Below are 55385 nucleotides of genomic sequence, written 5' to 3' on the forward strand. Positions count from 1 at the left end.
CTTGGCGGAACTCCGCAACCGTGAGCCAGATCGCCGAGACGAGGAAGTAGAAGGCACCGAAGGCGGCGTAGGGAGCGACGCTCGCAATGCCGGCAGGGTCGGGACCGTAGGCTCGCCCGACCATGAAGACGCCGGCCAGGGCGGACTGGGCGCCGCTCAGGATCATCACCCACTGAGCCCCGACCGATCGCCAGCGGCGAACCGCGGTCGCGAGCTGGAAGATGCCGGAAAAGCCGGCCCAGATGCCGAAGACGAGGAGCACATCGTTCATGCTGGTGCCGAGCGCAGCGGCGACCGCGAGCGTGGTGAGAAGGCTGACACCAAGGTTCAGCATCTGCGACTTGTTGCGACCAAGGCCGCCGCTGCGTCGCGCGTCGATGAAGTTGGCCAAGGCGTCCCAGGCCGGGTAGCCGACCAGCATGACCGCAGCCCATGTCGGCTTGTCCCTCGCCACCAGGAGCGCCGCGGCAACCCAGAGCGCCGAGACGGCGAAGCGGATGAAGTAGTAGTTCCTGAGCCAGCCCGAGGCCGAGCGGGCCGGGATGTGTGCGTTTGGGTAAGGGGTCATGGGGGTCTCTCCAACTGTCCGTTCGGCAGGTAGAGAGGTGGGCTGCGCAGCGGAAATCGTTTGTCCGGATACCAGCTATCGGGCTCGCAGATCGTGCGCACGGCGACGAACTGTCGCCCGTCATCACGAGAGGGACGAATGCATCTTCGCGGACTGGATCTCAACCTCCTGGTGGCGCTCGATGCCTTGCTGACCGAGGGGAACGTCACCCGCGCGGCCGAGCGGATCCCGATCTCGCAGCCCGCCATGAGCGAGGCGCTGCGCAAGTTGCGCCATCACTTCGACGACCGGCTGCTGGAACGGGTCGGGCGCGATCTCGAGCTGACCGCCAAGGGCCGAGCGCTGGCCGATCCGGTGAAGACGATCCTGGCGCGGATCGCCGATCTCGGCGATCGGCCGAGCGACTTCGACCCCGCCGTCCAGCGGCGGCGCTTTCGGGTGTCCGCCACGACCTACGGCTGCGAGATCATGGCGGTACCGCTCCTGTCCCGGCTGCGCGAGGTCGCACCGTTGGTCAGCGTCGAGTTCGAGGAACTCGCGGCGGATACGGCAGATCGCATCGTCGGCGGGCGGGTGGACTTCGCGATCACGATCTCGGCCCGTCTGCTCGAAGGGATGCAGGTCCACGAGGAGGTCCTACGGTCGGAAACGCTGTTCACCGACGCGTTCGTCGTGGCGATCTCCAGAGATGGTCCGTTCGCCGGCGACGTCGTCTCGACCGACGAGCTGTGCGACATGGCCTATGTCGAGACGCGGTTCGGCGGGATGATCGCGGGCGTGGCGGAGCAGCTCTGGCGCCAGCAACCGCGGCAGCCGCGCATCCGCGCCTGGTTGCCGAACTTCCATCTGACGCTCGACACGGTCGGAAGAACCGGAATGGCGACGATCCTTCCATCGTTGATGGTGGCGACGCACGGCGATCGGTACGGTGTACGAGCGTTGGCGGTTCCGTTCGCGATGCCCGCGCTCGAGGAGCGCCTCTACTGGCACCGTCGCAACGACAGCGATCCGGGGCACGCCTGGATGCGGCGCATGATCAGGGAGATCGCCCGCAGCGTCGAAGTCGACGACCAACGAAGGCATGGTATGGCTGACGATTGACGAACGGAACTCAGGAGGCGTTCGTTACGGGCAATCCCTCGCGTCAGAAGGCGATGGGGACGTCATCGCTCCATAAGGGGGCCGGTCCCGGGATTGGGTTACACCGCCTTCCTGTGTGCCGGTCGGGTGACGAACGCGTCGCTTGTGGCAACCTTGGTCGGAGAAATCTGGTCGACGGCTCGCTCCACGATCGACATGTGATCGAGCATGCTTCGAGCGGCGCGGTCTGCGTCGCCGTCGAGGATCGCCTCGACGATGCTCCCATGCTCACGCTGAGAGTTGGCGATGCGATGCAGCGCCTCGAACTGCATGCGGCGAAACGGAGCGAGGCTACGGCGAACCGAACGTGTCGTTTCTTCCAGGAAGCCGTTGTGCGAGCCTGCGTAGAGCGCGTCGTGGAAGCGCTCGTTGTGAGCGCGATAGGCGTCGACGTCGCCGCGCAGAACGAATTCGGCACCACCCGCCTGGAGGTGCGACAGGGCCTCGCACTCGGCCGGCGTCATCGCCTCCGCGCAGAGGCGCGCGCACAACGCTTCCAACTCCCCCATCACGCGAAAGATGTCGTGGAGCTCGCTGTCCGAAACGTTGGTGACCACCGTGCCCCGATGCGGGCGCGACATGGCAAGACCGATCGTCTCCAGCTGGCGCAGAGCCTCCCGGATCGGCGTGCGCGAGACGCCGAATTCGGCCGCAAGGCCGGTCTCGTCCAAGGCCTCGCCGGGACGCAGGATACCATGGACGATGCGATCGGACAGGACCTCGCGGATCATGTCCGCCTGCGTACGCTTCGGGCGATGTGTCATGCCGCCATTATCATGCGGCTCGCGCGAGCGAGGCAACGTAGTTCCGCCAGCCTCCGAACTCCGTGATCTCGACCGCGCCGGGGAGCGCCGCTGCCTCGCACAGGAAGCCGGACACCTGAGACCCGTCGTCGAGCGCGATCTTGCCGATGCCGAGCGGCTGCGGGATGGCGGCGACGAAGCGACCAAAGGAGTCCGGCGACAGCCGCCAGATCTCGACCTCGATACCCGGTCCCTGGAAGCCGGCCTCGCGCACGAGGCCGGGCTTGGGTGGCACGGTGCCGGCGAGCGCGTAGAAACGGTAACCCGGCGCCGTGCGGGCCGTGCGCGCGAGCGTCCCGCCGAGCCGCGTCAGCTCGCCGTTCAGCGGCATTCCGGTGAGATGGGCACCGACCACCGCGATGGCGATGTCGTCCGACGAGCGGTCCTCGACCGGCGGAAGCGTCAGCGCGCGGTCGAGCCCGGCTCCGGTGGAGGCGGCAGCCTGAAGGCGCGCTGCGAAGGGGGCGAGAGCTTCGTCGGTGTCCTGGGGCCCGACGAGCTGGACGCCGAAGGGCAGGCCCGCGGACGTGAAGCCGGCGGGCACCGCGATCGCGGCGCAGCCGAAGAAGTTGGCGAAGTTCGTGTAACGGCCGAAGCGGGCGTTGAGGGCGATCGGATCCGCCTCCATCGCCTCGACGGTCTGGATATCCGGCGAGGTCGGCAGGAGGAGAGCGTCGACCTTCGCCCACTCCCGCTCGGCCTCGCGGCGCAGTGCCTCCAGCCGGTATCGGCCCGCGAAGGCGTCCACCGCGCTCATGTCCCGCGCGCCCTCGATGATGGTGCGGACCGTCGCGTCCATCGCCTCGGGCTTGCGGTCGATAAAGGGCAGGACGGCATGCAGCCGTTCGGCGACCCAAGGTCCCTCGTACAGAAGGGCTGCCGCCTCGCGGAAGGGGCGGTAGTCGAAGGGCACGATCTCGGCGCCGAGCGAACGGGCGCGTTCGATGCCGGCGTCGAAGAGCGTGCGATAGGCGTCGTTGCCGAAGAATTCCAGCTCCTCCTCCGCCGGCACGCCGAGGCGCAGACGCGCGGGCAGGTCGGTTTCACGGAAGCGGCGCGAGAAGGGGTCGTCCGGCTCGAAGCCCTCGGCCACGCGGCACGCCTCCAGGCCATCGGCGACGGAGGTCGCGAAGACCGTGACGACGTCGATCGAACGGCAGGCCGGCACCACGCCGGACGTCGGCACACGGCCGGGCGAGGGTTTGAGGCCGACGATGTTGTTGAAAGCGGCCGGCACGCGACCCGAACCCGCCGTATCCGTGCCGAGCGAAAAGGCGGCGAGGCCCGCCGCGACCGCGACGCCCGAGCCGGACGACGAGCCGCCGGAGACATAGGCCTTGTCGAAGACGCAACGCGGCGCGCCATGGGGCGAGCGCGTGCCGTTGAGGCCCGTAGCGAACTGGTCGAGGTTGGTCTTTCCGATCACCAGGGCACCGGCCGCCCGCAGCCGCGCCATGACCGGCGCATCCGTCGTGGGTTCGTAGGCGAAGTCCGGGCATCCCGCGGTCGTGGGCAGGCCGGCCACGTCGATATTGTCCTTCACCGCGAAGGGCAGACCCCAAAGCGGCAGCGCGTTCGGCTCCGGCGCACGGGCCAGAAGATCGGCAGCGGCGGCACGAAGCGCGTCGGGCGCGGTGCGCGTGATGAAGATCGCCGGGTCAGCCCCCTCCAGCCGCTCCAGAAGCGCCTCCACCATGTCGGGCAGGGAAAGGCCGGCGGCGTAGGCGGCGCGCAGCCGGGCGAAGTCGAGGACGGCGGGCAGGGTCATGACGCGGGCTTTCGGATGGGGATCAGGCTTCGCCGAGGATGCGCACGGGCGCCGCCCAGGAGATGAGGACGGTACAGCCCTCGTCGGACCAGACGCTGTGGATGCTGCCGGGCGGGTTGAGGACGACGTCGCCTACACGGTAGGTGCCGCGCTCGTCGCTCTGGCTGCCGTCGAGGACAAGGATGGTCTCGAGGCCGGTATGCTCATGGCGCGGCACGCCGGCGCCCGGCCGGTAGCGCAGGAGCGCGAGCGCCGGACCGCCGCTGCCGTCCGGTCGCTGGAGATGGGCGATCTCGACGCCCTCGCGGAACGGCTCGAAGGCGGCGTTGCGGAAGGCGCCGGTGGCAAGGCCAGGAAAATGCGCGGGGGTGCTCATGCGAGGGCCTCCAAGATGGCGTCGGTCCCGGCGGTCCATCCGACGATCGCGCCTTGCGCGCGGATCATGGCGAGCGTCGCGACCTTGAATTCGGGGAAGTAGCTTTCGGTCGCGTCCTCGGCGAGAAGGCAATCGTAGCCGCGATCGTTGGCCTCGCGCATCGTGGTCTGGACGCAGACCTCCGTGGTGACGCCGGCGAAGGCGAGCTGCGTGATCCCGAGGCGCTGGAGATGTTCCTCCAGCGGCGTCGCGTGGAAGGCACCCTTGCCCGGCTTGTCGAGGACGATCTCGCCCGGCAGGGGGCTAAGCTCGGGCACGATCTGAGCGCCCGGTTCGCCGCGGACAAGGATGCGGCCCATCGGCCCGGGATCGCCGATGCGCTGGCCCTCCGCCCCGCGGGCGAGCTTGGCCGGCGGGCAGTCCGAAAGGTCCGGCGCATGGCATTCGCGCGTGTGGATCACCGGCCGCCCGGCGGCACGGAAGCCTGCGATCAGCCGCGCCACGGTGGGCACGATCGCCTGGAGCGGGCGCACGTCGTTGCCCAGACTCTCGCCGAAGCCACCGGGTTCCAGGAAGTCGCGCTGCATGTCGATGACGATGAGTCCGACGCGTTCCCGATCCAGCGCAAAGGGAAAGGGGCGGGCGGGGATGGTTTTCATCAGACGTGGCCCGCCATGGCGCGGCCGATCGCGAACGGGTCCGCCGAGGCGCCGCCTCGGGTCTCCATCACAATCCGTCCCTCGAAGAGAACGAAGATACGGTCGGAGAGCGCGATCACCTCGTCGAGATCCTCGGACACGAGAAGAACGGCGGTACCCCGGTTGCGCGCGGCCATCAGCTGGGCGCGGATGTCGGCCACCGCCCCGAAGTCGAGCCCGAAGCACGGGTTGGCGACGACGAGGAGATCCGTCTCACCCTGAAGCTCGCGCGCCAGCACCGCACGCTGGACGTTGCCGCCCGAGAGCGTCGCGATGGGCGAGGCGGGCGATTGCGTCTTGACCGAATAGGCCGTGATCAGCCGCTCGGCCTCGCCGCGCATGCGCTTGCGGTCGAGGAGGCGGATCGGCGCGCCCGCCGCGTTGTGGTCGAAGGTCCGAAAGGCCAGGTTCTCGGAGACGCTCATGCGCCCGACGCAGGCGTTGCGAAGCGGCTCCTCGGGCAGGCAGCGCACCTTTCGCGCCTGCGCCTCGGCGCGGCTCGCCCGGTAGGGCTCGCCACCGACCTCCAGCACGCCGCCCTCCGCCGGCGTCTGTCCCGAGAGGACTTCGACCAGCGTCGTCTGGCCGTTGCCCGAGATGCCGGCGATGCCGACGATCTCGCCGGGCGCCACCTCCAGATGGTCGATCGCGATCGCCCCCCGGGTACCCGCATGGCCGGCGGCAAGCTTCCGGAGCCGCAGCACGGGCGGTGCGGCGACCGAGGCGGCGCGGGCCGGCGCCTCGGCGAGTTCCCGCTCGCCGATCATCATCCGCGCCATGTCCTCGACCGTGAGGTCCGCGACCTTGCCGGCCCCGGCGGGGCGGCCCTTGCGCAGCACGCTGACCCGGTCGCAGAAGCGCGTGACCTCCGAGAACTTGTGGGTGATGAGGAGCACCGCCATGCCGGTCTCGGATGCGCGGGCCCGCAGGAAGGACAGGACCTCCTCCGCCTCGTTCGGCGTCAGCACCGAGGTCGGCTCGTCGAGGACGAGGACACGGGAGCCGAGGTAGAGCTGCTTCAGGATCTCGGTCTTCTGCCGCTCGCCGGCCGACAGGCGATCCACCGCGACGTCGAGGGGAACGCGCAGCGGCATGGTTTCCATGAAGGCGGCAAGGCGTCGGCGCTCCGTGCGCCAGTCCACCACCCGCGGCACGGTGGCGCCGGCCATCACGAGGTTCTCCAGCACGCTCATGGCGGGCACCAGCGTGAAGTGCTGGTAGACCATGCCGAGCCCGAGACGGCGCGCGTCGCGCGGCGAGGCGATGGCGACCTCGCGCCCGTCGAGCACGACGGCGCCCGCGTCCGGCTGGTAGTAGCCGAGGATGCACTTCACCAGCGTCGACTTGCCGGCACCGTTCTCGCCGAGAAGCGCGTGGAACTCGCCGGGTTGGAGCGCGATCGTCACGTCGTCCAGCGCCGTGAAGGCGCCGAACCGCTTGGTGAGGCCGACCGCTTCGAGGATCGGCCGGCTCGAACGCATCTCCATGGCGTCCGGTGGCTCGTCCGGCAAGGCGGGCAGCGCGCTCATGCCCCGATCGCCTCGATCAGCGCCGCGCTGGAGGCGACCGCACCGAAGACGCCGCCCTGCATGGTCACCATCTTGATCGCGGCATCGTGGTTGCCACGGTCGGTCGCGCCGCAGCAGTCCTCGAGGATCAAGCATTCGAAGCCGCGGTCGTTGGCCTCGCGCATGGTGGTGTGGACGCAGACGTCGGTCGTGATGCCTGTCAGCACGATGTTGCGGATGCCGCGCGCATGGAGGATCAGCTCGAGGTCGGTCGCGCAGAACGACCCCTTGCCGGGCTTGTCGATCACCACCTCGCCGGGCAGGGGGCTGAGTTCGGGGATGATCTCCCAGCCCGGCTCGCCGCGCACCAGAATGCGCCCGCAGGGGCCCGGGTCGCCGATGCCGGCGCCGATCTGTTGGCTGCGCCAGCGCTTGTTGGCGGGAAGGTCGGCCAGGTCCGGTCGATGCCCCTCGCGCGTGTGGATGATGGGATAGCCCTTGTCGCGCATGGCGGCGAGGACCCGGCGGATCGGCTCGATCGGCGCGCGCGTCAGCGACAAGTCGTAGCCCATCTTGTCGACATAGCCGCCGGGGCCGCAGAAGTCGGTCTGCATGTCGATGATGACGAGAGCGGTCGTCTTCGGCGACAGGCTGCCGTCATAGGGCCAGCGATAGGGTGTGGAGGCGATCGTGAGACCGGCGGCGTTCAGCGTGTCCATCGCTCTCGCTTCCTATTCGGCGGCCTGGGGCATGTCTTCGCGGTAGCGGCGCGTCGGGGCGGGAAAGCCGCAGGACGTGCCGTCCACGACCTTCACCTCGTCCTCCCAGGGGAGGCGGTAGCGGCCGGCGACCATGTCCTGCATGAACGTGTAGGGACAGTCCTGCGCGCCGCCTTGGACCGCGACGTAGCCGCGATGGCCGAGCTGGTAGATGTTGTTCTCGACGCCCCATCCGGCCCTCGCCTCGCGCACGAGGTCGGGCCGGACCTCCGCCGTGATGATCTCGTCCACCCGGCCGGTCGTGCCGTGGGCGAGCACCGTGCCGTCGAAGTTGACGATCATGCCCTCGCCCATGGAATCGAACGAGCCGTCCGATCCGCATAGGCAGACATTCGCGGTCACCATGAGATTGCAGAAGGCGTTGGCCTGATTGGTGAAGCGCCAGGAGTCGCGGATCGGCGCGGTGTAGCCGGCCGTGCGCAGCATGATCTCTGCGCCCTTGTAGGCGCACTCGCGGGCCATTTCGGGGAACATGCCGTCGTGGCAGATGATGAGCGCGAGCTTGGCACCCTTCGGCCCGTCGATGACGGGAATGCCGAGATCGCCAGGCTCCCAGGGCTCGACCGGCACCCAGGGGTGGAGCTTGCGATAGTTCAGCCGAATCTCGCCCGTGTCGTCGATCACGAGGCCGGTGTTGTAGGGCATGCCGCCGGGGTTCAGCTCCATGATGGAGAAGCAGCCCCAGATGCGGTGGTCGCGGCACGCCTTGCGGAACGCCTCCACCTCCGGCCCGTCTACTCGGCACATGATGGCCGGGTTCGTGTCCATCGACAGGCCGTGGAGCGAGTATTCCGGGAAGACCACGAGATCCATGGTCGAGAGGTTGCGGCGCGCCTTGCCGACCATCTCGACGATCCGCGCGGTCTGGCGCTTCAGGTCGTCCGGGGTCGCCACCGTGGGAAGCTGCAGCTGCACGCAGCCGATGACGACGCCGTTGTCCGATTTGTTCAGTCCGCCAAGGCCGTTCATGCCGGGCTCCTATTTCGTGATGGAGAGTTCGCGCGGCGCACCCTCTAGGGCGCGGCGCGGCGAGGAGGTCAGGATCAGAATGAGAAGCGTCAGCACGTACGGCGCGGCATAGAAGAGGTAGGTGCCCCCCGTGACGCCGACCGACTGGAGCGCGGGGCCGAGCGCGCCCGCGCCGCCGAAGAGGAGCGCCGCCCCGAAGCACGCAACCGGGTTCCAGCGCGCGAAGATGACGAGCGCGACCGCGATCAACCCTTGGCCGGACGAGATGCCCTCGTTCCACGAGCCGGGATAGTAGAGCGAGAGATAGGCCCCGCCGACACCCGCCATGAAGCCGCCGAACATGGTGGCCGCGATGCGCACGGGTACGATCGGGTAGCCCATGGCGCGCGCGGCGTCGGCGCTGTCGCCGACCATGCGCAGGATCAGGCCGGTGCGCGTGCGGCGGAAGGCGAAGCCCATGGCGAACGCGATCGCGATGCCGACGATAAAGAGCGGATTGATCTGCAGCGCGGCCCGAAGCGCCGGATCGCTCGTCCAGAAGCCGAGGTCGATCGGCTGGAGCATGGGCGCGGCGGGCTGGATCAGCGGCTTGCCGAAGAAGAAGGCGAGACCCGTGCCGAAGATCATCAGCGCGATGCCGACCGCAACGTCGTTGACGCCTTTCAAAGAGCAGATCGCGCCGTGCAGAAGCCCGAACAGCGTACCGGCGATCCCGGCCGCCAGGACCCCAAACCAGGGGTTGCCGGTCAGAAGCGAGCCGCCGTAGCCCGCCATCGCGCCGAAGACGAGCGTGCCCTCGAGGCCAAGGTTGATGCGCCCCGACTTCTCCGTCACGCATTCGCCGAGACTGACGAAGAGGAAGGGCGTCGAAACGCGAATCGCGCCGCCGAGAACCGCGACGAGAACGCTCCAAAGGTCGAGGTTCATCGGCCGACCCCTTCCGCGCGCAGGGCCTTGGGGACGAGGCGACCCGCCAGCGTCTCCGACAGGAGGATCGACAGGAACAGGCAGCCCTGAAGCACGAGCATGGTCGCGTCCGGCAGTCCCATGCGCCGTTGCACGAGGCCGCCCGCTGCCGCGATGCCGCCGACCAGGATCGCCATGGGCACGATGGCGAGCGGGTTCTGCCGTGCGAGAAAGGCGACGAGGATGCCGGTATAGCCGGTGCCGGCGATCAGCGAGGCGTTGGCCGAGCCTTGGACGGCCGCCATGTCGACCATCCCCGCGACGCCCGCTGCCGCGCCGCCCGCCACCGCGAAGGCGACGACCAGTCGCCCGACCGGCAGGCCCTGCACGGCGGCCGCGCGCGGGTTGCCGCCCGCGATGCGCGCCGCGAAGCCGAACGTGGTGCGCCGGATCACGAAGGCGCTCAAGACGCAGGCGAGGACGCCGACCGCAAAACCCCAGTGAACGTCGATTCCCGGCAAGGTGCCGATGCGGAATTCGGCCGGGATCGGTGCGGTGGAGGGTTTGTTGAGGCTCGCCGGATCGCGTAGCGGCCCTTCCACCACGTGGTTGAAGAGCGCGATCGCGATGTAGCTGAGGAGCAGCGAGCTGATGGTCTCGTTGACGCCGCGCGCATGGCGCAGCCAGCCGGCGAGGCCGATCCAGAGACCGCCCGCGAGCGCGCCCGCGAGGGCCATCGCGGCGATCCCCGCCACCGGCGCGATTCCGGCGAGCGTCGCGCCCGCGGCCGCGGCCGCAAGGCCGCCGAGCACGAAGGCGCCTTCGCCGCCGATCACCACGAGGCCGAGCTGGGCCGGAAGCGCGACGCAGAGCGCGGTGAGAAAGAGCGGCGCGGCACGCTGGAGCGTGTTGGCGAGCGAGAAGGCCGTGCCGAAGCCGCCGCGCCAGACGAGGCTGGCGAACTCGGCCGGAGAATGACCCTGCACGGCCAGAAACAGGGCGAAGGCCGCAAAGCCTGCAAGGATTGCCAGGATCGGCAGGAGCGCGGCCTCGATCCACCGGCACGCGGCGTCCGAGAGGCCGCGCGCCGGCGCGGCCAGGGAAGGGGAGAGACCGAGGGTCATCAGAGCCGATCCGGGCCGGTTCAGGCCGTCGAGCCGACGACACCTTCGACGAGGTAGTCCATCTTCTCGAGCTCGATCGCCGTCTCGGGATAGCTCTGTCCCGCGGCCACGATCTCGTTGCCCTTGTTGTCCTTGAGCGGGCCCTTGATGACGGAATAGCCGCCCTTCATCATCTCGGCCCGCACCGAGTCGGCCTGTTTGCGCGCGGCCTCGCCCACCATCGCGCCGTAGGGGCTCGACTTGACGAAGCCCTCGGCCAAGCCGCCGCGCACGAAGTTCGGCAGCGGCTCGCCGCTCTGCGCCTTTTCCACGAAGGAGCGGTAGACATTGGCCCAGTCCCATTCGGCGCCGGTGAGGTAGTGCTCGGGCGCGAGCGCGGCCTGGCTCGTGTGGTAGCCGGTGACGAAGCAACCGCGACCCGCCGCCGTCTGGACCAGCACCTTGGGCCCGTCGACATGGCACGTGATGACGTCGACGCCCTGGTCGATCAGCGCGTTGGCGGCCTCGGCCTCCTTGACCGGCATCGACCAGTCGCCGGTGAAGATGACCTGCGTCGTGATCGAGGGGTCGACCGAGCGCGCGCCGAGGGTGAAGGAGTTGATGTTGAGGAGGACCTGCGGGATCGGCTTGGCGGCGATGAAGCCGAGCTTCTTGGACTTCGACTGGTGGCCGGCGACGATGCCCGACAAGTACTGCGCCATGCCGATATAGCCGAAATAGGAGCCGGCGTTCTTGGGATCGCTGTCGCTCCAGAGGCCGCCGCAATGGCGGAACTCCACCTCCGGGTTCTCCTTGGCGGCATCGAGCACGAAGGGCTTGTAGTAGCCGAACGAGGTCGGGAACAGGAGCTTGGCGCCATCCAGCTCGATCATCGACTGCATGGAGCGCGAGACGGCCTCGCTCTCGGCGACGTTCTCCTCCTCCAGCACCGTGACGCCTGGCATCGCCTTGATGATCGCGGCGGCCTGCGCATGCGCCTGGTTGTAGCCGAAGTCGTCCTTCGGCCCGACATAGAGGAAGCCGACCGTCAGGTCTTCGGCGGCGTGGGCCGCGCCTGCGCGAAGTGCCAGCGGGGTGAGGGCGAGCGCTCCCACGCCCTGAAGGAAGTGACGGCGATGGATCGGCAGAAGGGGCATGGCGAAGGGTCCCGTCGAGGAGTGACCGCAGATTGCATGCAATGCCCGTGCCAACGTTGATGGCGCAGCTATTTCAGAGGTTTGGTCTGTTTCCGTAAATTTTGTCCGCGCTGGCGATGATGAAAAAATAATCAGATGCCCTCGCGTGTGGCGTGCTCATGCGCCTTGTGGAAGGTTGCGCGTACGGTCCAGCCTGCGGGCGACTTGCTCCAGGAACTTCGCCGCGGCCACGGGCAGGGTGCGGCCGCGCAACTGTCCCAGAACAAGCGGACCATGGGTCGGGTCGGCGTCCGCGACCGGACGGGACACGAGGCCCGGCTCGAGCCACGATACCTCCGACCCGACCTCGATCTGGAAGGTGATCACGCCGCCCGAACGGGCCAGGTTGCGCAGCATCTCGAAGGAATCGGACTCGAAGTCGATCGACAGCGCGAAGGAGCTGGTGGACAGAATGCCGTCGATGATGCGTCGCGACCCGAAGGAGCGGTCCGCCAGCGCGATCGGGTAGGGCGCGCAGTCCCGCAAACGGATGCTCTCGTGACGCGTCAGCGGGTGATCGCTCGCCATCACCGCATGGAGCCGCTGGCCGATGCTGACGATCGGCTGCAGCTCGGCGCTGCGGCGCGGCCGGAAGATCAGCACCATGTCCGCTTCGTAGTCCACCAGCCGTTGCAACGCGACGTCGTGGTCCACCACCGAAACGGCAAAGCTGACCCGCGGGTAGCTCTGCCGGAAGGTCGCGATCTCCTGCGGCAGGAGATAGTTCACGAGCGCCTGGCTGCACGCGATGCGGATGTGGCCACGTCTGAGGCCTTCCAGGCTCTCGATCTGTGACCGCGTGCGTTCGAGTTCGACCGTCTGCTGCCGGATCCAGCGGATGAAGGTCTCGCCGGCGGCCGTCAGTCGAACCCCCTGTGCCGACCGCTCGAAGATGGCGGTACCGAGATCGTCCTCGACGTCCTGAATGCGCCGCTGAAGCGCGGAGGGCGTGATGTTGAGCTCCTCCGCCGCACGTCGGATCGAGCCGTGGCGGGCAGCGAGATCCACGTAGGACCAGATCCGCATGTGACGCATCGCGAGACTTCCTGACGAGGGTGTAGACTTTTTCGTATCACATCCCATCAAAATCGGCATTTCCGGTATTCGCATTCGAGCCTGTAGCGTTCGCCCGACACCACAGGAGCAAGAGCGTTTGGCCGAGACGTCGTTCCCATCCGAGACCGCAGGCGCCTTCCGCCTCGGCTCCTCGCGCGGGCAGGGTTGGCACGTGTCGCCGGATCGCATCTCGACGCTGCGCCCTCGGCCTGTCCCCCGACCGGTCTCGTTTCCGGCAAAGCCGCGCGCGGTCGAGATCGACCTTGCCCGCACGGCGCTGGTCGCGGTGGATCTCCAGAACGACTTCCTTCATGCCGAAGGCTGGTTCGGCCGGGCAGGAAGGCAGGGGCGGGCCCCGATCGCGGCGATCGAGGCCTTCGCCAAGGCTTGCCGGGGCGCCGGCCTTCCCGTGGTCTGGCTCAACTGGGGCCTGCCCGGCACCGCCGGACACCTGCCCGCCTCCGCGATGTTTCGCGGCAAGCGCGAGGCGGCGGCGACCGGCTACGGCGAGCGCTCCGCCGACCGGGACGAGGGCACGCTCCATGCAGGGTCCTGGGGTGCCGCGCTCGCCGACGGGCTGACCCGCGAGCCGGGCGACCACGAGGTCCGCAAGCAGCGCTTCTCCGGTTTCCCGGACACTCATCTCGACAGCCTCCTGCGCCGCATGGGGGTCTCGACGCTCCTGTTCTGCGGCATCAACACCGATCGTTGCGTGTTCGAGACGCTCACCGACGCCGCCGCCATCGGCTACGACTGCGTGCTTCTGTCCGACCTCTGCGCCACCGTTTCGCCGCCCGAGATCGAGGCTGCCGTCCTGTGGCTGGTCGAGACGCTGCACGGCTTCGTGGCGCAGGGTCCTGACCTCCTTGCAGCCTTCGACTCCTCCGCCCCCACACAGGAAGCCTGATCGATGCGTCCTCGTCTCGTCCTAGCCCTTCTTGCCTCCGCCGCGCTGCTCGGGCCGGTGCAGGCGCAGACCCCGATCCGTATGGTGCTGAACTGGAAGTACCAGGGGCCGCAGGCGCTGTTCTTCCTGGCGGAGGACAAGGGCTATTTCAAAGACGCGGACCTTGCGGTCACGATCGACCAGGGCGAGGGCTCGGCCGCCGCGATCACCAAGGTCGCGACGGGGGCCTACGATGTCGGCTTCGGCGACATCAACGCCCTGATCTCGCTCAGCGCCACCCAGCCGGACCAGGCGCCGATCGGCATCTATCAGATGTTCAACACGCCGCCCTTCACGATCGCCGTGACGGCGGACAGTCCGATCCGGAAGCCCGCCGACCTTGTGGGCAAGACGATCGGCGGCCCGGCCAGCGACGGTGCGCTGAAGCTGTTCCCGGCCTTCGCCAAGGCGGCCGGCATCGACGCCTCCGCCGTGACGATCACCAACATGCAGCCGAACCTGCGCGAGCAGATGCTGATGAGCGGGCAGGTCGACGGCGTGTTCGGCTACGTCAACACGATCGCCTTCAGCGCCAAGGCGGCGGGCATCGATCCCGACACGCAGCTGCGCTTCGTCTCCTACGGAGACTACGGTCTCGACCTCTATTCCAACGCGCTCGTCGCGTCCAAGAGCTTCGCGGCCGAGCATCCGGAGGCCTTGAAGGGGCTCGTCGCGGCTCTCAACCGGGCGACGGTGGACATGATCGCCGACCCGGCCGGCTCGGTCGAGGCGGTGATGAAGCGCGAGCCGCTTCTCAACGAGGCTGTCGAGGTCGAGCGCACGAGGGCGACACTCGCCGCCGAGATGAACCACCCGGAGATCGGAAGGATCGGCCTCGGCGCGATCGACCCGGACCGCATGAAGCGGGCGATCGACGTGGTTGTAGAGGCCAACGGTCTGCCCCGGACGCCGGCGCTGGAGGAGGTCTTCACGGACGCCTTCCTGCCGCCGCTGGCCGAGCGGCCGACCAAGGTCGTGGACTGAGCAGGACAGGCATCGACATGGAACTCGGATTGAAGGGGCGGACCGTGGTGATCACGGGCCCCGCCAAGGGAATGGGCGCGGCGGTCAGCCTCGCCTTCGCGGACGAAGGATGCCGGCTGGTGCTTGCGGGGCGCGACACGGCCGCCATCGAGCCGGTGGCCGAGGCGGCGCGGTCGCGCGGCGCCGAGGCGATCGTCGTGCCCTGCGACGTGACCGACGAGGCCGACTGCACCGCGCTGGCCGAGCACACCCGCGAAGCGTTCGGCCGCATCGACGTCCTCGTCAACGTCGCCGGCGGCTCCGGCCCGATCGGCAAGACGGGCTGGGAGACGACGGCGGCCGAGTTCGACGAGATCGTCACGCTGAACATGGCCGGCTGCTTCAACACGATGCGCGCCGTGATGCCGTCGATGATCGAAGGCGGGGGCGGGCGGATCGTCAATGTCGGCGGCACGTTCGGCATGCGCGGCCGGGCCGGGCGCATGGCCTATTCCGCCTCGAAATGGGGGCTGCGCGGCATCACCAAGTCCTTCGCGCTGGAAGCGGGCCCGCACAACGTCAACGTCAACTGCGTGGCGCCCGGCATGGTGGACGGCCCGCGCTTCCGCACCAAGGTCGTGCCCGAGATGGCCGCGCGTCTCGGCATCTCCGAGGAGGAAGCCGCCCGGCGCCACGCCGAGGACTACGCGCTCCGCCGCGTTTCGACGGACGAGGACGTGGCCCATGCCTGCCTCTTCCTCGCCAGCGACGCCGCCCGCCAGATCACCGGCGTCGACCTGCCGGTCGACGGCGGCTGGGCCATGCTCTGAAAGGACCCGCCATGACGCCCGATTCCCAGTTCCATGCCGACCTCGTGGTCGTCGGCGGCACGATCGCCAGCGAAACGGGCACGCACAGTGCGGCGCTCGCCATTCGCGACGGCGCGATCATCGCGGTCGGCACGCCGGATGCCATGCCGCCGGCACGCGAGACCTTGGATGCGAGCGGCCTCCATCTCCTGCCGGGCGCGATCGACGCCCATGTCCATTTCCGCGAGCCCGGCTACACCCACAAGGAGGACTGGGGCACGGGCACGGCGGCCGCCGCCATGGGGGGCGTCACCACCGTCTTCGAGATGCCGAACACCAACCCGCCGACCGGCACGCCGGACGCCTTGGCGCTGAAGCTGAAGGCTGCCGAGAAGGCGCATGTCGACTTCGGCATCTACGGCCTTCTCGCCGAGGACAACATCGACCAGCTCGAAGCCCTGATCGACGGCGGCGTCGCGGCCTTCAAGTGCTTCATGGGCAACACGTTCGGCAACCTGCCGTCGCCTTCCACCGGCGCGATGCTGGAGGGGTTCGAGATCCTCGCGAAGCACGGCATGCGCTGTTCGCTTCATGCCGAGACGGCCTCGATCATGGCTTGGCGCCAGCGCAAGCTGGCTGCTGCTGGGCGCCACGATCCGCTCGCCCATCTCGCCTCGCGCCCCGCGGTCGTGGCGACCGAGGCGGTGGCGCGGGCGGCGATCCTCGCCGAGTGGACGGGCGCACGTATCCACGTCCTCCACATCTCGTCGGCCGACGAGCTGCGCCCCTTGCGCGAGGCCAAGGCGCGGGGCGTCGACATCACCGGAGAGACCTGCCCGCACTACCTCCTGTTCGACGAACACGCCTACGAGACGCTGGGTTCGATCATCCGCGTCAATCCGCCGGTGCGCGAGAAGCATCATCAAACGGCGCTCTGGGAGGCCTTGAGCGACGGCACGATCGACATGATCGCGACCGACCACGCGCCTCACGACCCGGCCGAGAAGCGGCGCGACGACATCTGGACCGCCGACTGCGGCTTCCCCGGCGTCGAGACGCAGATGCAGCTCATGCTCACCGCCGTCAACGAGGGGCGCTTCACGCTCGCGGAGTACGTTCGCATGTCGGCCGGCGCCCCGGCGCGCGCCTTCGGGCTCTTCCCGCGCAAGGGTGCGCTCACCGTCGGCTCGGATGCCGACATCGCCTTCGTGGACATGAGACGCCGGCACGTGATCCGCGCTGCCGAGCTGCATTCGCGCGGCAAGATCACGCCGTTCGAGGGCATGGAGACCGTGGGCTTGCCGATCCACACGATGGTGCGCGGCCGCTTCGCCATGCGCGACCGGAGGCTTTGCGCCGAGACCGCCGGCTGGGGTCGATCCGTGCGACGGGCGCAGGCGATGCCGACGCCCCAGCCGCGAAACCTCGACCAGACGATGGAAGCCGTGCTCCGCCCGCCGGCGCCAGCCTCCGCGCGTCCGCGCGCTGTCGCTTGAGGGGAAGGGCATGCGGATGCTGAACGTCCAGGATACCGCGGGAGCGCGGCCCTTCGACCCGGATGCGCCGCCCTCGCCGACGCCCCTTATCCAGTTCGACGGGGCGGCGCTGGCCTACGGCCGGGGCGAGGGGGCGGTGCAGGCGCTGGCCACGACCGACCTCAAGGTCTTCGCCGGCGACTTCGTGGCGTTGGTCGGTCCGTCCGGCTGCGGCAAGTCCACGATCCTCAAGCTCGTCGCCGGACTGATCCGGGCGACGTCGGGATACGTCTTCGTCGGCGGCCGCGAGGTGGGCGCCGAGGATGTTCGCATCGGCATGGCCTTCCAGAACCCGACGCTCCTGCCCTGGCTGACGATCCGCGACAACGTCATGCTGCCGCTGAAGATCGTTCCGGGCTTTCGCGAGACCTGGCGGGCGAAGCGGAAGGGCGAGTATCGCGAGCGGGCCGAGACGCTGCTCGCCAAGGTCGGGCTGGCGGGCTTCGGCGACCGCTATCCCTGGCAGCTCTCCGGCGGCATGCAGCAGCGCGCCTCGCTCTGCCGTGCGCTGATCCACGAGCCGACGCTGCTTCTTCTCGACGAGCCCTTCGGCGCGCTCGACCAGTTCACCCGCGAGGAGCTCTGGGAGATCCTCCAGGCCCTCTGGATGGAGACGCGACCGACCGTGCTCCTCGTCACGCACGACCTGCGCGAGAGCGCGTTTCTCGCCAACCGCATCGTCGTGATGAGTGCCCGGCCCGGCCGCATTCTCGTGGACGAGCATGTGCCCTTCGCGCGTCCGCGGACCATCGACACGACGGCCGAGCCCGGCTTCGTCGCCCTCGGCCATCGCCTGCGCAACCTCATCGTCGCAGCTCGCACCGCTGCCAAGGAAGCCTGATCGATGACCCTGTCCTGCGAACGCCTCGGCTCGCTTCTCGTGATCTTGGGCTTCTTTGTCCTGTGGGAGGCGGCGTGCCTCGCCTTCGCGATCAGCCCGCTGGTGCTGCCGCGCCCGAGCGCGATCGTCGCCGTCCTCGTCACCCGCTGGCCGGCGCTCATGCCGCATGCCGTGCAGACGCTCTACACGACGCTGGTCGGCTTCGCGCTGGGCGTCTCGCTCGGCGTCGCGATCGGTATGGTGATCGGCTCCTCGCGCTTCGCTTACAAGGTCGCCTTCCCGCTGCTCGTCGGCTTCTCCTCGATCCCCAAGGTCGCGGTCGTGCCGATCCTCGTCCTCTGGTTCGGCGCGGGTACCGTGCCGGCCATCATCACGGCCATGATCATCTCGATCTTCCCGGTGGTGGTGAACGTCGCGACGGGCCTCGCGACCACCGAGCCCGAACTCGAGGACGTTCTCAGGACCTGGAAGGCGAGCCGCACCGACATCCTGTTCAACGTCGGCCTGCCGCGCACGATGCCCTACCTCTTCGCCTCGCTCAAAGTCGCGGTCACGCTCGCCTTCGTGGGCACGGTGATCGCCGAGACGGTGGCCTCCAACAAGGGCATTGGCAACATGATGCTGATCGCCTCGTCGAACTTCAACGTGCCGCTGGTCTTCGCCGGCCTGTTCATCCTCGCTGGCCTCGGCGTCGCGCTCTACGCCGTCTTCTCGCTCGTCGAGAAGCGCATCACCGGCTGGGCCAACCGCAAGACCGAATTCGCCATGGGCTGACGCCCGGCGCCCCCCGAAGGAACGAGATCATGACCTATCGACCGCTTGCCGGCGCTCTCGCCCTGGCCACCCTGATGCTCGCCGCCGCTCTGCCGGCCCGCGCGGAGGACAAGGTGCCGATCCGCTTCACGCTGGACTGGGTCTACCAGGGCATCCACGGCCCGTTCCTGCTCGCCAAGGAGAAGGGCTACTTCGACGCCGAAGGGCTCGACGTCACGATCGACCAGGGCGAGGGGTCGGCCGCAACCGTCACGCGTATCGCCTCGGGCACCTACGACGCGGGCTTCGGCGACATCAACGCCATCATCCAGCAGGCGGCGAGCGCACCGGATACGGCGCCGGTCATGGTCTATCAGGTCTACAACGCCGCGCCCTTCTCGGTCCTGACCAAGGCCGACAGCGGCATCGCCTCGATCGCGGACCTGTCCGGCAAGAAGGTCGGCGGACCGGCCTCGGCCGCCGCGACCAAGCTCCTGCCGCTGCTCCTCAAGGTCAATTCGGTCGATCCGGCCGGCGTCGAGGTGCTCAACATGCAGGCCAACCTTCAGGAGCAGATGCTCCTGCGCGGCGAGGTCGCCGCGTCGCTGGTTTTCAACGTGACGAGCTACGTCAATCTCCTGTCGCAGGGGCAGGACCCTGAGCGCGACTTCCGCTGGATCGACTTTGCCGCTAACGGGCTCGATCTGTATTCCAACGGCGTCATGGTCTCGCGACGCCTCGCCGCGGAGAAGCCCGAGGCGGTTCGCGGTCTCGTGCGTGCCATCAACCGGGCGATGGTGGAGGTCGCAGCCGACCCGGCGCTCGGCGTCGCGGCGCTGACGTCGATCGAGCCGCTGGTGAACGCCGACGCCGAAACGGCCCGCATGCGCTTCGCCCTCGCTCGCGTGATCGAGACGGATGAAACGAAGCGGCTGGGGCTCGGCGATCTCGACGACGCCCGCCTCACTCGTGCGATCGGCTCCATCGCGCAAGCCTATGGCCTGGAGCGGCATCCGGCCGCAACCGACATCTTCGACCGCTCCTTCCTGCCCGCACAGGCCGACCGCATGCTCGGTGGGACGTCGCAGTGACCACGACGAGCATTCCTTGCCTCGGCGCGCTCTGTGCCGAGGGCTTCGGCTCGCGCGATCCGCTCACGCTGACCTTGAACGAGGGTCGGATCGTCTCGGTCGAGCCGGGCACGGCCGCCTCGACGACCCTCGCCATGCCGGTGCTCGTCAACGCGCACGACCATGCGCGTCCGCTCAGGGCGAGTTCCTTCGGCGCGGCCGGCAAGCCGCTGGAACTCTGGCTGTCCACTCTCGCGCTGCTGCCGCCGATCGATCCCTATCTCGCCGCCGCGGCCTCGCTGGGGCGCAGCGCACTCGGCGGGGTAGGCGTCGTCATGGTGCACCACACGCGCTTCCGGTCCTTCGCCGCCGTGCCAAAGGAGGCGGCCGCGACTGCCCGCGCGGCCCGCGATGTCGGCGTGCGCATCGGTTTTGCCGTCGCGCTTCGCGATCGCAACCCGTTGGTCTACGGCCCGTCCGACGCCGTTCTGGATGCGCTGCCGGGGCAAGCGCGCGCCGAGATCGCCGCGCGCGTCTCGGCTCCCGTGCCGGACGTGCCGACGCAGATTCGCCTCGTCGACGAGGTCGAGGCGGCGCTGGGCGAGGGCGTGCGCGCCCAGTACGGGCCGACCGGGCCGCAGTGGTGCAGCGACAAACTTCTCGTCGCCGTCGCCGAAGCCTCCGCCCTGACCGGCCGGCGCGTCCACATGCATCTTCTGGAAACGCGCTACCAGCGAGACTGGGCCGACCGGCAGGAGAAGCCCGGCGGGCTCGTGCGCTGGCTCGCCGACATCGGCCTCCTGTCGCCGCGCCTGACGCTCGCCCATTGCACCTACGCGCGGCCCGACGAACTCGAGCTGATTGCCGAAAGCGGCGCGACGATCGCCGTCAACACGAGTTCCAACCTCCAGATCCGCTCCGGCATCGCGCCGGTCGCCGCGATGCGTCGGGCGGGTTGCCGCGTCGCGCTCGGGCTCGATGGGCTGGGTCTCGACGAGGACGACGATGCCCTGCGCGAGATGCGGCTCGCCCATCTCCTTCATCGCGGCTGGGGTTTTGCCGAAGAGTTCGGCGACGCCGACATCCTGGCGATGGCGGTTCGCAACGGGCGCGCCGCCGTGCTGGGCGAAGAAGGCGGCGGGCGCATCGCGGACGGTGAGCCGGCCGATCTCCTGCTGCTCGACATGGACCGGTTGAACGAGGATCGGCTCCCGATCGCCCCGGAGCCCGTTGGCCTCCTCTTGGCGCGGGGCACCCGGCATCACATGGCGGAGGTGATCGTCGAAGGACGCAGCGTCGCCAAAGGCGGCCGCCTCACCAACATCGACCACGAGGCGCTGACCCGCGAGCTTCTGGCCATCGTCCGCCACGACATGGTCTCGTCCGGCAGTCTCGCAGCCGCGCTGCCGCATCTGGAGGCTGCGATGCGCGCGCATTTCCACGCGCCGGGCTGCTGCTGAGCCGACCGACCGTTTCCAAGAAGGACCAGCCCCTCGTGTCGTCCGTCCATCCCTCGACGCGCATTCATCGCGTGCCCGCCGCAGCGCCCGACGATCTGTCCGGCCTGGAGCGTCTGGTCGCCACCGGGGCGCTGGATCCGTCGGGCATTCTCGCCATCCTCGGCAAGACCGAGGGCAACGGCTGCGTCAACGACTTCACGCGCGGCTTCGCCACGCGAGCGCTCGCGGACTTCCTGCGTGCCCGGATCGGAAACGAACGGGCGGCTGACGTGGTGCTGGTCATGTCGGGTGGCACGGAAGGGGCGTTGAGTCCGCATTGGCTCGTGTTCGAGCGGGTGGAGCACGGGGAAGGGGATGCTTTCCCGGACGGCTCGCTCGCCATCGGGACCTCGGTCACCCGCGACGTGCTGCCCGAGGAGATCGGCCGGGCCGCGCAGATGGACGTGGTTCGCTCGGGTGTCGTGGACGCCATGGCGGCGGCCGGTATCACCAGCGTGGACGACGTGCATTTCGTACAGGTCAAATGCCCGCTCCTGACCTCGGCCCGCATCGTGGCGGCCGCGGCGCGCGGGCGATCCTGCGCGGTGTCCGACACCTTGAAGTCGATGGGTCTCTCGCGCGGGGCGAGCGCGCTCGGCATCGCGCTGGCGCTCGGGGAACTCGACGCGGCCGCGATCTTCGAAAGCGCCGTCGGCCGCGACATGAACCTCTTCTCCCGCCGCGCCAGCACCTCGGCCGGCATCGAGCTGATGGGCCACGAGATCCTGGTGCTCGGCATGAGCCGGGGCTGGCGCGGACCGCTCGCGGTAGGCCATGCCGTGATGCGCGATGCGATCGACGCGGCCGCCGTGCAGGCCTGTCTCCAAGGGCTCGGCGTGCCGGACGGCGCGGGCTTCGAGGCGCTTCTCGCCAAGGCCGAGGCGTCGCGCACCGGCCTCGTGCGCGGCGCGCGCCACACGATGAACGACGACAGCGACATCTCCGCGACACGCCATGCGCGCGCCTTTGTCGGGGGCATGCTGGCCGGTCTCACCGGCACGACGGAGCTGTTCGTCTCCGGCGGTGCCGAGCACCAGGGGCCGGACGGCGGCGGGCCGGTCGCGGTGATCGTTCGCCGCAACGCCTCGTGAGGGCGGAAGCCGCTACGCGCCGCCGGTCAGAGCCACTTCGGCACGTCGACCCGCTCGAACCGCTGGAGCCCGTCGATCAGCGTCTGCGGATCGGCGTCGACCACGATGGAATGGCGGTGCGCGGGCGGCAGGAAGCGCTCCGCCACCATATGGTCGATGAAGCCGAGAAAGGCTTCAAAGAAGCCGCGCGTATCGAGGAGGCCCGCCGGCTTGTCGATCTCGGACAGCTGGTTCATGGTCCAGACCTCGAGAAACTCCTCCAGCGTGCCGATGCCGCCGGGCAGGGCGATGAAGGCGTCGGCGAGCGCGGCCATCCGTTCCTTGCGGGCCCGCAGCGTCGGCATGATCTCGAGCTCGCTCAAAGCGGCATGGGCGTGACCGCGCCCATGCAGCCGTTCGGTGATGACGCCGTGGACGCGTCCGCCCGCGGCCAGCGCCGCATCGGCCACGTGGCCCATCAGTCCCTTGTGCGTGCCGCCGTAGACGATGCCGATGCCGCAGGTCGCAAGGGCATGACCGAGTGCCGTGGCACCTTGCGCATAGGCTTCGTGACCGCCCGCGTTCGATCCGCAGAAGATGGCGATCGTTCCGATCTCGCGCGCCATGGGTTTTCAGTCCCCCCGTCGTCCAACCGCCGGCACCCGTCCGGCCATCTTGAGAAAGCGCCTTCATGACCGAAATCATCGTCGAGATCGACAACGAGATCTTTCCCGCCCGTTTCGAGCGGCAGGCCGCGCCGAGGACCGTGGCGGCGGTGGAGGCGATCCTGCCCTATGCCGAGCGGATCATCCACGTCCGATGGTCGGGTGAGGCCTGCTGGATCCCGCTTGGCGACAAGGATTTCGGCTTGGGCTACGAGAACGCAACGAGCCATCCCCATCCCGGCCAGATGATCCTCTACCCCGGTGGGGTGTCGGAGACGGAGATCCTCCTCGCCTACGGTCCGGTCGCCTTCGCCTCCAAGGCCGGCCCTCTGGCGGGAAACCACTTCCTGACTGTCACGGATGGCCTTGATCGCCTGGCCGACCTCGGACGCGGCACCCTCTGGACCGGTGCCAAGTCGATCCGTCTGCGCCACGCCGCGCGTTAGACCGCCGGACAACGCATCGGCAGCCCGGATGGCATCCGGTGGACGTCGGGGCGGTCCCGCGACGCGATCGAGCGCTTCGGCGACACCTTCCTGGAGACCGTCGTGCCGAACGTCGCTACGCTGACGGAGGCAGAGCGGATGCCCGCGATCCAGGCCGCCGTGAAGGCGAACCCCACCATCGGCCGGACTGCGTTCGACGCGGCCATGAAGGCCGAGGTCACCGACAGGAACGTGTCCCTCGAGGCGTGTGATCAACAGATGCTGCGCGACTTCACGCTGATCGTCGAGTCCTTCGGGGCGAACGGGTTCCGGGATCTAGCCGCAAAGCTGGCGGCCTAGATTGAGGCGACGGGCGGCCTGCTTCCAGCGTATCGACGATGCGGGTCCGATCCGTCGCCTTTCGGATACCCCGCAATCCGTTCGCCACCCATTGAAGGGGGGATGACCGCTGCCCGGTTCAAACGAGGGGAGTCGATTGGGACGAACCGAGAAGGGGAGAGTGCAACAGAACAGCCTACCCAACCACCCGCCCGCAACGAAGCCCGCTACAACCAGCCCTTCCGCTTGAACCAGCAGTATGGGACCACGGCCGACACGACCATCATGGCGAGCGCCATGGGATAGCCGATCCGCCAGGATAGCTCGGGCATGTGCTCGAAGTTCATGCCGTAGATGGTGCCCACCAGCGTCGGCGGCAGGAACAGGACGGCGGCAATCGAGAACACCTTGATGATCGTGTTCTGCTCGATGTTGATGAGCCCGAGCGTCGCGTCCTGGAGGTAGGCGATCTCGGCTTCCGTTCGCGCCTCGTATTCCGACAGCGAGCGGATGTCGCGCTCGACCGACTCCAGGCGCTGAAGCGCTTCGTCCTTGATCCACGGCGCGCCCGGTCGCGCAAAGAGGACCAGCCGGTTCAGGCTGAGGAGACTTTCCCGGATGATCGCCAGCATCCGGTTCTTGCGGCCGAGCCGGATCAGGAGATGGCGCAGGGCCGTCGAGCGCTCCTCCGCCTTGCGCACGTTTTCGTCGCCGTAGAAGATCGCGGTGGACACCTCACCGATCTCGGTTTCCGTCGCCTCGAGAAGATCGGCGACGCGCTCGAGGACGCTCTCCAGGAGAGCGCCGAACACGGCCTCGGATGACAGATGCGCATCCGTCGCCTTGGCCTGCTTCGCCTCGAAGGCGCGGAACGGTATCGGGTCAGCGTAGCGCACCGTGACGAGGCAGCGTCGCGTCAGGACGAACGTCACCTGCGTGCGGCTCGGCTGGGCGCGTCCCGTTGCCTCGACCAGAACGGCCGTCATGACCAGCGCCCCGTCCTCCTCGTAGAGTCGGGACGATTCCTCGATCTCGGCCATCTCGTCCCGGGTCGGGACCTCGATGCCCAGCATCTGCTCGACGGCCTGCTCCTCCTCGCGGGTCGGGTTGTGCAAGTCGATCCAGACCAGGCCGTCCGGCATGTTCGAGCAGTCGCTGCTCGATGGCTTCAACCTGCCGCCATCGACCGTATGAAGCGCCAACAAAGGGGGATCCCATCAACAGAAGGGCGACGGGGAAGGTCGCCGGCGCCTGGCTTCGCACTGTTCTACGCTCCGCCCAGCACACATAGCCAAATCAGCAAAGTCGGCAACCCGAGAGTCGGAAGGCTTTGAAATGTAAGTTGCAGCGCCGTCGAACGGCCGATTGAGCAAATTCTATAAGTAGATATCGCCTTACTAATTGAACTATACAGCATCTACGTGTTTTTTGCTGTGATTCCACTGGCTCGGCTGATTACCTTTGCATGCATGTCGTATACATTGCCCGCGACGGATCGCGAGACGCACTTGGTCGTGTCCGTCCCTGCAACCAAGTGCTGTGACGGCTGGGCGTCGCGTATAGGACGCCCAGCCGCCATTGGCATGTCCGGCGTCCGGCTGGCATCCAGCGCTCCGCGGCGTTGCAAGCCGCCGAAACGATAAATCACAACAGTTGCATCAGCGTGTCTGACGCACGGGGCTCTTGGGGCCGAGCCCCGGATGCGCACATCTGATCGGACCGTCTTTCCACCAACGCGGCCAGCCCGCATCGGAACCATCACCGTGATCACCAGGATGCGGAAGCTTGCCGCCGAGGCGTTCGGAACCTTCTGGCTCGTGTTCGGGGGCTGCGGCAGCGCCGTCCTTGCCGCGACCTTCCCCGATCTCGGTATCGCGTTCGCCGGCGTCGCGCTCGCCTTCGGCCTCACGGTCCTCACCATGGCCTACACGGTCGGCGGTATCTCAGGTGGTCATTTCAACCCGGCCGTCTCGCTCGGCCTTGCCGTGTCGGGCCGCTTTCCCGCCCGCGATCTTCTGCCCTACTGGGGGGCGCAGGTCCTCGGCGGTCTCCTCGGCGCCGCGATCCTCTACGCCATCGCGTCCGGCAGGGCCGACTTCACGGCCGGCGGCTTCGCCTCCAACGGTTACGGCGCCAACTCGCCCGGCGGCTACGGGCTGGGCTCAGCGTTCCTGATCGAGTTCGTGCTGACCGCCGCCTTTCTCGTGATTATTCTCGGCTCCACCTCGACCGCGGCCTCGGCCAGCTTCGCGCCGATCGCCATCGGCCTTGGCCTGACCTTGATCCATCTGGTCTCCATTCCCGTGACGAACACCTCGGTCAATCCCGCCCGTTCGCTGGCCGTGGCGGTACTTGCGCAGAATGGCGCGCTCGGGCAGCTCTGGCTGTTCTGGGTCGCGCCGCTTTTGGGCGGCGTCGTCGGTGCCCTGATCTGGCGCTACGTCCTGTCGCCCGGCGAAACCATTCGCAACGTCGGGTCCGACGATACCAGAGCGCCGTAGGAGGCGACGTGCGATGGCCAACCTTTCTGCCACCGCACACTGTCTGCCAACACGGCCGTGCAGGCCCGAGTTACCCGATGGCGATCTGGCGCCCCCAGTTCGGGAGCGCGCTACGTCTTCTGGCAGGCCGACCCTACGGGTGCGAGTTCCAGGTCTGGGCACGGGCGGTCGATGAGATCGAGGCGCCAGCACTCGGAAGCGGAGCGACGCGGCGCCGAGCGGAGCGTCGCGCGCTCGCTGAGCTTGCCAGCGGAGCGATCCAGCCAGGACACCAGCGGCGCCCGATCACCACCCTTGCGCTGCGTACGAGGTGACCACCATGCGATGCTCCTTCCATCTGTGTGACGAGGCGGTCCTGGTCGAAGATCGGGTCGGGCAACTTGTCGAGACGGATACCGAGGCGATATACGCAGCCCTTCTGGCTGGCCCGTGACTTGGCCGCCAGTTCCGCTGTCGGCGAGGGTGCGATCGGGACCCGCAGCTTGATCGTGGAGGACCGGACGAGGCGGGTCGTCGGGCGCGTGTCGTTGTCGAGCGGCTTGGTCGCGGGCGTGAAGCTGAGCTGAAGCAAACCGCACGTCACCGACGCTGGGGCGAACGTGCCTGCCGCGAACTCCCGTCGGCAGGACGCCTATGGAACGGCGGTTGATCATCGAAGACGTCGAGGCGGGACGTTTGATCACCGACGAGGCATTGGAGTTCTCGGGCTGCGGTTCGCTCGGCGCCCTGTATCAGTTCTTCGATCGGGAAGACGCCCAACAAACCCGCGACAAGCAATCGTTCGCTTGGCCGTCCAGCGCGCTGACCGCCAGCGCGAGCGTCCGCTTTGGAAGCGGCAGAACCCGCGTTGAACGGCCAAGAGAGGTCGATAGCCGGCATCCCGTCTCACGGCGTGCCGGATCAGGTTCTTGCAAGAACCAGGCTCTACCGTGACGACCGGCGGGATTGGTTGTCTCTAACCCTATCGACTGCTGTGCTTCCTCGGCATGATGAGGATGGCGTTCAGACTTGCGCCTGCCCGCCATCGGCAAAGAGTTCGCTGCCGTTGACAAAGCTCGACTCGTCGGAGGCCAGGAACAGCGCCGCTGCCGCGATCTCGTCGGGCGATCCCATCCGACCCAGCGGCACCTGTGCCTCAATGGCCGCAACAAATGCCCGCTTGGCGTCCTCGGTCGAGGAAAGGCCGTGCAGGCCCGGCGTCGAGGTGGGCCCGGGCACCAGGACATTGACGCGGATGCCTCGGGCGCTGAGGTCCAGGCTCCAGTTGCGGGCGAACGAGCGAATGGCGGCCTTGCTGGCGCCGTAGACACTGAAGGCCGGCGTACCTGTGCTGGCAGCCGTGGATCCGGTCAGGATCACGGATGCGCCGTCCACCAGCAGCGGCAACGCCTTCTGGACCGTGAAGAGCGTGCCTTTGACGTTGGTGGCGAAGGTGCGCTCGAAGTGTTCCTCGGTGATGTCGGAAAGGGCTGCAAACTCACCGCCGCCGGCATTGGCGAACAGGATGTCGATGCGTCCCGCCTCGCTGCGCACCACGTCATAGAGCCGATCCAGATCCGCAAGGTTCGCGATGTCGCCCTGAACACCGACGGCTCCACGGCCGACCTTGGCAACCGCCGCGTCGAGTTCGCCTTGCCGTCGACCCGTCATGAACACCCGGGCACCTTCCTGCGCGAAGCGTTCGGCGCTCGCCAGCCCGATGCCGCTATTGGCACCGGTGATCACGGCCACCTTGTTGTCGAGCCTGCCCATCACCGTCTCCTGTGTTGACGGGCTCGATATGGACGCGCGCTGTCAGGGAGACTAGTACTGACCAAAAGGTAAGTATAGGATGGTGGTACGAGCGTGGACGATACCGACTGTGGCCTCGATGTTTCGCTCGCGGTGATGGGCGGCAAGTGGAAGCCGCTGATCCTCTATCACCTACGCTTGGGCCCGCGACGGTTCGGGGAGCTGCGCCGCTTGGTGGCTGGCGTCAGCGAGAAGGTTCTGATTCAGCAGCTGCGCGAACTGGTCGAGGCGAGCGTCCTGATGCGACGCGACTACCAAGAGGTTCCGCCCAAGGTCGACTACGCCGTGACGCCTTTTGGACAAACGCTGATCGAGGCGCTGATGCCGCTCTGCGCCTGGGGCAACGCCCACCGGACGCAGGTCGAGATGAACGGTCGAGCACCGATTGGGGAGGGGCCTGAACTCGTCAGGTGAGGGCTCCAGTGACGCGTCCCTTTGAGCGGTCGTTGTTGGGAGCAACGGCGACGGTCACGTCCGCTCTCGAGTTGAAGCAGCGACCACCCGTGCGTCTGCCCTGGGTCGATTGCGGACGAACCGCTTCTGGGGCGTCCGCTTCCGTCAGCGTTGGTCGGCTCGAACGGGTGGTTTGCCGACTCTCCGCTTCTGGAGAAATGGTCGGGTTAGCGGATTTGCGAGCGTTTGATGATGAAAGCGGCATCGCTCGCCAACCATATATTCCAGACGGAACGGGTTAGCGGGCGCGTTGAAGTCGCTTGCCTTTCAATTGGTCCGCCGGATGCGGACTACTCCTGGAATACCTCGTCGCGGCTCCGGCGGAGCGAGGGGAGAAGCGAGATCACGAGGAGGGCCACAGAGATTAGGAGCAGCCCTGCTGAGATCGGGTTCTCCACGAAGGTCGTGAGGTCGCCCCGCGACATGAGGAGTGCGCGTCGGAAGTTCTCCTCCATCAGTCGGCCGAGCACGAAGCCCAGAAGCAGGGGGGCCGGCTCGAAGCCGAGCTTGGAGATCAGGTATCCGACGACGCCGAAGACGGCGATCATCAGCACCTGCACCGGCTCGGAGTTGATCGAGAAGATACCGATGCAGCAGAACATCAGGATCGCCGGAAACATCAGCTGGTAGGGCACCTTCAGGAGGCGGACCCACATGCCGATCATCGGCAGGTTGATGACGAGGAGCAGGAGGTTGCCGATCCACATCGAGGCGATCATGCCCCAGAAGAGGTCGGGCGAGTTGGTCATGACGAGCGGGCCCGGAACGATTCCGTGGATGGTCATGGCGCCGACCATGAGCGCCATCACCGCGTTGGGCGGGATGCCGAGCGTCAAAAGCGGGATGAACGAGGTCTGGGCACCCGCATTGTTGGCGCTTTCCGGCCCGGCGACGCCTTCGATCGCGCCCTTACCGAAGCGACCCGGCTCCTTGGCGAGCTTCTTTTCCAGCGAATAGGCGGCGAAGGGCGCGAGCACCGCGCCATTGCCGGGCAGGATGCCGAGGATGGAGCCGAGCAGCGTGCCGCGCGCGATCGGCGCGGCGGACTGCCGGAACTCCTCGCGGCCGGGCAGGAGGCGACCGATCGTCTGGCGCACCACGTCGCGCGTCTCGACATTGTCGAGGTTGCGCAGGATTTCGGCGATGCCGAAGACGCCCATGGCGAGCACGGCGAAGTCGATGCCGTCGTAGAGGAAATCGAGGCCGAGCGTCATGCGCGACTCGCCGGTCTCGATGTCGACGCCGACGCACGAGAGCAGGATGCCGACGAGGATCATCGCGATCGCCTTGAGGATCGAGCCGTGCGCGAGCACGACCGCGAAGACGAGGCCCATGACCATCAGCGAGAAGTACTCGGCCGGACCGAAGACGAGGGCGAGGCCCGTCAACGGCTTGGCGAGCGCGGCGATCGTGAGCGTCGCCACCGTGCCCGCGATGAACGAGCCGATGGCCGCGATGCCGAGCGCGATGCCGGCGCGTCCCTGGCGGGCCATCTGGTGCCCGTCGAGCGTCGTGACGACGGCCGTCGCCTCGCCGGGGATATTGACGAGGATCGCCGTGGTCGAGCCGCCGTACTGGGCGCCGTAGTAGATGCCGGCCAGCATGATGAGGGCGCCGACCGGATCGAGGCCGAAGGTGATCGGCAGGAGCATCGAGATCGTGGCGATTGGGCCGACACCCGGCAGGATGCCGACCAGCGTGCCGACGATGCAGCCGACGAGGCAGAGCCCGATGTTCTTGAGCGTCAGCGCGACCGCGAAACCGACGCCGAGATTGGAAATGAGATCCAGCATGGCTCAGATCGTCCCATCGTGGCGGGCGACGTCCAGGGCCGGAGGCGGCCCGCCGCGGGTTGCGAAGAAGATGAAGGCCGCAATGGCAAAGAGCACCGCCGCCGTCGCGCGCAGCGCGGTCTTGTAGGACCAGCCCGAGAAGAGGAGGTCGGCCAGCGAGCGTGGCATGATCGGGATCGGCAGGTTCAGCATGTCGCCGAAGAGCAGCATGCAGAAGGGCGTGAGGCTGAGTGCGAGGATGACGAGGTCACGCAGGCGCGCCCGCGGCGAGGCGTAGCCGCCGACCACGATGGCGAGCGGCCCCGAGATCACGAGCCCGAGCTCCCACGTGTCGAAGCCAGGCAGATGCATCGGCTTGATGGTGAGGGCGAAGAGCGCGATGCCGGCCGTCACCAGGAGGGGACCGCGCAGCGACCAGACCGCCGGCTCGGCGTCGGAGCGACGCGTCGCGCCCGTGACGACGAGCGCGACGCCGCAGATCGCGATCAGGACGGCGACCGCCTGGGGCAGCATGGCCGGGCCGACCGAGCGCAACGTGCCGCGCGAGATGTCCGCCGTCAGCCAGAAGGCGAGCGCCGACAGGGCGATCAGCACCAAGCCGGCGGCGATGTTTCGCGGATCGGCACCTGCACGCGGATGCGCGTACGGCGCCGCTGAACCCTTTGCGGCGTTCATGGGGCTGTCTCTCCCTGAAGTCTTCTCGAAGCGCCGCCCCATTCAGGCCTCCCAGGCGGACGGCGTCGCAGTCGGTATCGGCGGAGGCGAGCGGCGGCGTCGTGCGCCACGGGTGTACGAAGAACGCCCGCCCCGCCGGGCGGCGGAGCGGGCGCTTATCGATCAGTCGATGCTGATGCCGCTTTGCGAAAGGAATTGGGCCCAGCGCCCGGACTCGCTCTTCATCATGGCGGCGAACTCCTGCGGCGTGTCGCCGACGATCACCGCGCCCTCGGCCTCCAGCCGCTCCTTGACGGTGGGCGAGGCGAGCGCCTCCACGGTCGCGGTGCGCAGCTTCTCGACGATCGGGGCGGGCGTGCCCTTCGGCACGGCGAAGCCGTACCAGGCGGCCGAGACGTAGTCGGGATAGCCACTTTCGGCGATCGTCGGAACGTCCTTCAGCGAGGCGACGCGCTCGGTCGTCGTCACGGCCAGCGGCACCATGTCGCCGCTGTTCATCAGGCCGAGCACGGAGGGAAGCGTGGTGACCATGAAGTCGCCGCGCCCGCCCAGCATGTCGTTGAGCGCCGGGCCGGCACCCTTGTAGGGTACATGGACAGCCTCGAGACCGGCCTGCGACAGGAATAGCTCGGTGGCGAGATGGCTCGCCGAGCCGTTGCCAGCGGAGCCATAGGTCAATTCGCCCGGATGCGCCTTGCCGTAGGCGACGAGGTCCGCGAAAGTCTTGTAGGGCGAGTTCTTGGAGACGACGAGAACCAGCGGTGACTTGGCGATCAGCGTCACGGGATCGAAGGCGGTGAGCGGGTCGAGCTTCATGTTCTTGAAGAGGTGCGGGTTCACCACCATTGGGCCCTGGTTGGCCATCAGGACGGTGTAGCCATCGGCATCGGCATTGGCGGCCTGCTGCGAGGCGACGTTGCCGCCGGCCGAGCCGTTGTTCTCCACCACCATCGACTGGCCGAGCTTTTCGCCGACGCCGTTGGCCACCAGGCGGGCGATCGCGTCCGTGCCGCCGCCGGCGGCATAGGGCACGATCAGCTTGACCGGGCGGCTCGGGTAGTCGTCCGACTGCGCAAAGGCGGCGGGCGTAGACAAGAACGAGGCAGTTGCCAACGCCAGGGCGCAGAAAAGGCGACGGTTCAGCATGTGGTATCCTCCCATGGATGCTTGTTCTGTTGGAATTCAGCCGGCGTCGGCGGCTTCCGCCGCGGGCCCGGACAGGATGACGTTGCCCTCGAAGATCCGGCGGGCGGTGCGGATGAGGCTGGCGCGGCGTACGGTGCCGTCCTCCGCGGTCTCGAGATCGATGCTGATCTTGCCGCTCGGATGCTCGACGAGGACGGCGCCCGAGCTGTCGCCGGGGGCGGCGAGGTCGTAGGCGACCGTTCCCGGCGTGCGGGCCGCAACAGCCACGCACAGCGCCCCTGTGACGGCATGCGCCTTATGAGTGCGATGGGGCACGAGATAGCGCGAGGTGATCGTGCCGTCCGCCCGGCGCGGCTCCGACAGGATCCCGATTTTGGGCACCACGGCGTTGGACACGTCGCCGAGGCCCATGCGGCGCCCGGCCTCGCGGCGCATGATCTCGAGCCGGCCGAACAGGTCGCGCCGCGCGTCGAGCTCGTCCGGCGTCTCGTTGCCCACAAGCCTGAAATCGGCGGCGCGCACCATCATCATCGGCATGGCGTAGTCGACGAGGCTGACCTCGATGCCGTCGATCGTTTCTCGGCGCTCGCCCGTGGGAAACAGGCCGCTGGTCTTGGATCCCGTGGCGTCGAGAAAGGTGAGCTTGATCGGGGCAGCCGAACCCGTGACGCCGTCGATCTCGGCCGACCCGTCGTAGGTCACCGCGCCGCCTGGCGTCTGCACCACGGCATGGATGCTCTTGCCGGTGTTGCGGTTGAAGATGCGCACCGTCGTCTCGGCGTCGCTCGGCTGGACGAGGCCGGCCTCGATGGCGAAGGGGCCGACGGCCGAGAGCATGTTGCCGCAGTTGGGGTTGGTATCGACGACCGCCTGCGTCACGCCAACCTGCGCGAAAAGGTACTCAACGTCGATGCCGGGGCGCGTCGAGGGCGAGATGATCGCGACCTTGCTGGTCAGCGGGTCGCCGCCGCCGATGCCGTTCACCTGAAGCGGGTCGGGCGAGCCCATCATCTGGATCAGCACGCGATCCCGGCTCGCCGGATCGGCCGGCAGGTCCCGCTCCAGAACGAAGGGGCCGCGCGATGTCCCGCCTCGCATGAGAACGGTGGGGATGAGCTTGCGCGAGGGAATGGCGTGATAGGTCATAGGCTCTTGCGTCCGATGCACCAATGTCTTGTATTGATGCAGATAGGCCGGATCGGAAGCCGCGTTAAATGCAAATATTTCAGGATTTATTGCGCTATGAGCATTAATTGCGAGATGCTGGATCTCCGTGCTTTTCTCTCCGTCGTGGAACTCGAAGGGTTTCATAAAGCCGCGGAAGCACTCCATCTCTCGCAGCCCGCGCTGACGCGTCGGATCCAGAAACTGGAAGCGGCGGTGGGCGCATCCCTTCTCGAGCGAACGACCCGCCGCGTGGCGCCGACTGCGGTCGGGCGGGAACTGGTGCCACTCGTCAAGCGCATGCTCGACGAGTTCGACACCTCGCTCTTCTCGGTGCGGGAGCTTGGGCAGCGCCAGTCGGTGGTGGTGACGATCGCCTGCCTACCGACGGCAGCCTTCTATTTCCTGCCGCGCGTCATCAAACGGTTCAACGAGCAGTACCCGCAGATCCGCTTTCGCATTCTCGACCTCAGCGCCTCGGACGGGCTGGCGAGCGTGGCGCGCGGCGAGGTCGAATTCGGCATCAACCTGTCGGCCTCGTCCGATCCCGACCTCCAGTTCACGCCGCTGATGGACGACCCCTTCGTGCTCGCCTGCCGGAAGGACCATCCGTTGGCAGCGGGCCGCGACCCGATCCGCTGGTCGGAACTGGAGGGGCATCGGCTGATCACGGTCGGGCGATCAAGTGGCAACCGGACGCTTCTCGACGCGGCTCTCGCCCGCTCAAGCCTGAGGCTTCAATGGTTCTACGAAGTGACTCATCTGTCGACATCGCTCGGCCTTGTAGAGGCGGGGCTTGGCGTCTCGGTGTTGCCCATGTTGGCAACGCCCCAGGATGACCACCCCTACCTCACGACCCGTCCGCTGGTAGAACCGGAGGTCTCCCGCTCGATCGGGGTGGTGCGCCGTCGCCAAAGCCGCCTTTCGCCCGCGGCCGGACATTTTCTGGAAATGCTCCTGGGCGAGTGGCGCGAAGTTGCGGACGAGGCAACCGCACCGCTCACCGGACATTCGGCCTAAGCCTCTCGACTGAAAAAAACGAAGCCCACTGATGTGAATATCGCATCAAAATGAAGGAAAGTTGCATTTATCGCAAACGAGAAAGCATGTCAGCATTACGATGTTGGAGGGCATCGGGAGGATGGACTACATGCCGAGCGTGGGCTTTTCGAGACGTTCGTTGTTGAAGGGAGCGGGCTCTGGGGCTGCAACCGTCGGACTTTTGCTTGCGTCCGGCGCCCGAGGCTCAGCCCAGACCGGCGCTCCGCGATCAGCATCGGCGACGTCCCGCACGGCTGTGGCCGACAGCGGGCCGTTCAGCCCCGAAGGCCTCCTGGAGATGGAGCGGGCGGTCTACGAACTGCCCACGACCTCGCTGCTGGTCTACGACGGTGACCGGCTGGCCTACCAGTACGGCAACGGCAGCGACGTCAGCTATCTCGCCTCGGCTCGCAAGAGCATCCTGTCGATGCTCTACGGCAAGTACGTGGCCGACGGGACGATCGACCTCGACGCCACGCTCGCCGATCTCGATATCCAGGACAACGAGACCCTGAGCGAGGCGGAGCGGCAGGCGACCGTGCGCCACCTCCTGTCCTCCGGTTCGGGCGTCTACCATCCGGCCGGAAGTCCCGGCGGCGACGACAACAATCCGCCCCGCGGCTCGAAGGCGCCGGGCAGCCACTTCCAGTATAACAACTGGGACTTCAACGTGCTCGGCGCGATCTTCGAGAAGCGTACCGGCCGGACGCTCTTCGAGGCGCTGCGGACCGATCTCGCCGAGCCGCTCGGCTTCGAGGACTACGACATCGCCCGACAGAAGATGCTCGGCTACGGCAACCGCTCCCGCTACCTCGCCTACCACATGTTCCTGTCGGGCCGGGACATGGGAAAGCTCGGACAACTCATGCTCCGCCGGGGCGAGTGGAAGGGGCGGCAGGTCGTGCCCGCAGACTGGGTGGCCGAGAGCACGAAGGAACGCTTCACGTCGGCCCAGACCGCCGGGCCCAGCGGCTACGCCTATCTGTGGTGGACGCCGGAGAGGGCGGGCGAGGCCTGGAAGGGCTCCTATCTCGCCAACGGCAATCTCGGCCAGTTCATCCTCGTCCTGCCCGCCATCGACACGGTGATCGTGCACCGGCGCGCGGTGACGGACCAGTATGCGATGGCCCGCAACTTCGGCGAGACGGCCTACCTTCCGCCTGCCGTGAAGGTCGGGACGTTCCTCGAGATCGCCGACCGCATCGTCGCCGCCCGCGCCTGACTCGCAATACTCCCGCGCTGGACCGACGCGCCGCCGAGCGGCGGCGGTGCCCGCGTGTCCGCAGCGCATGCTGTTTCCCAAGGACCGTTCCATGAATTCAGCCAAGATCGTTTTCGCGACTGCGATGCTGCTCGCCTCGTCCGGCTCCGGCGCCATGGCCGCCGCACTCGATGCGGGCGCGTGCGCGGCACTCGACGGCCGAACCATCGCTCCTGGGGACATCAGCCTGGAAACGGGCGGCGCCGAGGTCCGCGGAGCCGAATGGACGACGCCCGCCGGCACGAACCCCTTCTGCAAGGTCTCCGGCACGACGATGCCCGTCGATCCGAAGGCGCCGCCCATCGGCTGGCAGGTCAATCTGCCCGCGACCTGGAACGGTCGCCTCCTCCAATACGGCGGGGGCGGCTACAACGGCATCCTGCCGGAGACGACCGAGCCGGCGATCCACGGCCCGTTGGATGGGCCGGTGCCGCTGGCGCAGGGCTATGTGACCTTCGGATCCGACAGCGGCCACACGGCGCAAAACACCAACGATGCCTCCTTCGCCGTCAACGACGAAGCCTTGGCGAACTATGCGTCCCTGCACATCAAAAAGACGCTCGACGTGGCGGCGGCGCTGGCGAAGGCTGCTTATGGTGAAGCGCCGCGCGCGGTCTATTTCGCCGGCGGTTCGACCGGCGGCCGGGAGGCCTTGACCGCAGCGCTGCGCTGGCCGGAGGCCTACGACGGCGTCATCTCCTATTATCCGACGGCCAACTTCGTCGGCCTGCGCCTTTGGGGCGCGGCGTTGAACCGGGCAATCTACGACGACGCATCCGCTGGTTGGATTGCGCCGGACCTCGTGAAGGCCATCGCGGCCTATGCCACGGAGCATTGCGACGGCCTCGACGGCGCAAAGGACGGGCTGGTCAGCAATGTGAAGACATGCCGCACCCGGTCTCAGGCCGTGGTGGACCACTTCGCCTGCAAGGACGGCCAGGCAGCAGGCGCTTGCCTCACGCCGGTGCAGATCGAGCGCACGATCAAGGTCTACCACGACGGCTACACGCTGCCGTATCAACTCGCCAACGGCTTCGACCGCTATCCCGGCTACAACAGCCTGGAAGGCGTGGTGATGAACCTGGGGACGCAAGCGGCCTATGCCGAACCCGTCGTGTCGGGTCCCAATGCCCATCACGCGGCGCGCGCCTACGAGTTCTTCCAGCACTTCATCGCACGAGACGAAAAATTGGACTACCGCAGCTTCAACATCGCCGACCCCGGGCCCTACCGCGAACGGCTGCTGGAGATCTCCGAGCTCGCCGACGCCAACGATCCCGACCTGTCGGCCTTCGAGGCGGCGGGCGGGAAGATCATCCTCGTACAGGGCACGGAAGACCCGAGCGTGACGCCGCTTGGGACCGCCGCCTACTTCGGGAAGGTGAAAGAGGCGATGGGGGCGGACAGGGTCGCGTCTTTCATGCGCTTCTACATGCTCCCCGGCCTTGCGCACGGGAAGGGAAGCTTCTCCCCCGCATGGGACAGCCTCGCCGCGCTCGACAACTGGGTCACGAATGGCGTCGCGCCGGCCGGCTACGTTGCGACCGATACGACGGGGTCGGCGACGCGGGGACGAACTCTGCCGGTCTGCGAATATCCAAGTTGGCCCCGATATGCCGGGTCCGGTGACGTACGGGACGCGTCCAGCTTCACCTGCGCCCTCGGCGATTGAAGGTTTGGATAAAAGGAGAGGTCGCGGCATCTCTTTGCACTCGGCAAGAGGCGCGTGGGGCTTCGAGGCGCAGGGTCGCGGATTGCAGGGATTGCCGATCGACGTCCGCTGGCTCTGCGCAGATGCCGACGAGGGACCGCCGCGTTTTGTCACTAATGGTTCCCTGTGCCGTCGAAGGTTCGACAGCACGTCCCTTGCTGACCCTTGGCGATAGTCGTGGACACAGCCTAACGGCGATGTTGCCGGTGGAGTTACGGCTGCCTTTGAGCGACGCCACGAACATAGAGAATGGCGTTGATGGGTCGCTAGCGGTTCTTCGAGGTGCCATTGCCTGCGGTGGTCATGGATTGGCGCCGCTTGCCATCTTGCGGGTCATGATGCGGGCGTTGGCCGCGTGGGTCGGGTCGAGGCCCAGAGCGGCGAGGACCGTCGCGAGTTCGGCATGGGGGTCGGCGGCCAGTCGCTCGTACGTCAGTCGCAGCGGCGCGATCGCGTGGGCGGCGAAGAAGCGCTCCCACGCTCGGTCGTCCGCCGCGAGCCCCTTCTGCGCGACAGCCAACGCCTCCGCGTCGATCGGTGCGGCTCGCATGGGTGCGGTGCGCTCGCGCTCCGAACCGTCCGGTGATACATGCCAGAGCCCGCTTTGTTGCGCCCGCAGGAGCGAGGCGGCTTGCGCGGCCCGATCGTCCCGCGACAGATGGATATAGCGCGTCGGTCCGAACGCTCGACCAAGCAGGGTGGGAAGGTCGCCCTCCTGCCCCAGCGCGGTCCCCAGCCTGCGCGTCGCGTCCTTCAGGCTGGCAGGCATCAATCGCAGGCCGAACACATCGGTGCCGGCGCGCCCGGCCTTTGCCATGGCGCAGACGTAGGCGCGGTCGAAGGCCGGATCCTGCAAATCCGCCTGTCCCTCGACGCCCCACCCGTCCGCCCATTCGTCGATGTCTTCGGCGCGAAAGTAGGAGTGGGGCCGTCCCGCTACCCCGCTGGTCGCCAGCAGGTCGCATAGGAGCGTGCTGCCGGATCGCGGCGTCGCGCAGATGACGTAGGCTGAGGCGCGCATGTCGGACCGCCCTGTTTCGGGCAGGCTACCGAACGATCGACCGAGTGCGAAGGGGCGAACGAGGTTGTCGTGCTTGCGCATGTTGGATGCCCCGATACGGGTCGCCCCGCAAAGCGTGAGGCCCGACGTTTTTCCAAGGTCGCCTCCGAGTCGTCCCGAGCGTCTTCGGCGTCGCGGTGCCGAAAGGCATGGCGTCCCTGTTGTTCCCTTCGACCTCGCGCGTCGACAGCCTCCTTAATCCAACCGTTGCGAAAAGAGCCGAGGCCGTTCGAAGGGAGGGCTTGCAAGAAGTCTGCAATGCCGTATGCTTTGCGACACAAAGTTCAGTGAAACGATCGAAGTTCGAGGGGGGCGATGGTGAGAGAGCTGGACGATGCCCTGGCTGATATCGAGGCGATCCGTCGCCGCGTCGCCGCCGGTACCGTATTCCGGGGCCTCGGCCCCCTGGCGCTGGCCGCGACCGCTCTGATCGCCCTGGGATTGGGGACGCTGCAAACCGTGGCGCCGCCTCAGACGTCCCTGGCCTTCTTTCTCGGATGGATCGTCGCGGCCGTGATCTGCGTCGGTGTGATCGCCGCCGAGACGATGGTGCGCGCCGGCCGCGCTCATGGTGGTCTTGCCGATGCCATGCTGCACCAGGCGATCCAGACGTTTCTTCCGGCCGGAGCGGCGGGGGCCGCTTTTGCTGCCGTTGTCGGGCGCTTCGCGCCGGACGACGTGTGGATGATCCCCGGTGTCTGGCAGGTGTTCGTCGGGCTCGGCCTCTTCGCGGCGACGCCGTCGCTGCCGAGAGGGGCCGTGTTGGCCGCCGCCTGGTACTTCACCGCCGGCTTTGCGGTGATGATGCTTTCGGCGGCCCGACCCGAACTGTCGCCCTGGGCGATGGCACTCCCCTTTGCCGTCGGGCAGGCCATGCTCGCCGTGGTGGTCCACCGGGCCTCGCTGCCGGGGGCCTCTGATGTCTGACCGCGCCGCTCCCTTCGCCTATGACGGGCTCGACCGCATTATTCACGAGAAGGCGAGGCTCGGCGTCATGACCTCGCTCACCGGCCAGCCGAAGGGCCTGGGCTTTGCCGACCTGAAGCGTTTGTGCGGACTGACCGACGGCAATCTCAGCCGTCATCTTCAGGTACTCGAGGAGGCCGGCTTCGTGCGCATCGACAAGGCCTTCGTCGGCAAGCGCCCGGCAACGACCTGCTTCCTGACGGACAAGGGGCGCGAGAGCTTCCTGAACTACCTCGAGATCCTGGAACAGGTCGTTCGCGACGCCGCCGCCGCATCGAAGCGCGGCCCTGCCGGCGTCTTGCCCAAACCCGCCTGAGTTTTCATTTGCCTTGGAGCTTTGCAATGCAAAGTGATATCCATCACAAAATCCATCTTGGCATCATCATGGACGGCAACGGTCGCTGGGCGACCCGCCTCGGACATGAGCGAGGCTGGGGGCACCGCGAGGGCGTTCGCGCCATTCGGCCGGTCGTCGAGGCGGTGCGGGACGCAGGCGTCGGCACGCTCACGCTCTACGCATTCTCCAGCGACAACTGGCGACGTCCGGCGGCGGAGGTCGCAATCCTCCTGCGTCTTCTCGGCAGCTATCTCAGGGACGAGATCGAAAGCCTCGTGCGCGCCGGCATACGCCTGACCGTCATCGGACGGCGCGACCGGCTGGGCGTCCGCCTGTCCCGGCGCATCGCCGAGGCCGAGGCGCGCTCGGCTATGGCCGAGCGGCTCCATCTGCGCATCGCCTTCGACTATTCCTCGCGCGATGCCATCGTGGAGGCCGCGCGCCTGGCCGGGCCGAACATCACGCGCGACGATTTCGCCCATCGCCTTTCGGGCGGCGTGCCGGACCTCGACCTCCTGATCCGAACCGGTGGCGAGCAACGGCTCAGCGACTTCCTCCTCTTCGAGTCCGCCTATGCCGAACTCCTGTTCACGCCTCGGCTCTGGCCAGACTTCCGGCCCAGTCACGTCGAGGAGGCGCTGGCCGAATTTCGCACCCGCCAGCGCCGCTTCGGCGCGCTTCCCGGCCCAGCGGTGGCGGCATGACGCCCGTCGCGTCGATGGCCCGCGTTGCTCGCAGCGGCCGTTTCCCGTCCGTGCTGCCGCGCGGTCCGATCTCGCGCCTACGCGTCGGCCGAACGCTTCTGGCGACGGGCGGCATCGTTGCGGCAGGAAGCCTCGTCGCCGCCGCCACGCATACGCCGGCACTCCAGAGCCTTGGCCTCGGCCTCGCCTTTCCCGGCGGAGGCTTCAGCCTTTGCGGCGCGGGCTCAACGATACCGGATGTCACGGCCTTCTGGCTCGGTGGCGCCTCGCTCGCCGCCTTCGGCGTCTGCGTGTTCCTGTGGTTCGCGACCGGAAACGTCTTCGCGCCGCCCGCCGTCTGGCTGCTCTCGGCGGTCGCCGCGTCCGGCTACGCCCACCATCGCGGATGCCTGTCGAGCGATGGCGCAGGCCTGTCCATCCTCGGTCTTGTGCTGGCTGCAGGTCTTGGCGCAGCGGCCGTCAAGGCCATGCGACCGGTTTCGGCCGGGCGGCCTGCGGGCGAGGGGGGTGCGGTTCCACCAGCGCCAATCCTGCCGGTCCCCTGTCTTCGAGAATCCGTCGCGTCGGGCGATCTCGACGACGATGACCTGGCCCGTCTGCGCTTCCTTCTCGACCGCGCCCTCCAGCCCCTCGACCGCTTCGACGGCTTCGAACGACTCGATGCGTTCCAGTCGGCAGCGCTGCGATACCAGTTGCAGTTTTCGGGCTGCGCTCTCGCCCTTGTCCAGCGACATCGCCTTCCGGGCCTTCAAGCCTACCTGACCGACGCCCAGGCGAACCTGATCGAAAAGGCGCGCGATCATCGGGTCTGGCGCTACTGGCTGCTCGAAAGCCTCTGGGGCCGTGGTCGGCTCGACCCCGATCCGATCGCCGTCGACAACGTCATGTATGCGGGCTTCTGCGCGACGCAGATCGCGTTGTTCCAGGCCGCTTCCGGCGACCGGCGCTTCAGCCGCCGCGGCGCCTTCTCCCTCCAGCACCCCTCCGGCCGCCGGTTCGAGGCCGACTTCCCCTCGCTCGTCGCGGGCCTGGCGGATCAGCATGCGCGCTCCGCCTTCGGCCTCATAGCCTGCGAGCCGAACTGGCTCTTTCCGGTCTGCAACAGCATCGGCTACGTCGCGCTCGCGGCCCGTGACGCGCAAGTCGACGACGACCTCTGGCACCGTATGGCGCCTCGCCAGGAGCACATGATGAGGGCCGAGTTCCGCGACGCGCGCGGCCGCTTCGTCACCTGTCGCTCGAGCCTGACGGGCTTGGCCATGCCGTCCGTCGGCGGCGTTCTCACCCAGCTTTTGCCGAGTTTCTTTCTGAACGCCACCTTGCCGGACCTCGCGCGCGAGAACTGGCAGCGCCTGCGCGGCGAACTCCTGCGTGCTGGCCCCGGATCGGACCGCGTGCGGCTCGAGGCCTTCTGGCCGATCGATGTCGGCAACTACCGTTTCACGCGGATTGCGGGTCTGAGCGGTGCCGCCGCGACGGCGGCGGAACTCGGCGATCGCGAGGTGGCGGACGCCATGCTGGAGGCGCTCGATGCGCGCCATCCGATCAGCGTGGCGGCGGGCCGTGGACATCGACCCCGGGCCTCCATCTGGTCGCACGCCTTCGAACTGATGGCGCGGTGCGGTCGCTCCGACGGACTTCGCGACCTCGTGCGATATCCCTCGTCACCCGGCTGCGTCGCGACAACGCCGCATGTGGCCGCCTGTCCCTATCCCGCCGCGCTCGTGGCCGGAGCCAGGATGCGGGACGACGCTCTCGACGTCACGCTCGTGTCGGGAGACGGCGGCGCGCCGATCTCCTTGGGGCTCGGGGGGCTGAACCCGTCGCGCGCCTATCGACGGTCGGACGACGCCTCCTTGTTCCGGAGCGGGCCGGACGGCAAGGCCACGATCGAGGTGGCCTTGGGCGCCGGTCGCCGCCGCATCCGCATCGCGGAGGCCGCCTGATGGCCTGCTGCATCCTGGCAGGACTGCTCTTTGGCGCCGTCCTCAGCGTTTCACGCGCCATCCGTGGCCGCCTCGGCCATCGCAAGGACCCTCTCGACTGGAGACTGGAGCCATGATCCCGCTGGACAGGGAAACCGCTGCCGCGCCCGCGTCCTATCTCGGTCGGCGCCTGCGCAGCTTCGGCCATGCCCTGCACGGGATCGGCCACATGGTCGCCACGCAGCCGCACGCCCGCCTTCATCTTCTCGCCGCGGGGCTTGTGGTGGCAGGAGGCTGGGCCCTGTCGATCGATGCCACGGACTGGATGGTCGTCGTGCTGGCCTGCGGCCTGGTGCTGGCCATGGAAGCGGTCAACACCGCGGTGGAACACCTTTGCGACGTCGTTTGCCCGACGTGGAGCGAGGATGTCCGAAGGGCCAAGGATGTCGCGGCCGGTGCTGTCCTGATCGCGGCCATCGCGGCCGCCGTGGTCGGCCTCCTCGTTCTGACGAAGACCGCAGGGTAGGGAACTGGACGGAGAATCGATCTCGAGACCGCGCAGGTCTGGCGCACCTCCGAACCTCCCGATCTCGCCAGGTCCCGGACCGGAGCAACGGTCCGGCCCAACCCTCCCTGTCCCGATCGCAGCACGGTTGCGGGGGCGAGGCTTCGGCTCGTCCGCCGTTGGCGATGGACGGTCGTCCGCGGCTCGTCCCCTTTCCAGTGGGCCCGTGCTTGCGGGCCCGCCACCTGACGGCGCAGGGCGGGAATGCACGTCACCCCATTCGGCGACGCGGCGTGCCGAGCCGCGTTCGCAGGATCACGGTGCCCGGTCGAGCGGCGCCTCGCCCGCCACGATGCGTTCCCGCTCGGCTTCGTGGCGCTGGTGAAGCTCGAGGTAGCGCGGGTTCGCGCTCATGTCCTCGCCCTGCTCGTTGCGCCGCGAAAGGCCGAGATACTCGACGCTCTCGTCGGGCGTCAGGCCGACGAAGATCTCCCGGCCCTGCTCGTCCAGCGTGATCGCGCGCATGCCGCGCAGGAACGCCTGTTCTGCCTCGTTCAGGTCCATCCACGTCCTCCTCTTCGAACCGGCGGGAATATGGCGGACGGCTCGCCGGCGGCCATGGGGCCGGCTCGGCACCGGATTTCCCGCCCGCCGGGCCTACTCGATCAAGGCGCGGCGCAGGTTGTGCATCATGGCGAGCGCCAGGATGTCGGTTTCGTCCTGGCTGTTCTCCATCGACATGTGGAGGGCTTCGGCGAACTGGCCGGGCTTCAGCGCGCCGTTGTCCTCCAGGCAGCGCACGAGGGCGCGCATGGACAGGCGATGGGTCTCGATCAGGGCGGACAGGACCTCGCGGTCCGGCGTGGGTTTGGCTTTCATCATCCGAACCTACACCCGCAACCGGTCCCTGACACGAACCAAAGCGTCCCGTGTCGGCTCCTCAGGGTGTCGCCGGGCCGCCGTTCGTGGCGGTGCCGGGTGTGTTCGACGAGCCCGCCCCTTGCGTCGGGCCGGCGCCGCTGCCGGCCTTCTGGGCGGTGCCGCCGCCCTCGCTGTTGCAGCCGGACAGGGCCATGACGGCGCCGAGCGTCAGCACGGCGAAGGTCAGGTGTGGCTTCATGTCTCGAAATCTCCTGTTGGGTGGGGAACAACGACCGGGCGCCCGATCGGTTCGCTCCGCCGGTTCTCCGCGGGACAGCGGCCTGCGAGGCGGCTGTCGGGCCATCCGCTCTCATCGCCGCTCCGCCTCCTCGTCGCCCTGCAGGGCCACGGCGATGTCGACCGCCGTCACCGCCGCCACGAAGGCGAGCGCTCCGATCCCGCCTTCGCGTTGCGGGTTGTCCGGGCTCGCGGCCGGAGCGAGCGTGGCCAGGTCCAGGACATCGCCTGCCACACGCGCCCACACCATCGAGACGGGTCGATCGGAGGCGAGGATCAAGGCACCGGTCGCGATCTCGCGCAGGCCATAGGCCTGGAGAAGCGTGGCCGGGCCGGGGGCGCCGGTGCCGCGCTTCAAGGCGCCGGGCGCCAGCAGCTCGCCGAGGCCCAGTGCGATCGAGACCCAGCCGAGGCCGCGGGCCAGGGACTGGGCCCGGTGGTTGGTCCGAAGATGGGGGCGCGTGCGGGACATCGTCGCTCTCCTGGAAAGGAACGGCAACGACGGCTTCCGCACGCGGGTTCGCCCGGGGGAGAGGGGACTTCATGCGTCTCGGCTACGGGTGTCGCGGCTAACGAAACGGGGCCGCGACGCCCTGCCGGTCACATCATCCGTTCGTGCAGGTTGCCCAGGATCCAGATCGTGCCGCCCGCCATCAAGGCGATGATCAGCGAGGTGAAGAGGATCAGCTGGAGGTCGTCGCGGGTCGAGCGGTCGAGGCTGATATGGAGAAAGAAGCGGAAGTGCACGACGATCTGCGCGAGCGCGGCGAGGCCGATCGCGGTCAGCACCCAGCGGCCATCCAGACCAGCGGCCACCAGGCTGAACGGAAGCGCGGTCAGGAGAACGGCGAGAGCGAAGCCCGTCAGATAGGAGCGCAGCTCCGCCCGCCGGCCCGCCTCGCGCCGGGCCGCACGCTTGGCGCCGGTTTCGTGGGGGAGGCGTGCGCTCATGAGGACAGTCCCACCAGGTAGATCACCGAGAAGAGGCCGATCCAGACGACGTCCAGCATGTGCCAGAAAAGCGCCAGGCGCATGACGCGCAGCTTCACCGCGGCGCTGAGGCCGAAGCGGAAGACCTGCGCGATCATCACCGCGATCCAGAGGCAGCCGATCGCGACATGCAGCCCGTGCGTCGACAGGAGGACATAGAGAGCCGACAGGAAGCCGGAGCGCTGGGGCGGCGCCCCTTGCGCCGACCAGTCGGCGAAGTCCTTGAGTTCCAGGCCGAGGAAGGCGAGGCCGAGAAGAAGCGTGAGCGCGAGCCAGCCGACGAGGCGCGAGCGCGGATCCTCGTACTTCAGCGCGAGCGAGGCCATGCCGAACGTGAGGCTCGACAGAAGCAGCAGCCCGGTCTCGAAGGCCGCCGGCCCGAGCGTGAGGATGTCGCGCGGGCCCGGCCCCCCGTCGGTCATGGGCACGGCCGTGGCGTAGACGGCGATCAGCAGCGCGAAGAGCACCACGTCGCTCATCAGGAAGACCCAGAAGCCGAACACGGTCTCCTCGGCTTCGGCGTGGGCGAAGGTGTCGGTCTCGGCGAGGTTGAGGCCAGGATGGCGGGTGTCGTGGTCGGCGATGGCGTCGCTCATGCGCTGGCCTCCGCCAGACCCATGTTGCGGGAGGCGGTCTCGTCGTCGCGCCCGACCGGCTCGGCCGCGCGGACCTGTCGGAGCCAGCGCGCCTCGTCGCGTGCGATGCGGCTCGCGGGAATGGTCTCGGTCAGGTCGGTCTGGAACGAGCGGGCGATCGTGGTGGCGACCACGAACAGGAGCGAGGCGATCGCCAGCCACCAGATGTGCCAGACCACGGCGAAGCCGCAGGCCGCCCCGCCCATGCCGATCAGGAAGGCGACGCCGGTGTTGCGCGGCATCTCGATGTCGGTGTGGATGAAGCCCGGCCGGTAGGCCTCACCGCGCTTCTTCTCCTGCGCGAAGGGATCGCGCTGGTCGACCACCGGCAGGGCCGCGAAGTTGTAGGCCGGTGCGGGGGCGGGGATCGACCATTCCAGCGTGCGCCCGTTCCATGGGTCGCCGGCGGGAACGGCGAGCGCCGCGCGCCGCCGGATCGAGACGGCGAGCTGCGTGACGAGCGTCGCCAGCGCGGCGAGCAGGAAGGCGGCGCCCACGGCCGCAACGATCATATAGGGAAGGTAGGCGGGGTTGTCGTAGGTCACGGTGCGCCGTGTCATGCCCATGGCGCCGAGCACGTAGAGCGGCATGAAGGCGAGCGTGAAGCCCGTCACCCAGCAGCCCCAGGACAGGCGTCCCCACCATTCGTCGAGCCGGAAGCCGAAGGCCTTGGGGAACCAGTAGGTGTAGCCCGCTAGCATCCCGAACAGGAGGCCGGGGATCAGCATGTTGTGGAAGTGGGCGACCAGGAACAGCGAGTTGTGCACCTGGTAGTCGATCGCCGGGTTGGCGAGGAGGATGCCCGTCAGCCCGCCGATCACGAACAGCATCATGAAGGCGAGCGCGTAGAGCATGGGCACGGCGAAGCGCACGCGGCCCCGGTACATGGTGAAGATCCAGTCGAAGATCTTCACCCCCGTCGGCACGCCGATCGTCATCGTGGCGATGCCGAAGGCCGCATTGATGTCGGCGTTTTGGCCCATGGTGAAGAAGTGGTGCACCCAGACCGTGAAGGAGAGCACCGCGATGCACATGGTGGCCGCCACCAGCGCCTTGTAGCCGTAGAGGAACTTCGAGGAGAAGGTCGAGACGACCTCGGAATAAACGCCGAAGGCCGGCAGGATCAGGATGTAGACCTCGGGATGGCCGAACAACCAGAACAGGTTGGCGAAGTTCATCATGTTGCCGCCCCCGTCGTTCGTGAAGAAGTGCATGCCGAGGTAGCGGTCCATGGCGAGGAGCCCGGTCGCGACCGTGAGCGGGGGCAGGGCGAAGATCATCAGGATCGCGGTGCAGAGCGCCGTCCAGCAGAAGAGCGGCATGCGCATGAGGTGCAGGCCCGCGCAGCGCCGCTTGTAGATCGTCACCGCGATGTTGACGCCGGTCAGCGTCGAGCCGATCGAGCCGAGCGTCAGCGCCACGATCCAGTAGTCCGGCCCGACGCCGGGGCTGAAGGTCGCGTCGGTATAGGGTGGGTAGCCGCTCCAGCCGCCGGTCGAGAACTTGCCGATGACGAGCGAGGCCATCATCAGGCCGGCGCCGCCCGCCGTCAGCCAGAAGCTGATCGCGTTGAGGAGCGGAAAGGACACGTCGCGCGCCCCGATCTGCAGCGGCACCGCGAAGTTGATGAGCCCGGTCAGGAACGGCATCGCCATGAAGAAGATCATGATCGAGCCGTGGGTGGAGAAGAGCTGGGCGAAGTGCTCGGGCGGCAGGTAGCCCGGCGCGTTCAGCGCCAGCGCCTGCTGGAGGCGCATCATCGAGCCCTCGACGATGCCGCGCGACATCATCACGAGCGAGAGCACGACGTACATGATGCCGATGCGCTTGTGGTCGAGCGTCGTCAGCCACTCGCGCCACAGCCAGCCCCAGCGCCCGGTCCAGGTGAGAAGCGCGACGACGGCGATGGCGCCCACCACCACCAGCGAGGCGGCCGCCGTCGCGATCGCGCTGTAGAAGGGCAGGGCGTCGAAGGACAGGCGCCCGAAGAGAAGCGTGCCCCAATCAGTGGCCATCGTGCGCGCCCTCCATCTCCGGCATCGGGTCGGCGACCGGCAGCGGCACGGTCGACGACGCCATGCCGCCCGTCATCTCGTGCGCCATGGCGGGCCGGTGGCGCGCGACGAAGCGCGCGAAGAGGTCCGGGGGAACCTGCGAGAAGACGACCTGATCGCCCGGCGCGCCGAGCGCCTGCGCGGCGTCGCGCGCGCTGCCCTGACGCGTCAGGGTCGCCAGCGCCGCGTCGTCCAGCGGGCGGTCGGCGAGCTGCGCGGCCCGCACGAAGTCGGCAAAGCCTCCCGCCGGCAGCGCCGAAACGGAGAAGCGCTGGTTCTGGAAGCCCATGCCGTTGAACTGCGTGTTGTGGCCGCGCCGCTCGCCAGGGCGGTCGGCCAGAAGGTTCAGCTCCGTCACCATGCCAGCCATGGCGTAGATCTGGCTGCCGAGCGCGGGGATCGCGAAGCTCTGCATGACGGTGTCGCTGGTGAGACGGAAGCGAACGGGGCGCCCGGCGGGAATGGCGAGCGTGCCCACGCTTGCGATGCGCTCATCGGGGTAGATGAACAGCCACTTCCAGTCGAGGCCGACGACCTCGATCTCGAGCGGCGCCTCGGCGGCGGCCGAGGCGATCGGCCGGTAGGGATCGAGAGAACGCGCCTTCCAAATCACGCCGCCGAGCACGATGACGATGATGATCGGCACCACCCAGATCGCGATCTCGATCGGCCAGGAGAAGCCCCAGTCGGGCGTGTAGCGGGCGCGCGTGTTGGTGCGCCGGTAGCGCCACGCAAACAAGGGCACCAGCACCAGCACCGGCACCACCACGAGCGACATCCAGGCGACGACCTGGAAGAACATCGACCGTTGCGCCGCCGCCACGGGGCCGAGCGGGTCGAAGAAGGACAGCGGTCCCATGGCGCAGCCAGCGAGCGCGAGCGGCAGCGCCATGGTCGTCGCCCTCCGGGCGATCCGATAGCCCTGCCGGGTACGGGCGGGCGCTGGTCTCCGGTCGATCCGGTGAACTCTGGGCACGTCGTCTCCTCGGCGAGATCCTTGAGCGAGACACGTCCGCGTGATGTCCCATAGCGGGCGATATAGAGGCCCCGGGCGAGCCTGTAGGGGGGCGACGACCCGCCACGGCGATGGCCGGCTTGCGGACCGATCTTTCCACAGGCTGTCCACAGGTTGGCCGATCCGGGCGCCGGGAACCGGTCGCGGCGTTGACTTCGAACGGCTGGACGCGGAACAAAAAGGGAACATATCGCCCTGACGCCTCGTGATTCGCATCTGGACCGCGCCCATGCCGGACCCTTCTCCATCGCCTGTCTCGCTCGACGAGCTGCGCCGGCGCGTGCGCCGGCTGGAAGGAGCGCTCGCGCCCGGCCGCGATGTCCTGCCCTTCGGGGTGGAGGCGATCGACGAGCGGCTGCCGGGCGGCGGTCTGGTGCTCGGCGCGCTGCACGAGGTGGCGCCGGGGGGCGCGCGGCTGGCGGACCGCACGGCGGCGACGTTGTTTTGCGCCGGGATCGCGGCCCGCACACGCGGCTCCGTCCTGTGGTGCGTCGCGCGACAGGACCTGTTCGCGCCCGGCCTCCATCAGGCGGGCTTGGCTCACGGGCGCGTCCTCTTCGTGGAGGCGGGCGAGGACCGCGCGCTTCTCGCCTGCTTCGAGGAGGGGCTGCGCCACGGGGGGCTGGGCGCGGTGGTGGCCGAGGTCGCGCGCCTGCCTGCGACCGCCTCGCGCCGCCTGCAGCTCGCGGCCGAGCGCTCGGGCGTGCTCGCCCTCGCGCTGCGTCCCTCGCCCGAGGAGGACGCGGGCCTGCCCACCGCCTCGCTGACGCGCTGGCGCGTCGCCTCGCACGCCTCGCTGCCGCTTGCGGTTCCGGGCCTGGGAAGCGGGCGCTGGCGTCTGGAACTGGTGCGGTGCCGCGGGGGCGAGCCCGCCGCCTTTGAAGTGGAAGCCGTCGATGGGTCGGGTCGTCTCGCTGTTTCTGCCCCGCTGGCCGACCGATCGGCTGCGCCGCAAGTCGCCCGGCAGCGCGCCTGACGCCGAGACGCCGCTCGTGCTCGTCGAGCGCGAGGGCAACCGCCGCATCGTGCGGGCCGCCGACCGGCTCGCCGAGGCGGCGGGCCTGCGCGTCGGCCTGCCGGCCGCCAAGGCGCAGGCCATGGTGCCGGGGTTGGCGGTTCTGGAGACGGATGCGCGGGGCGATGCCGAGGCGCTGGAGCGCCTCGCGCTCTGGGCCCTGCGCTTCTCCCCCGTCGTCGCCGCCGACCCGCCGGACGGGCTGGTGATGGAGATCACGGGAACCGAGCATCTGCACGGCGACGAGGAGGCGCTTCTGCGTTGCCTCGTGGACCGGCTCCATGCTTCCGGCCTCGAGGCGCGCGCCGCGGTCGCCGACACCTGGGGCGCCGCCCATGCCGCGGCCCGCCACAGCGGTGCGCGCCTTGCGATCGTGGCGCCGGGCGAGACGCGCCAAGGCATAGAGCCGCTGCCCGTCGAGGCGCTGCGGCTCGATCCCGCGCACCTGCCGGAGTTGCGCCACCTCGGCCTCGTTCGCATCGGCGACCTTCTGCGCCAGCCGCGCGCGGGGCTGGCCCGGCGTTTCGGATCGCCGACCCTGCGCCGCCTCGACCAAGCGCTCGGTTCCGTGCCCGAGCCGATCGAGCCCGTGCGCGAGAGCGCGCCGGTCGAGGTGCGCCGCGTCTTCGCCGAGCCGATCTCGGCGCGCGAGACGATCGACCGCCACCTCGCCATCCTCATGGGACGTCTGTGCGCCGACATGGAGGCGCGCCGGCTCGGCGCGCGACGGCTCGACCTTCTCTTCGGCCGCGTCGACAACACGCGCCAGGTGCTGCGGGTCGGCACCGGCCGCCCGGTGCGTGATCCCGCCCATCTCCTGCGCCTGCTGGCCGAGCGGCTGGGCACGGTGGATCCGGGCTTCGGCATCGAGACCATGCGGCTCGCCGCCACCGGCACCGAGCCGTTGGCCGAGCGGCAGATCGCCACCGACCTGGGCGAGGAGGCGCCGGGGACGGTCGACCTCTCGGCGCTCGTCGACATCCTCGCGACGCGCGTCGGCGAGCGGCGCGTCTACCGCTTCGCCCCGGCGCAAAGCGACGTGCCCGAGCGCTCCGTGCGCCGCGTCGAGGCGCTCGCCCCCGACGACGGCGCGAGCTGGCACGACCGCTGGCCGCGCCCTGGGCGCCTCCTGCCGCGACCCCGGCCGATCCAGACGCTCGCCCTCCTGCCGGACCACCCGCCTGCCTCCTTCACGCTGGCGGGCACGCGCCACCGCGTGACGCGCGCCGACGGGCCCGAGCGCGTCTTCGGCGAATGGTGGCGCACCGAGCGCGAGACGGCGCTGTCGCGCGACTACTTCCGCGTCGAGACGGAAGGGGGCGAGCGCTACTGGATCTTCCGCGCGGGCGACGGCGAGCGCACCGAGACCGGCTCGGGCGCCTGGTTCCTCCACGGCGTGTTCGGATAGTGGACGCGCCCCGCTACGCCGAGCTCCAGGCGACCTCGCACTACTCGTTCCTGCGCGGCGCTTCCTCGCCCAACGAGCTGTTCGCGACCGCGAGCCTCATGGGCATCGAGGCCATGGCGGTGGTCGACCGCAACTCGCTGGCCGGAATCGTGCGGGCCAAGGTCGCCGCCGAGGTGACCGGCATCCGCCTCGTCGTGGGCTGCCGGCTGGACCTGGCGGACGCGCTGCCGGTGCTCGTCTATCCCACGACGCGCGCGGCCTACGGGCGCCTTTGCCGCCTGCTGACGCTCGGCAAGAGCCGCACCGGCAAGGGGCGCTGCATCCTGTTCTGGAGCGACCTCGCCGCTAGCCGCGAGGGGCTTCTCGCCGTGCTGGTGCCGGACGAGGCGGACGAGCGCCTGGCGGGCGAGCTCGCGCGCCTTGCCGATGCGTTCGGCGACCGGGCCTACATGGCGCTGACGCTGCGCCGACGGCCGAACGACCAGCTGCGCCTGCACGAGCTGTCGGGCCTGGCTCTGGCCGCCGGCGTGCGCACCGTCGTCACCAACGACGTCCTCTACCACGAGCCGGGCCGGCGCATCCTGCAGGACGTCGTCACCTGCATCCGCCATGGCGTGACGATCGACGAGGCGGGCTTCCTGCGCGAGCGCCACGCCGACCGCTACCTCAAGCCGCCCGCCGAGATGCACCGATTGTTCGCGCGCTATCCCGACGCGCTCGCCCGCACGCGCGAGATCGTCGCGCGCTGCCGCTTCTCGCTGAACGAGCTGGAGTACCAGTATCCCGAGGAGCGTCGCCATCCCGAGCTTTCTCCGCAGGAAACGCTGCGCAAGCTCGCCTTCGAGGGGGCGCGCTGGCGCTACGGCGAGAACGTGCCGGACAAGGTGATCCGGGCGCTCCGGCACGAGCTCGACCTGATCGAGAAGATGGACTACCCCCGCTACTTCCTGACCGTCGACAGTATCGTGCGCTTTGCCCGAAGCCAGGGCATCCTGTGCCAGGGCCGCGGCTCGGCGGCCAACTCCGCCGTCTGCTTCTGCCTCGGCATCACCTCGATCGACCCCACCGTTCACGACCTTCTGTTCGAGCGCTTCGTGTCGGAGAACCGCAACGAGCCGCCCGACATCGACGTCGACTTCGAGCACGAGCGGCGCGAGGAGGTGATCCAGTGGGTCTACGACACCTATGGGCGCGAGCGCGCCGCGCTCTGCTCGGTCGCCGTCACCTACCGTCCGCGCGGGGCGCTGCGCGACGTCGGCCGCGTGCTGGGCTTGCCGCCCGACCTTCTGCAGGCCCTGTCGCGCTCGGTCTGGAGCTGGTCGGAGGGGATCGAGGAGAAGCACGCGGCCGGGCTCAACCTGAACCTCGGCGACCGGCGCCTGCGATTGGCTCTCGAACTCGCCGAACAGCTGATCGGCACGCCCCGCCACCTGTCGCAGCATCCCGGCGGCTTCGTTCTGACCCGCGACCGGCTCGACGATCTCGTGCCGATCGAGCCCGCCGCCATGGCCGACCGGCAGGTGATCGAATGGGACAAGGACGACATCGACCACCTCAACTTCATGAAGGTCGACGTACTCGGGCTCGGCATGCTCTCGGTCCTGCGCCGTGCGCTGGCGATGATCGGACAGCACAAGAACGAGGCGCTGACGCTCGCCTCGATCCCACAAGGGGACGAGCCGACCTACGCGATGATCACCCGCGCCGATACGGTCGGCACGTTCCAGATCGAGTCGCGCGCGCAGATGTCGATGCTACCGCGCATGAAGCCGCGCGAGCTCTACGACCTCGTGATCCAGGTCGCGATCGTGCGCCCCGGCCCGATCCAGGGCGACATGGTGCACCCCTATCTCCGGCGGCGCGAGGGCAAGGAAACGCCGGAATATCCCAAGCCCGAACTCGAGGCCGTGCTCGGCAAGACGCTCGGCGTGCCGCTCTTTCAGGAGCAGGCCATGCGCGTCGCGATCGACTGCGCGGGCTTCACCGCCAACGAGGCCGACGAGCTGCGCCGCGCCATGGCGACCTTCAAGCTGACGGGCGGCGTGTCCCGGTTCCGCGACAAGCTGGTCCAGGGCATGATCGGCAACGGCTACGAGCGCGACTTCGCCGAGCGCATGTTCCGCCAGCTGGAAGGCTTCGGCTCCTACGGCTTTCCGGAAAGCCACGCGGCGTCCTTCGCGCTCCTCGCCTACGCCTCGGCCTGGATCAAGTGCCACCACCCGGACGTCTTCTGCGCGGCGCTCCTCAACTCGCAGCCCATGGGCTTCTACGCGCCGGCCCAGATCGTGCGCGACGCGGAGGCGCACGGCATCGTGGTGCGCCCCGTGTGCGTGAACCGCTCGGACTGGGATTGCACCCTGGAGCCCATGGGCGATGACCATGCGGTTCGGCTCGGCCTTCGCATGGTGAAGGGGCTGGCTCGGGCGCAGGCGGACCGCCTCGTCGCGGCGCGCGGGAGCGGCGCCTTCGGCAGCATCGAGGATCTGTGGCGGCGCGCGGGGACGCCTGCCGATGCGCTGCGCGAGCTGGCCGACGCCGACGCCTTTCGCGATGGTCTCGGCCTGTCGCGGCGCGAGGCGATCTGGGTGACGCGCGCGCTCGCCGACGAGCCGCTGCCGCTGTTTGCCGCCGCGGCTAAGGCGGCCGCGCGCGATGTCCCCGAGATCTGGGAAGCGCCGCCGCTCCTCCTGCCCATGCCGGAAGGAGGCGAGGTGGTGGCCGACTACGGCCATGTCGGCCTGTCGCTGCGCGCCCATCCGCTCGCCTTCCTGCGCGCCGATCTGAAGCGCCGACGCATGGTGACCTGCGCCGAGGCGATGGCGGCGCGCGACGGCGCATGGGTCGAGGTCGCGGGCCTCGCGCTCCTGCGACAGCGTCCGGGCTCGGCCAAGGGCACGATGTTCATGACGCTCGAGGACGAGACCGCGACCGCCAACCTCGTGATCTGGCCCAAGGTCTTCGAGGCGAACCGGCGCGCGATCCTCGGCTCGCATCTCGTCTCGGCGCGCGGGCGCATCCAGCGCCAGGGCCCGGTGGTGCATCTCGTGGTGCGGCGCCTGGCGGACCTGTCGGACGCGCTCAGCAGCGTCTCGGCGCGCGGACGCGCCGGAGACGCCCTCGCGCCGCCCTCGAATGCCAGCGGCCTGCGGATGAAGACGCGCGACTTCCGCTAGCTAGAACAGGTCGCCCTGCACGGCGTCGGCCTCGGCGCGCTGCTGCCGGCGCTTAGGGCGGGCGGGCCTGGCCGCCGGCGCGACGGCGATCGCCGCCGGCACCGCTTCCTCGCCGCCGCCCTCTGGCGGCTCGGCGCGCGCATCCACCGCGACCGCCGCGCGCCGGCGCCCGCGCGCAAATTCCAGCTCGAAGCGCGTGCCGGGCAGAAGATCCTCGGGCCGCGTGATCGGCATGTCCCCTTCGCCGCGCACGATCGCGTAGCCCCGCTCCAGGACGTTGCGCGGGTTGAGGCTGTCGGCCACGCGCCAGGCGTTGTTCAGCGTCCCGCGACGACGCTCCAGTGCGGTGAGCTGCGCCCGGTCCAGCCGGTCACCGAGGGTCAGGAGGCGGTGGCGCGCCTCGGCGCTGCGGCTGGCGACGGCGTTGGGCCGGAGGCTGGCACCGAGACGGTCGAGCCGGTGCCGACGCTCGGCCAGAAGGGCGCGCGCGCCCTGCAGGACCCGCGCCTCGGCATGGCGAAGGCTCGCGCGCTTCTCGCGCAGGCCCGCCTCGAGCTGGCCGGGCGCGAGCCCGGCCGCGATCTCGGACAGCGCTCGCCGACGCTCCGACAAGGACAAGCGCAGCGACCGGCCGAGCGAGCCCTCCGCCTCGTCGAGCCGGCGGCGGGGCAGGGCGAGGAGCGCATCGACGGTGGGCAGCGCGCGGGCGAGCGATACCAGCTGGCGCCGCTCGCCCTGGAGCGTGCGCGAGACCGCTGCACCCGAGCGGGCGCCGATCGCCGCCAGCGTCGCCACGAGGTCGGCGCGCACCGGCACCGCCATCTCGGCCGCGCCCGTCGGCGTCGGCGCCCGGCGGTCGGCCGCGTGGTCGATCAGGGTCCAGTCGGTCTCGTGGCCGACCGCGGAGATCAGCGGGATGTCGCTGGCCGCCGCGGCGCGCACCACGCTCTCGTCGTTGAAGCCCCAGAGGTCCTCGAGCGAGCCGCCGCCGCGCGCCACGATCAGCAGGTCGGGGCGCGGGATCGCGCCGCCGGGCTCGATCGCGTTGAAGCCTCGAATGGCCGCCGAAACCTCCTCGCCGCAGGTCTCGCCCTGCACGCGCACCGGCCAGACCAGGAG

56 protein-coding genes (2 of these 56 only partly in view) are annotated in these 55385 nt (G+C 68.7%); 26 read left to right on the forward strand and 30 right to left on the reverse strand.

Annotated features, from left to right (window positions below; all coding sequences use genetic code 11):
* Positions 1 to 568, reverse strand: partial view of a DUF308 domain-containing protein gene (locus BLQ76_RS03835; protein ID WP_090669005.1) — the 5' portion only. 23 nt of this gene lie to the left of the window's left edge; 568 of the gene's 591 nt are visible here — the first part of the coding sequence; the start codon lies at positions 566 to 568; its stop codon lies beyond the left edge, outside the window.
* A 138-nt stretch (positions 569 to 706) separates the two neighbouring features.
* Between BLQ76_RS03835 and BLQ76_RS03840 the strand changes: the two genes are divergently transcribed.
* Positions 707 to 1669: a LysR family transcriptional regulator gene (locus BLQ76_RS03840; protein WP_090669008.1), complete on the forward strand. Its 963-nt coding sequence runs from the start codon at positions 707 to 709 to the stop codon at positions 1667 to 1669.
* Positions 1670 to 1767: 98 nt separating this feature from the next.
* Here BLQ76_RS03840 and BLQ76_RS03845 read toward each other — a convergent pair whose 3' ends face one another.
* The 11 genes from BLQ76_RS03845 to BLQ76_RS03895 all read right to left on the reverse strand — a co-directional run bounded on the left by BLQ76_RS03845 (position 1768) and on the right by BLQ76_RS03895 (position 12849).
* Positions 1768 to 2472 carry a GntR family transcriptional regulator gene (locus BLQ76_RS03845; protein WP_090669011.1) on the reverse strand — a complete coding sequence of 235 codons (705 nt, stop codon included), beginning with the start codon at positions 2470 to 2472 and terminating at the stop codon, positions 1768 to 1770.
* A gap of 10 nt (positions 2473 to 2482) precedes the next feature.
* Positions 2483 to 4279, reverse strand: coding sequence for an allophanate hydrolase (gene atzF / locus BLQ76_RS03850; protein WP_090669014.1), 1797 nt, complete (start codon positions 4277 to 4279; stop codon positions 2483 to 2485).
* 22 nt (positions 4280 to 4301) lie between these two features.
* A complete protein-coding gene (locus BLQ76_RS03855) occupies positions 4302 to 4655 on the reverse strand; it encodes a cupin domain-containing protein (RefSeq protein ID WP_090669017.1) in 354 nt (117 codons plus the stop codon).
* A complete protein-coding gene (locus BLQ76_RS03860; RefSeq protein WP_090669020.1) occupies positions 4652 to 5314 on the reverse strand; it encodes a cysteine hydrolase family protein in 663 nt (220 codons plus the stop codon). Before BLQ76_RS03860 ends, BLQ76_RS03855 begins: the two co-directional genes overlap by 4 nt.
* Complete coding sequence (locus tag BLQ76_RS03865) at positions 5314 to 6840, reverse strand: ABC transporter ATP-binding protein (protein WP_210184144.1); 1527 nt, start codon at positions 6838 to 6840, stop codon at positions 5314 to 5316. Before BLQ76_RS03865 ends, BLQ76_RS03860 begins: the two co-directional genes overlap by 1 nt.
* 38 nt (positions 6841 to 6878) lie before the next feature.
* Positions 6879 to 7580, reverse strand: coding sequence for a biuret amidohydrolase (gene biuH, locus BLQ76_RS22320; protein WP_090669026.1), 702 nt, complete (start codon positions 7578 to 7580; stop codon positions 6879 to 6881).
* Between the two features lie 12 nt (positions 7581 to 7592).
* Positions 7593 to 8609, reverse strand: a complete 1017-nt coding sequence (locus BLQ76_RS03875; RefSeq protein ID WP_090669028.1) for a formamidase — start codon at positions 8607 to 8609, stop codon at positions 7593 to 7595.
* 9 nt (positions 8610 to 8618) lie between these two features.
* Complete coding sequence (locus tag BLQ76_RS03880) at positions 8619 to 9536, reverse strand: ABC transporter permease (RefSeq protein WP_090669031.1); 918 nt, start codon at positions 9534 to 9536, stop codon at positions 8619 to 8621.
* Positions 9533 to 10639 carry an ABC transporter permease gene (locus BLQ76_RS03885; RefSeq protein ID WP_090669033.1) on the reverse strand — a complete coding sequence of 369 codons (1107 nt, stop codon included), beginning with the start codon at positions 10637 to 10639 and terminating at the stop codon, positions 9533 to 9535. The genes BLQ76_RS03880 and BLQ76_RS03885 overlap by 4 nt, the downstream gene beginning before the upstream one ends.
* A 20-nt stretch (positions 10640 to 10659) precedes the next feature.
* On the reverse strand, positions 10660 to 11775 hold the full coding sequence (locus BLQ76_RS03890) for a BMP family ABC transporter substrate-binding protein (RefSeq protein WP_090669036.1): 1116 nt from the start codon (positions 11773 to 11775) through the stop codon (positions 10660 to 10662).
* Positions 11776 to 11931: 156 nt separating this feature from the next.
* Positions 11932 to 12849 (reverse strand): LysR family transcriptional regulator, encoded by a 918-nt coding sequence (locus tag BLQ76_RS03895; protein WP_210184136.1) that lies wholly within the window; start codon positions 12847 to 12849, stop codon positions 11932 to 11934.
* 118 nt (positions 12850 to 12967) lie between these two features.
* On the opposite strand from BLQ76_RS03895, the gene BLQ76_RS03900 reads away from it, so the two are divergent.
* Genes BLQ76_RS03900 through atzD form a run of 9 tightly spaced genes read left to right on the forward strand, consistent with a single transcriptional unit; the run spans position 12968 to position 22377 of the window.
* Positions 12968 to 13777 (forward strand): cysteine hydrolase family protein, encoded by an 810-nt coding sequence (locus tag BLQ76_RS03900; protein WP_170842460.1) that lies wholly within the window; start codon positions 12968 to 12970, stop codon positions 13775 to 13777.
* A gap of 3 nt (positions 13778 to 13780) precedes the next feature.
* Positions 13781 to 14800: an ABC transporter substrate-binding protein gene (locus BLQ76_RS03905; protein ID WP_090669042.1), complete on the forward strand. Its 1020-nt coding sequence runs from the start codon at positions 13781 to 13783 to the stop codon at positions 14798 to 14800.
* A gap of 17 nt (positions 14801 to 14817) precedes the next feature.
* On the forward strand, positions 14818 to 15609 hold the full coding sequence (locus BLQ76_RS03910; RefSeq protein WP_090669044.1) for an SDR family NAD(P)-dependent oxidoreductase: 792 nt from the start codon (positions 14818 to 14820) through the stop codon (positions 15607 to 15609).
* Between the two features lie 11 nt (positions 15610 to 15620).
* On the forward strand, positions 15621 to 17084 hold the full coding sequence (gene allB, locus BLQ76_RS03915; RefSeq protein ID WP_090669047.1) for an allantoinase AllB: 1464 nt from the start codon (positions 15621 to 15623) through the stop codon (positions 17082 to 17084).
* Between the two features lie 16 nt (positions 17085 to 17100).
* Positions 17101 to 17964 (forward strand): ABC transporter ATP-binding protein, encoded by an 864-nt coding sequence (locus BLQ76_RS03920; protein WP_090669050.1) that lies wholly within the window; start codon positions 17101 to 17103, stop codon positions 17962 to 17964.
* 3 nt (positions 17965 to 17967) lie between these two features.
* Positions 17968 to 18738, forward strand: a complete 771-nt coding sequence (locus BLQ76_RS03925; protein WP_090669052.1) for an ABC transporter permease — start codon at positions 17968 to 17970, stop codon at positions 18736 to 18738.
* Positions 18739 to 18767: 29 nt separating this feature from the next.
* Entirely contained in the window at positions 18768 to 19808 is a 1041-nt protein-coding gene (locus BLQ76_RS03930; protein WP_090669056.1) for an ABC transporter substrate-binding protein, read from the forward strand.
* The gene (locus BLQ76_RS03935; protein ID WP_090669059.1) at positions 19805 to 21247 is read left to right on the forward strand and encodes an amidohydrolase family protein; all 1443 of its coding nucleotides are present in this window, start codon (positions 19805 to 19807) and stop codon (positions 21245 to 21247) included. The genes BLQ76_RS03930 and BLQ76_RS03935 overlap by 4 nt, the downstream gene beginning before the upstream one ends.
* A gap of 35 nt (positions 21248 to 21282) precedes the next feature.
* Positions 21283 to 22377, forward strand: coding sequence for a cyanuric acid amidohydrolase (gene atzD, locus BLQ76_RS03940; protein WP_090669062.1), 1095 nt, complete (start codon positions 21283 to 21285; stop codon positions 22375 to 22377).
* Positions 22378 to 22403: 26 nt separating this feature from the next.
* Here atzD and BLQ76_RS03945 read toward each other — a convergent pair whose 3' ends face one another.
* A complete protein-coding gene (locus BLQ76_RS03945) occupies positions 22404 to 22982 on the reverse strand; it encodes an LOG family protein (RefSeq protein WP_090669066.1) in 579 nt (192 codons plus the stop codon).
* A 65-nt stretch (positions 22983 to 23047) separates the two neighbouring features.
* Here BLQ76_RS03945 and BLQ76_RS03950 point away from each other — a divergent pair, with 65 nt between their 5' ends.
* On the forward strand, positions 23048 to 23467 hold the full coding sequence (locus tag BLQ76_RS03950; RefSeq protein WP_090669069.1) for a DUF3830 family protein: 420 nt from the start codon (positions 23048 to 23050) through the stop codon (positions 23465 to 23467).
* A 138-nt stretch (positions 23468 to 23605) separates the two neighbouring features.
* Complete coding sequence (locus BLQ76_RS03955) at positions 23606 to 23806, forward strand: hypothetical protein (protein WP_139183915.1); 201 nt, start codon at positions 23606 to 23608, stop codon at positions 23804 to 23806.
* A gap of 206 nt (positions 23807 to 24012) precedes the next feature.
* Here BLQ76_RS03955 and BLQ76_RS03960 read toward each other — a convergent pair whose 3' ends face one another.
* Complete coding sequence (locus BLQ76_RS03960) at positions 24013 to 24927, reverse strand: magnesium transporter CorA family protein (protein WP_210184137.1); 915 nt, start codon at positions 24925 to 24927, stop codon at positions 24013 to 24015.
* 633 nt (positions 24928 to 25560) lie between these two features.
* Between BLQ76_RS03960 and aqpZ the strand changes: the two genes are divergently transcribed.
* Complete coding sequence (gene aqpZ / locus BLQ76_RS03965; protein ID WP_090669078.1) at positions 25561 to 26286, forward strand: aquaporin Z; 726 nt, start codon at positions 25561 to 25563, stop codon at positions 26284 to 26286.
* A gap of 133 nt (positions 26287 to 26419) precedes the next feature.
* Here the strand turns inward: aqpZ and BLQ76_RS03970 are convergent, their stop codons facing one another.
* On the reverse strand, positions 26420 to 26857 hold the full coding sequence (locus BLQ76_RS03970; RefSeq protein ID WP_090669081.1) for a hypothetical protein: 438 nt from the start codon (positions 26855 to 26857) through the stop codon (positions 26420 to 26422).
* 74 nt (positions 26858 to 26931) lie between these two features.
* Between BLQ76_RS03970 and BLQ76_RS21620 the strand changes: the two genes are divergently transcribed.
* Positions 26932 to 27219, forward strand: coding sequence for a hypothetical protein (locus BLQ76_RS21620; RefSeq protein ID WP_139183916.1), 288 nt, complete (start codon positions 26932 to 26934; stop codon positions 27217 to 27219).
* Positions 27220 to 27288: 69 nt separating this feature from the next.
* On the opposite strand, the gene BLQ76_RS03975 is transcribed toward BLQ76_RS21620, so the two are convergent.
* Positions 27289 to 28041, reverse strand: a complete 753-nt coding sequence (locus BLQ76_RS03975; RefSeq protein WP_210184138.1) for an SDR family oxidoreductase — start codon at positions 28039 to 28041, stop codon at positions 27289 to 27291.
* Positions 28042 to 28173: 132 nt separating this feature from the next.
* Between BLQ76_RS03975 and BLQ76_RS03980 the strand changes: the two genes are divergently transcribed.
* Entirely contained in the window at positions 28174 to 28491 is a 318-nt protein-coding gene (locus tag BLQ76_RS03980; RefSeq protein WP_090669619.1) for a winged helix-turn-helix transcriptional regulator, read from the forward strand.
* A gap of 329 nt (positions 28492 to 28820) precedes the next feature.
* Here BLQ76_RS03980 and BLQ76_RS03985 read toward each other — a convergent pair whose 3' ends face one another.
* From BLQ76_RS03985 to BLQ76_RS04000, 4 genes are all read right to left on the reverse strand, one after another.
* Positions 28821 to 30323: a tripartite tricarboxylate transporter permease gene (locus BLQ76_RS03985; protein ID WP_090669088.1), complete on the reverse strand. Its 1503-nt coding sequence runs from the start codon at positions 30321 to 30323 to the stop codon at positions 28821 to 28823.
* Between the two features lie 3 nt (positions 30324 to 30326).
* The gene (locus BLQ76_RS03990) at positions 30327 to 30998 is read right to left on the reverse strand and encodes a tripartite tricarboxylate transporter TctB family protein (RefSeq protein WP_090669091.1); all 672 of its coding nucleotides are present in this window, start codon (positions 30996 to 30998) and stop codon (positions 30327 to 30329) included.
* 162 nt (positions 30999 to 31160) lie between these two features.
* On the reverse strand, positions 31161 to 32144 hold the full coding sequence (locus BLQ76_RS03995; RefSeq protein WP_090669094.1) for a Bug family tripartite tricarboxylate transporter substrate binding protein: 984 nt from the start codon (positions 32142 to 32144) through the stop codon (positions 31161 to 31163).
* 36 nt (positions 32145 to 32180) lie between these two features.
* Entirely contained in the window at positions 32181 to 33290 is a 1110-nt protein-coding gene (locus BLQ76_RS04000; RefSeq protein WP_090669096.1) for a 4-oxalomesaconate tautomerase, read from the reverse strand.
* 96 nt (positions 33291 to 33386) lie between these two features.
* Here BLQ76_RS04000 and BLQ76_RS04005 point away from each other — a divergent pair, with 96 nt between their 5' ends.
* The 3 genes from BLQ76_RS04005 to BLQ76_RS04015 all read left to right on the forward strand — a co-directional run bounded on the left by BLQ76_RS04005 (position 33387) and on the right by BLQ76_RS04015 (position 37282).
* Positions 33387 to 34328: a LysR family transcriptional regulator gene (locus BLQ76_RS04005; RefSeq protein WP_090669099.1), complete on the forward strand. Its 942-nt coding sequence runs from the start codon at positions 33387 to 33389 to the stop codon at positions 34326 to 34328.
* Positions 34329 to 34605: 277 nt separating this feature from the next.
* The gene (locus tag BLQ76_RS04010; protein ID WP_244519460.1) at positions 34606 to 35571 is read left to right on the forward strand and encodes a serine hydrolase domain-containing protein; all 966 of its coding nucleotides are present in this window, start codon (positions 34606 to 34608) and stop codon (positions 35569 to 35571) included.
* Between the two features lie 91 nt (positions 35572 to 35662).
* Positions 35663 to 37282: a tannase/feruloyl esterase family alpha/beta hydrolase gene (locus tag BLQ76_RS04015; RefSeq protein ID WP_210184139.1), complete on the forward strand. Its 1620-nt coding sequence runs from the start codon at positions 35663 to 35665 to the stop codon at positions 37280 to 37282.
* 340 nt (positions 37283 to 37622) lie between these two features.
* Here the strand turns inward: BLQ76_RS04015 and BLQ76_RS04020 are convergent, their stop codons facing one another.
* Positions 37623 to 38423, reverse strand: coding sequence for a Stf0 family sulfotransferase (locus tag BLQ76_RS04020; protein ID WP_090669105.1), 801 nt, complete (start codon positions 38421 to 38423; stop codon positions 37623 to 37625).
* A 276-nt stretch (positions 38424 to 38699) separates the two neighbouring features.
* Here BLQ76_RS04020 and BLQ76_RS04025 point away from each other — a divergent pair, with 276 nt between their 5' ends.
* The 5 genes from BLQ76_RS04025 (at position 38700) to BLQ76_RS04045 (ending at position 42839) form a co-directional block, all read left to right on the forward strand.
* Positions 38700 to 39308 (forward strand): hypothetical protein, encoded by a 609-nt coding sequence (locus BLQ76_RS04025; RefSeq protein WP_090669626.1) that lies wholly within the window; start codon positions 38700 to 38702, stop codon positions 39306 to 39308.
* On the forward strand, positions 39301 to 39663 hold the full coding sequence (locus BLQ76_RS04030; protein WP_090669108.1) for a winged helix-turn-helix domain-containing protein: 363 nt from the start codon (positions 39301 to 39303) through the stop codon (positions 39661 to 39663). Before BLQ76_RS04025 ends, BLQ76_RS04030 begins: the two co-directional genes overlap by 8 nt.
* Positions 39664 to 39689: 26 nt before the next feature.
* A complete protein-coding gene (uppS, locus tag BLQ76_RS04035) occupies positions 39690 to 40388 on the forward strand; it encodes a polyprenyl diphosphate synthase (protein WP_090669111.1) in 699 nt (232 codons plus the stop codon).
* Positions 40385 to 42334, forward strand: coding sequence for a linalool dehydratase/isomerase domain-containing protein (locus tag BLQ76_RS04040; RefSeq protein WP_139183917.1), 1950 nt, complete (start codon positions 40385 to 40387; stop codon positions 42332 to 42334). The genes uppS and BLQ76_RS04040 overlap by 4 nt, the downstream gene beginning before the upstream one ends.
* A 112-nt stretch (positions 42335 to 42446) precedes the next feature.
* Positions 42447 to 42839 carry a diacylglycerol kinase family protein gene (locus tag BLQ76_RS04045; RefSeq protein WP_090669119.1) on the forward strand — a complete coding sequence of 131 codons (393 nt, stop codon included), beginning with the start codon at positions 42447 to 42449 and terminating at the stop codon, positions 42837 to 42839.
* 294 nt (positions 42840 to 43133) lie between these two features.
* Here the strand turns inward: BLQ76_RS04045 and BLQ76_RS04050 are convergent, their stop codons facing one another.
* The 8 genes from BLQ76_RS04050 to BLQ76_RS04085 form a co-directional block, all read right to left on the reverse strand.
* Positions 43134 to 43382: a hypothetical protein gene (locus BLQ76_RS04050; protein WP_090669122.1), complete on the reverse strand. Its 249-nt coding sequence runs from the start codon at positions 43380 to 43382 to the stop codon at positions 43134 to 43136.
* A 93-nt stretch (positions 43383 to 43475) separates the two neighbouring features.
* Positions 43476 to 43697: a hypothetical protein gene (locus tag BLQ76_RS04055; RefSeq protein ID WP_139183918.1), complete on the reverse strand. Its 222-nt coding sequence runs from the start codon at positions 43695 to 43697 to the stop codon at positions 43476 to 43478.
* Positions 43698 to 43758: 61 nt separating this feature from the next.
* Complete coding sequence (locus BLQ76_RS04060; RefSeq protein ID WP_090669127.1) at positions 43759 to 43938, reverse strand: hypothetical protein; 180 nt, start codon at positions 43936 to 43938, stop codon at positions 43759 to 43761.
* Positions 43939 to 44049: 111 nt separating this feature from the next.
* Positions 44050 to 44448 carry a hypothetical protein gene (locus tag BLQ76_RS04065; RefSeq protein ID WP_090669130.1) on the reverse strand — a complete coding sequence of 133 codons (399 nt, stop codon included), beginning with the start codon at positions 44446 to 44448 and terminating at the stop codon, positions 44050 to 44052.
* 128 nt (positions 44449 to 44576) lie between these two features.
* Positions 44577 to 44927 carry a cytochrome o ubiquinol oxidase subunit IV gene (cyoD, locus tag BLQ76_RS04070; RefSeq protein ID WP_090669133.1) on the reverse strand — a complete coding sequence of 117 codons (351 nt, stop codon included), beginning with the start codon at positions 44925 to 44927 and terminating at the stop codon, positions 44577 to 44579.
* A complete protein-coding gene (locus BLQ76_RS04075; RefSeq protein WP_090669136.1) occupies positions 44924 to 45562 on the reverse strand; it encodes a cytochrome c oxidase subunit 3 in 639 nt (212 codons plus the stop codon). The genes cyoD and BLQ76_RS04075 overlap by 4 nt, the downstream gene beginning before the upstream one ends.
* On the reverse strand, positions 45559 to 47616 hold the full coding sequence (locus tag BLQ76_RS04080) for a cbb3-type cytochrome c oxidase subunit I (protein ID WP_090669139.1): 2058 nt from the start codon (positions 47614 to 47616) through the stop codon (positions 45559 to 45561). The genes BLQ76_RS04075 and BLQ76_RS04080 overlap by 4 nt, the downstream gene beginning before the upstream one ends.
* The gene (locus BLQ76_RS04085) at positions 47606 to 48547 is read right to left on the reverse strand and encodes a cytochrome ubiquinol oxidase subunit II family protein (RefSeq protein ID WP_139183919.1); all 942 of its coding nucleotides are present in this window, start codon (positions 48545 to 48547) and stop codon (positions 47606 to 47608) included. The genes BLQ76_RS04080 and BLQ76_RS04085 overlap by 11 nt, the downstream gene beginning before the upstream one ends.
* Before the next feature lie 352 nt (positions 48548 to 48899).
* Here BLQ76_RS04085 and BLQ76_RS04090 point away from each other — a divergent pair, with 352 nt between their 5' ends.
* The 3 genes from BLQ76_RS04090 to BLQ76_RS04100 are packed head-to-tail and all read left to right on the forward strand — an operon-like array spanning position 48900 to position 54266.
* Positions 48900 to 49646 (forward strand): ImuA family protein, encoded by a 747-nt coding sequence (locus BLQ76_RS04090; RefSeq protein WP_090669630.1) that lies wholly within the window; start codon positions 48900 to 48902, stop codon positions 49644 to 49646.
* The gene (locus tag BLQ76_RS04095) at positions 49567 to 51093 is read left to right on the forward strand and encodes a Y-family DNA polymerase (RefSeq protein ID WP_090669141.1); all 1527 of its coding nucleotides are present in this window, start codon (positions 49567 to 49569) and stop codon (positions 51091 to 51093) included. Before BLQ76_RS04090 ends, BLQ76_RS04095 begins: the two co-directional genes overlap by 80 nt.
* On the forward strand, positions 51093 to 54266 hold the full coding sequence (locus tag BLQ76_RS04100) for an error-prone DNA polymerase (RefSeq protein WP_090669144.1): 3174 nt from the start codon (positions 51093 to 51095) through the stop codon (positions 54264 to 54266). Before BLQ76_RS04095 ends, BLQ76_RS04100 begins: the two co-directional genes overlap by 1 nt.
* Here BLQ76_RS04100 and xseA read toward each other — a convergent pair whose 3' ends face one another.
* Positions 54267 to 55385, reverse strand: partial view of an exodeoxyribonuclease VII large subunit gene (xseA, locus tag BLQ76_RS04105; protein ID WP_090669146.1) — the 3' portion only. 543 nt of this gene lie beyond the right edge of the window; the window shows 1119 of its 1662 coding nt (coding positions 544–1662); the start codon falls outside the window, past its right edge; its stop codon occupies positions 54267 to 54269. It abuts the gene before it with no gap.

Origin of the sequence: Aureimonas jatrophae (assembly GCF_900104035.1) — a bacterium.
Taxonomy (GTDB): domain Bacteria; phylum Pseudomonadota; class Alphaproteobacteria; order Rhizobiales; family Rhizobiaceae; genus Aureimonas; species Aureimonas jatrophae.

Coding starts and splice junctions, on each gene's coding strand:
- BLQ76_RS03840 (WP_090669008.1), top strand. CDS start 707: ATGCATCTTCGCGGACTGGATCTCAACCTCCTGGTGGCGCTCGATGCC.
- BLQ76_RS03845 (WP_090669011.1), bottom strand. CDS start 2,472: ATGACACATCGCCCGAAGCGTACGCAGGCGGACATGATCCGCGAGGTC.
- atzF (WP_090669014.1), bottom strand. CDS start 4,279: ATGACCCTGCCCGCCGTCCTCGACTTCGCCCGGCTGCGCGCCGCCTAC.
- BLQ76_RS03855 (WP_090669017.1), bottom strand. CDS start 4,655: ATGAGCACCCCCGCGCATTTTCCTGGCCTTGCCACCGGCGCCTTCCGC.
- BLQ76_RS03860 (WP_090669020.1), bottom strand. CDS start 5,314: ATGAAAACCATCCCCGCCCGCCCCTTTCCCTTTGCGCTGGATCGGGAA.
- BLQ76_RS03865 (WP_210184144.1), bottom strand. CDS start 6,840: ATGGAGATGCGTTCGAGCCGGCCGATCCTCGAAGCGGTCGGCCTCACC.
- biuH (WP_090669026.1), bottom strand. CDS start 7,580: ATGGACACGCTGAACGCCGCCGGTCTCACGATCGCCTCCACACCCTAT.
- BLQ76_RS03875 (WP_090669028.1), bottom strand. CDS start 8,609: ATGAACGGCCTTGGCGGACTGAACAAATCGGACAACGGCGTCGTCATC.
- BLQ76_RS03880 (WP_090669031.1), bottom strand. CDS start 9,536: ATGAACCTCGACCTTTGGAGCGTTCTCGTCGCGGTTCTCGGCGGCGCG.
- BLQ76_RS03885 (WP_090669033.1), bottom strand. CDS start 10,639: ATGACCCTCGGTCTCTCCCCTTCCCTGGCCGCGCCGGCGCGCGGCCTC.
- BLQ76_RS03890 (WP_090669036.1), bottom strand. CDS start 11,775: ATGCCCCTTCTGCCGATCCATCGCCGTCACTTCCTTCAGGGCGTGGGA.
- BLQ76_RS03895 (WP_210184136.1), bottom strand. CDS start 12,849: ATGCGTCACATGCGGATCTGGTCCTACGTGGATCTCGCTGCCCGCCAC.
- BLQ76_RS03905 (WP_090669042.1), top strand. CDS start 13,781: ATGCGTCCTCGTCTCGTCCTAGCCCTTCTTGCCTCCGCCGCGCTGCTC.
- BLQ76_RS03910 (WP_090669044.1), top strand. CDS start 14,818: ATGGAACTCGGATTGAAGGGGCGGACCGTGGTGATCACGGGCCCCGCC.
- allB (WP_090669047.1), top strand. CDS start 15,621: ATGACGCCCGATTCCCAGTTCCATGCCGACCTCGTGGTCGTCGGCGGC.
- BLQ76_RS03920 (WP_090669050.1), top strand. CDS start 17,101: ATGCTGAACGTCCAGGATACCGCGGGAGCGCGGCCCTTCGACCCGGAT.
- BLQ76_RS03925 (WP_090669052.1), top strand. CDS start 17,968: ATGACCCTGTCCTGCGAACGCCTCGGCTCGCTTCTCGTGATCTTGGGC.
- BLQ76_RS03930 (WP_090669056.1), top strand. CDS start 18,768: ATGACCTATCGACCGCTTGCCGGCGCTCTCGCCCTGGCCACCCTGATG.
- BLQ76_RS03945 (WP_090669066.1), bottom strand. CDS start 22,982: ATGGCGCGCGAGATCGGAACGATCGCCATCTTCTGCGGATCGAACGCG.
- BLQ76_RS03950 (WP_090669069.1), top strand. CDS start 23,048: ATGACCGAAATCATCGTCGAGATCGACAACGAGATCTTTCCCGCCCGT.
- BLQ76_RS03955 (WP_139183915.1), top strand. CDS start 23,606: ATGCCCGCGATCCAGGCCGCCGTGAAGGCGAACCCCACCATCGGCCGG.
- BLQ76_RS03960 (WP_210184137.1), bottom strand. CDS start 24,927: ATGCCGGACGGCCTGGTCTGGATCGACTTGCACAACCCGACCCGCGAG.
- aqpZ (WP_090669078.1), top strand. CDS start 25,561: ATGCGGAAGCTTGCCGCCGAGGCGTTCGGAACCTTCTGGCTCGTGTTC.
- BLQ76_RS03980 (WP_090669619.1), top strand. CDS start 28,174: ATGGGCGGCAAGTGGAAGCCGCTGATCCTCTATCACCTACGCTTGGGC.
- BLQ76_RS03985 (WP_090669088.1), bottom strand. CDS start 30,323: ATGCTGGATCTCATTTCCAATCTCGGCGTCGGTTTCGCGGTCGCGCTG.
- BLQ76_RS03990 (WP_090669091.1), bottom strand. CDS start 30,998: ATGAACGCCGCAAAGGGTTCAGCGGCGCCGTACGCGCATCCGCGTGCA.
- BLQ76_RS03995 (WP_090669094.1), bottom strand. CDS start 32,144: ATGCTGAACCGTCGCCTTTTCTGCGCCCTGGCGTTGGCAACTGCCTCG.
- BLQ76_RS04000 (WP_090669096.1), bottom strand. CDS start 33,290: ATGACCTATCACGCCATTCCCTCGCGCAAGCTCATCCCCACCGTTCTC.
- BLQ76_RS04005 (WP_090669099.1), top strand. CDS start 33,387: ATGAGCATTAATTGCGAGATGCTGGATCTCCGTGCTTTTCTCTCCGTC.
- BLQ76_RS04015 (WP_210184139.1), top strand. CDS start 35,663: ATGAATTCAGCCAAGATCGTTTTCGCGACTGCGATGCTGCTCGCCTCG.
- BLQ76_RS04020 (WP_090669105.1), bottom strand. CDS start 38,423: ATGCGCAAGCACGACAACCTCGTTCGCCCCTTCGCACTCGGTCGATCG.
- BLQ76_RS04030 (WP_090669108.1), top strand. CDS start 39,301: ATGTCTGACCGCGCCGCTCCCTTCGCCTATGACGGGCTCGACCGCATT.
- uppS (WP_090669111.1), top strand. CDS start 39,690: ATGCAAAGTGATATCCATCACAAAATCCATCTTGGCATCATCATGGAC.
- BLQ76_RS04040 (WP_139183917.1), top strand. CDS start 40,385: ATGACGCCCGTCGCGTCGATGGCCCGCGTTGCTCGCAGCGGCCGTTTC.
- BLQ76_RS04045 (WP_090669119.1), top strand. CDS start 42,447: ATGATCCCGCTGGACAGGGAAACCGCTGCCGCGCCCGCGTCCTATCTC.
- BLQ76_RS04050 (WP_090669122.1), bottom strand. CDS start 43,382: ATGGACCTGAACGAGGCAGAACAGGCGTTCCTGCGCGGCATGCGCGCG.
- BLQ76_RS04055 (WP_139183918.1), bottom strand. CDS start 43,697: ATGAAAGCCAAACCCACGCCGGACCGCGAGGTCCTGTCCGCCCTGATC.
- BLQ76_RS04060 (WP_090669127.1), bottom strand. CDS start 43,938: ATGAAGCCACACCTGACCTTCGCCGTGCTGACGCTCGGCGCCGTCATG.
- BLQ76_RS04065 (WP_090669130.1), bottom strand. CDS start 44,448: ATGTCCCGCACGCGCCCCCATCTTCGGACCAACCACCGGGCCCAGTCC.
- cyoD (WP_090669133.1), bottom strand. CDS start 44,927: ATGAGCGCACGCCTCCCCCACGAAACCGGCGCCAAGCGTGCGGCCCGG.
- BLQ76_RS04075 (WP_090669136.1), bottom strand. CDS start 45,562: ATGAGCGACGCCATCGCCGACCACGACACCCGCCATCCTGGCCTCAAC.
- BLQ76_RS04080 (WP_090669139.1), bottom strand. CDS start 47,616: ATGGCCACTGATTGGGGCACGCTTCTCTTCGGGCGCCTGTCCTTCGAC.
- BLQ76_RS04085 (WP_139183919.1), bottom strand. CDS start 48,547: ATGGCGCTGCCGCTCGCGCTCGCTGGCTGCGCCATGGGACCGCTGTCC.
- BLQ76_RS04090 (WP_090669630.1), top strand. CDS start 48,900: ATGCCGGACCCTTCTCCATCGCCTGTCTCGCTCGACGAGCTGCGCCGG.
- BLQ76_RS04095 (WP_090669141.1), top strand. CDS start 49,567: ATGGGTCGGGTCGTCTCGCTGTTTCTGCCCCGCTGGCCGACCGATCGG.